Here is a 57,671-nt window from a genome sequence, read left to right on the forward strand (position 1 = left end):
CGCACCGGCAGGTTGTACGGTGGGAGACAGGAGCAGTACGACAAGGGGTTGAAAGCCAGTTCGTCCGGCATTCCGGAGGGGCGCGTATCAAAACCTGAAGGGGCACACAACATGAATCCAGCAAGCCAGCCCGGCACTGACGCCGCCCATGACGACGACGTCAAGGCGCTGCACAGCATGGGCTACGCCCAGCAACTCTCGCGACGCATGGGCGTTTTCTCCAACTTCGCGATTTCCTTCTCGATCATCTGCATCCTCTCCGGGGGCATCAACTCCCTCGCCCAGGGCACCTCCGGCGCGGGCGGCGCGTCCATCGGCATCGGCTGGCCCATCGGCTGCCTGATCTCCGGGGTGTTCGCCATGGCCATGGCGCAGATTTCCTCGGCATACCCCACCGCTGGCGGGCTGTATCACTGGGGTTCGATTCTCGGCAACCGCTTCACCGGATGGCTGACCGCGTGGTTCAACCTCTTGGGGTTGGTCACCGTGCTGGGCGCGATCAACGTCGGCACCTATTACTTCTTTTTCGGTGCCTTCGGCCCGGCGCTGGGCATGGAAGACACGACCACGGTGCGGGTGATTTTCCTCGCCGTGCTGACCGGCCTTCAGGCCTTGTGCAACCACTTGGGGATCGGCCTGACCGCCAAGCTCACCGACTTCTCCGGCTACCTGATTTTCGCCACGGCGTTGGCGCTGACCATCGTCTGCCTGATCTCCGCACCGAGTTATGAGTTCGCGCGGCTGTGGACCTTCAGCAACTACTCCGGCGATGCCGGCGGCGCGGTCTGGCCATCGGTGTCGAACGGCTGGGTGTTCATGCTCGGCCTGCTGCTGCCGATCTACACCATCACCGGTTATGACGCCTCGGCACACACCTCCGAAGAGACGCGCAACGCCGCGATTTCCGTGCCGCGCGGCATGGTCATGTCGGTGGTCTGGTCGTTGCTGTTCGGTTGGGTGATGTTGTGCTCGTTCGTGCTGATGCTGCCGAACATGGACGAAGCGGCCAAGCAAGGCTGGAACGTGTTTTTCTGGGCCATGAACACCCAGGCCAGCCCGACGCTCAAGCTCGCGTTGTACGTGGCGATTTTCGTCTCGCAGATCCTCTGCGGGTTGGCGACGGTGACCTCGGTGTCGCGGATGATCTTCGCCTTCTCCCGTGACGGCGGCCTGCCCTTTTCCAAAGCACTGGCCTCGGTCTCGCCGACCTTCCGCAGCCCGGTGGCGGCGATCTGGACCGGTGCCACCCTCGCCGTGCTGTTTGACTGGGGCTCGTCGGTAATCTCGGTCGGGGCCACGCCTGTTTATACGATCGTGGTGTCCTGCACGGTGATCTTCCTGTTCTTCTCTTTCATCATTCCCATCGTGCTGGGCCTGTTTACCTACGGGACCGCGAAGTGGCCGACCATGGGCCCGTGGAACATGGGACGCTTCTGGTACACCGTGTTCGCCCTGCTCTCGGTGCTGTCGATGGTGATCATCTTCATCATCGGCATTCAGCCACCGAACGATTGGGCGCTGTACATCACCATTGGCTTCCTGGTGCTGACAGCGATTGTCTGGTTCGGCTTTGAAGCCCGGCGCTTCCAGGGGCCGCCGGTGGGCGATGTGATTGCCCAGCGCCAGGCGCAGATTGCGGCGGCTGAAGCGGCGTTGAATAAACGCGTTTGAAGCTGCACGCACCCTGTAGCAGCTGGCGAAGCCTGCGTCCGGCTGCGCAGCAGTCGTAAAAACCTGAGTGTGCGGTTTTCCTGAAGCACCGCATCGTCTGGTTCACGACTGCTGCGCAGCCGGACGCAGGCTTCGCCAGCTGCTACAGAGATTGCGTTACCTCAAAACCGTGGCTTGATGGTTTTCCACTCCGGCTTGTAACGCTGCATCTGTTTCACATCATCGCGTTGGCGAATGCCGCATGTCAGGTATTGGTCATGCAGCTTGCCGAGTTGATCGTGATCCAGCTCCAGGCCCAACCCCGGTGCGCGGGTGATTTTCACGCAACCATCGACGATCGGCAGCTTGCCGCCCTTGATCACTTCTTCGTCCGGGTCTTGCCACGGGTAATGCGTGTCGCAGGCGTAATCGAGATTCGGCACCGACGCGGCGACGTGGGCCATGGCCATCAGGCTGATACCCAGATGCGAATTGGAATGCATGGACACGCCCAGGCCAAAGGTCTGGCACATTTTCGCCAGCGCCTGGGTGTCGCGCAGGCCGCCCCAATAGTGGTGATCGGCGAGGACGATCTGCACGCTGTTCAAGGCGACACTGCGGCGGAACTCATCGAAATCGGTCACCACCATATTCGTCGCCAGCGGCAGACCGGTGCGTTTGTGCAGTTCGGACATTCCTTCCAGGCCCGGCGTCGGGTCTTCGTAATATTGCAGGTCGTCACCCAGCAGTTGGGCCATGCGAATCGAGGTTTCCAGGGACCAGTTAGCGTTCGGATCGATCCGTAGCGGGTAACCCGGAAAAGCCTTTTTCAGCGCCTTGATGCACGCCACTTCATGCTCCGGTTCCAGCGCGCCCGCCTTGAGCTTGATGCTCTTGAAACCATAGGTCTCGATCATGCGCCGAGCCTGGGCGACGATCTGCTCTTCGTTCAGCGCTTCGCCCCAACTGTCGGGTTTGTAAGGCGAGTCGATGTGCTGGGCGTACTTGAAAAACAGGTAGGCGCTGAACGGAATCTCGTCCCGGATCGCCCCGCCCAGCAAGTCCACCAACGGCACGTTCAACGAGTGCGCCTGCAGATCCAGGAACGCCACTTCGAACGCCGAATACGCATTGCTCACCGCTTTGCTGGCGTGAGAACCGGGTGCCAGTTCCGCGCCCGCGATGCTCGCCGGTTTGTTCGCCGCCACCGTAGCCTGGACGATGGCGCGCAGTTGATTGAGGTTGAACGGGTCGAGGCCGATCATTTGGCCTTGCAACTGCTGCTGGATCGCCAGCGCCGGCGCGTCGCCGTAACTCTCCCCCAGGCCAATGTAGCCATTGTCGCTCTCGATCTCGATGATCGAGCGCAGCGCGAACGGTTCGTGGATCCCACTGGCATTGAGCAGCGGCGGATCACGGAAAGCGATGGGGGTGACGGTGACTCGTGTGATTTTCAAGAGGCTGCTCCCTTTGGATTTGGTTTCAAAGCGGTGTGACTGACAGTGGGTTGTGGCAAGGGGGTCGGGGCGGGCTTACCGGTCAGCGAGCGCAAGGCGTCACCACGAGGTGCGGTGCGTGCGAAGAAGATCACCACGGCGGCGACCAGTGAGGTAGCGGCCAGGCCGTAGAGCCCGCCCTCGATTGAGCCGGTTTTTTGTTCGAGAAAACCGAACGCCGTCGGGGCCACGAAACCGCCCAGGTTGCCGATGGAGTTGATCAGGGCGATCACCGCCGCGGCGATACGCGCATCCAGATAGCCTTGCGGAATCGGCCAGAACAACGCCGAGGCCGCCTTGAAACCAATGGCCGCAAAACAGATGGCGACGAAGGCGAAGATCGGTCCGCCGGTGGTCGACATGAACATGCCAAACGCCGCAATCACCAGCGTCAACGCGACCCAGGCTTGCTGGTGTTTCCATTTGCTGGCCATGGCGGCGAAGCCATACATCGCGACGATGGAAATCAGCCACGGAATCGAGTTGAACAGGCCGACCTGGAAGTCACCGAGGTTGCCCATTTTCTTGATCATGCTCGGCAGCCAGAACGTGGCGCCATAGATGGTCAGGGCAATGGAAAAGTAGATAAAACAGAACAGCGCGATTTGCTTGTCGGCCAGCAGTTTGAACATCGACGGCTTGATCGTCTGCGCGGCTTCGCGAGCCTGCTGCTCCAGCGCGATGGCCCCTACCAGCGCGTCCTTCTCTTCGGCGCTCAGCCATTTCGCTTCACGCGGATGGGATTGCAGCCAGAACCAGACAAAACCGCACAGGACGATGGAGGCGAAACCTTCAATCAGGAACATCCATTGCCAGCCATGCAGGCTGAAACCGCTGACGTTCAGCAGCGCACCGGACACCGGGCCGGAAATGACCGACGCAATCGCCGAACCGCTGAGAAAGATCGCCATGGCCTTGCCCCGTTCGGTCGACGGCAACCACTGGGTGAAGTAGTAAATGATGCCCGGGAAAAAACCCGCTTCGGCTGCGCCGAGAATGAAGCGCAGCACATAGAAACTGGTTTCGCCGCGCACGAAGGCCATGGCCATCGCGGCCGCGCCCCAGGTGAACATGATGCGCGTCAGCCAGGCGCGAGCACCGTAGCGTTGCAGCAACAGGTTGGAGGGCACTTCGAAGATTGCGTAACCGATGAAGAACAGCCCGGCACCCAGGCCATAGGCTGCGGCGCCGATGCCCAGGTCGGTTTCCATGTGGCTGCGCACGAAGCCGATGTTGACCCGATCGATGTAGTTGACGATGAACATCACCACAAACAGCGGCAGCACGTGGCGTTTCACCTTGGCCGCGGCGCGGGCCAGCACACTCGGATCCGGCGAATTCTGGAGGGTATTCAAGAGGCAACTCCCGATCATTGTTTTTTTAGGGACGAGCCGATCATGGACGCGGCAATTGATCCCGTCTAATCTAACTTGGCATTCGATTGATACCTGGATTAGATCAATGTTCGAACTGACTCAACTGCGCTGCTTCACCACAGTGGCCACCGAACTCAACTTTCGGCGCGCCGCCGAACGCCTGAACATGACACAACCGCCGCTCAGTCGACAGATCCAGTTGTTGGAGCACCACCTGGGTGTCGAGCTGTTCACCCGCACCACCCGCAGCGTCGCCCTCACCGCCGCCGGTCGCGCGTTTTTCATCGAAGCGCAGAACCTGCTGGAGCGCGCCCAGCAAGCCGCCGTCACTGCTCGACGGTTTGCCGAAGGCGACATCGGTTCGGTCAACATAAGCTTCGTGGGCAGCGCGGTGTACGAATTCCTGCCCAAGGTGATTGCCGAAGCGCGGCTCAAACAGCCCCACGTCAAAATCGACCTGTCGGAGATGAACACCTACCAGCAGCACGAAGCCCTACGTGCCCGGCGTATCGATCTGGGCATCGTCCGCGCGCCCTTGCTCGAACCGGGTTACGCCACCGAGTGCCTGGTGCGCGAGCCGTTCGTGCTCGCCGTCCCCAGTCGCCACCCGCTGGCCACTGCCGACACCGTCTCCGTCCAGGATCTCGACGCGCAACCGTTCCTGATGTATTCCCACGCCGCCTACCCGCCCTTCAACGAACTGCTGACCGGCATGCTGCGCTCGGCCCGCGTCGCCCCGGAATACGTGCAATGGCTCGGTTCGTCACTGACGATCCTGGCGCTGGTCAACGCCGGAATGGGCCTGGCGTTGGTCCCGCGTTGCGCCACCAGCGTGGTGTTCAAGAACGTGGTGTTCCGGGATATCGATCTGGGGGAAGGCGTACAGAGCGAGCTGCATTTGATCTGGCGCGAGAACAATGACAACCCGGCGTTTGCGATGTTGCTGGAGGGGATTCGCAAGGCTGTCAGGGAAGGATGGGGTGCGTGAATGGGTGGGTGTTCACCTGTAGTAATCCTCACCCGCGACAGCGCGTTCATCGGGAACCCAACCCTGTCATGCATCTGGTTTTGCCAGTTGGATAAACACCGACCAACTAGCGAGCACTACCCAAAACGTCGCGAAGATCCAAGGGGTTCGAACGGAAAACAGCAGAGCCTTTCGATACCCCTTGTGCGTCGACTCGCTTTCGCTGAACAGCGGCGATTCGTCATACGCAAGCCCCATCATCGGCTCACTTCGCAAGAGCTCGCTCTGCTTGTAATACCAATGGTCAATGATGTCGTACGCCGCTCGAATCCCAGGCCACGCATTCAATGAACTCAGCAGTCCCAGCGTCGCAAGAAACGGCGGCACCACCAGCGTGAACAGCTTTCCCCATTCAGGGTTGAGATTCGCCATGCACGATGCAAATGCAATGACCAAAAATGATTGTGCGGCCAGATAGGCGTCAGTCCGGTTCGCCAGAATGCTCGTCTCGTATTGAATCTCCCGGCGATAAAAGTCCAGGCGTTCCTTGGGCGAGCCGAACATCTTGGCGTTGTGTTCGCTCAGCTCGGTGTCGTCCAGATGGGAAGTCAAAATCTTCGGCACAATAAACTCACTCTCAAATCGTTTAAGACGAATTCCCGTTCAGCCCAACGCTGTATCGACAAACATCCAGGCCTGAAAGGCGTCGATACTCATTCGATGATTCACCGAATGCGGCGCCCACAGTCATCTGAAGGTGTTGCCCCTGGGAAAATTTTAAAAAGATTTGAGGGATCGCGACCGACGGTTTTTGGCCGTGCAAATTGCCTGTTTTGTCGCCGGTCGTCGGTCTCTTTTCAACGCATTAAAACTTTTCTGTCCTCGTCGCTCTCAACCGCAGTCACGACCGTTTTCAAGAATGCACTGGCGATGTGCGTTAGCGCCGCGACGTCTTTTACGGGCGAAAAAAAGCGGGAGGTCAACATTCAACCTCCCGCCATTCCTTCAACGCTTTACGTCGTTCCCAATCCTCGAGAGAGATCCGCTGGATCATCAGTCCTTGCGGGTTGATCGCGTTCCGGGTTCATCTCCACGTCCGAGTGATCCGTGGTTTTGGTCACCGTATCGCGCACCGCCTCAAACCCCTCCCGAGCCTGTTGCTTGACCTTGTCGGCCAGCCCGGCGCTGGTCTTGCCCATGTAGCGTTGCTCGGTCGCCGTTGACGGCAAAGCCGCCCCCAGCATGGCACCCAATGCGATCCCCGCAGCAGCAACCATCAGCGGTTGCTCCTTGAGCAGACGGCTGAACTGATCGCCTACCACTTGCGTACTGCGCACTAAACGGTCGCTGGCGTCGTGTACCGCATGGCTGATGTTGTCGGTGGCAGCCCCGAGGTTGTCACCCAGGTTCGCCGCTTTGTCTTTCACGCTCTGGAAACCGTCCTTGAGCGTGTCGGCCGTCTGGTGCAGATGATCACGTGCACTGTCGATGCCCTCGGCCAGTCCATCGGCCCACTCCCCTACTTTGTTGTGATCGGGGCTTGCGGGATAAACCGGACGCGGGGTCGGCGGACGGTTCTGGCTCATCATCAGCCACAGCAAGCCCACCGATGTCAGCACCGCAGGCACCGGATTATTTCGAACGCTGGTCCCCAGGTTGGTCAGGAAGGTCGTGCCGTTGTTCTGCATGAACGACAACGCCTGATCAAAGGCTTGTCCCGGCGTGAACTTGCTTTCGAGGGCATCGACAATGTTGCCGATGCTCGCCCGCTGGGCATCGATATCACGCTCGATGGCTTCGGGGCTTTTTTGCGACTCGTATTCGAATTCATTGTTCATGAGACTCTCCTGCGCAGCGCTTCCTGGTCTTTGTTCAAGGCGTCCAACGTCCGATCAGGTTTCAAATGGGACGGTTCGAACTGTTTTTTTCCGGCCTGCAACATCGCGAACCCGATGATCATCACCACCACACCGACGATCAGTGCGGCCAACCACGGCGCCATCACCAGGCTCAGGCCATAGACGGCGGACATCAACAGGATGATGAACCCCGCCATCAGCACAATCGCACCGCTCGCGACCCCGGCGATGCCGGCCTTGAGCGTGGTGAGACTGGCCTGAAGCTCGGCTTTGGCCAGCGCCAGTTCCTTGGTGAACAGCGCTGGCACTTCGCGGGCTAACTGCCGTAACAGTCCGACGACAGAGACGTCAGGGTCGGGAACGGGCGCCGGTGATGGCCCCGGGAAATTGGGATCTTCTCTGTTCATCACAGTGCTCCATTGACGTTGGTCGAACCAGGGTTCGATGGCGAAGCGAAGTCCGAAGGGTGGCCGTGATCACCGGGTGTCGTCGGCGTGAAGCCGGCGGCGTGGTCAGGGCTTTGATCGGTGCGAGAGGGAACGGAAGTTTCGTAGGGGTGTTGAGCGCCAAAACCACCCGATGGCGGCATCGAGCTGCCGGCGGCTGGATCTCTGCCAGCGGTGAATGTCGCCGCAGGTGCGGTGCCCGCCTTGAGAAACCGCGACAAGCCAAAGCCCAACGCAATGCTGCCGGCAATGAACAGGGCCGGGTTGTTACGGGCCAGGTCAGCGCCGTCATGGAGCAACTGCTCCGCGCTTTTCCCGCGCAAGTTTCCCGCCAGGCCGCTCATGGACTCCGCCATGTCCACGAGGTAATCGGACATGCCAAGGGTGTCCTTGTCTTCCAGCTCTGAAACGAAAGATTTGGTCCCTTGCGCGAGTGCTTCAATCTGGTCTGCTGCCGTATCGCGGTATTGGCCAAACTGCTCATCCGCCTGCTGCCGTGCATCGCCCAGTGCTTCTGTGACGTTTTCCTTCAAGTGCTCGAAATTTTGCTCTGTGCCTCCGGTGTCGGGTTTATCGGGCTGGTTCCCGTTTGTGCTGTCTGAAGTATTCATGTCGTCCCTCGCCTTCTGATTGAAAAAGCGTTAGCAGGGTTCGCCACGAAATACCCGCAGCCCCCCGTATTCCAGATGACGGAGTGTTGTGTGGGGAGTTCCAACGGAATGATGAGTGATCCGGCAATCTCTGCAGGGAAAAGCACGATGAATAACCTGTGGCGAGGGGGCTTGCCCCCGTTGGACTGCGCAGCAGGCCCGATTTTTGGGGCCGCTTCGCTGCCCAACGGGACGGTGCGGCGTTCCGACAAGCCCCCTCACCACAGATCAGCGGTTACACGGAGGGCTCAACTTTATCCAGCACCCGGTTCGCCGTGATCTCCGCCACCATGATGCTGTTGGAAATACCCAGCAAGGCGTAGCGCGACTCACCTTCCAGATGGTCCACCAACTGATGGATCATCACATCGACCGACGCCAGCGTTTCGACCAAAAACACGGCCAGTGTTTCGGTCGTTGCCGCGGGGTCCACGGAAAACAACGTGCTGCGCGTTCGCTGAGTGGCTTTGATGTCCGCATTCGACGGAAAGTGAAAGTTGAGCGCGCGCTCGGCAGCGGCGTGGAGTTTTTTTGAGTCGAGGGTTTCGTATGGGGATACGGGATCGGTGTCTGGCGGATCTGTATCTGGCGATTCGGTTTCCGGTGGATTGGGCGTTACTTTGAACATTGGCTCTAACCTCGTAAGAGTGAGGCTGCAACCCGCTCGCGACTAAACGATAAGGAGGCAGCTGTGCACAGGTTAGTCGACCGATGAGCCAAGAAATCGGCGCGCCGAAGCGCCCTGCGCACAACCGCCATCAAGTGCAGGCATGGGATACCTGACTGAGGGACATTGTGCGTCTTGACATCAACGGGCGACTAAACCCGATCACTGATGGGCAGTGACGGGAGTCAAGTTACCGAGGGAGGCAAAGACGCACAAGCCGGCGGATTCTGGCGTAGCCGTAGGTAACGGCGCAAGGTTTTGTAGCTTTCAGGACGTAACTTCGAGAGCTCTTAAACACACGCTTTCAAGATCTGTTGAATGGGCTGACACGCAGCTCCTACAGATGCGAAAAAGGGGCGACTTTATTTTCCTGTCGTCTGAAGCCGCTCACTTCTGCGGAACAACAAAACTCACTTCCGTGTGGGTAAGAATCTTGTGAGTCGGGTCGGCCACCTCTAGAAGCACCTTATGCGTGCCCGGCGTCAGCCCAACCACGATAATCGGATCTTCACTGGTATGCGCCCATGTCCCTTTCCAGTCGTCGACGGTCACATGCAGGTGAGCGAGACGGGGCGATACTTCAGCAGCGGTCTTGCCAAATACCGGCATGACCCTGGCGTGCTCTATTTGATACTGGATGATGACAACACCGCGGGCCAGCGGCTCGGCAAGCGGCGCAAAGGCGATGAGTGTAGGCACCGCCTCGGATTCCAGCGGTAGGATTGCCGGTGGCTGATGAGGGTCTGCAATGCCTTGACCACTCGCGGCGATATAAAAAAACAAACCCGACGCAACGACCAAGATACTTCTGAGAACGACGGGCATGATTTTTCTCCCGTGAGTTAACTCAAGGCTAGATCAAATTCCACTGCATGGAGCCGGCCGGATGGGCTGCGCCGACCATCGGCATTGGCGATGATCCGGCGCAGCTCAACGTACTCGCTCGTCACTCAATGCGGCGCGCGAGGAATCGTCTTCAACAGGTCTTCAGGACTGATGTAACCCACGACCGGCTCAGCAACACTGCCCGGCAGCGGCAGGTCAAGAATATGGCCCTTGATCTTGCCGATGACGTGCATTTCGCACGGTTTGCAGTCGAACTTCAACGTCAGCACCTCGTCACCGTGCACCAGTTGCATCGGCGCGACCTTGGTGCGCACACCGGTGACGCCTTTGGCTTGCTTGGGGCACAGATTGAAGGAGAACCGCAGGCAGTGTTTGGTGATCATCACCGGCACTTCCCCGGTTTCTTCATGGGCTTCAAACGCGGCGTCGATCAGCTTGACGCCGTGGCGGTGATAGAAGTCCCGGGCCTTCTGGTTGTATACGTTGGCCAGGAACGACAAGTGCGACTCCGGATACACCGGCGGCGGCGTGGTTTCGGCCTTGCGATGTCCTCTCGGATGGGCGAGCAGGCGGGCCGCGGTCAACGCCTCGATCACTTCGCGGCGCAAGGCTTTGAGCTGCGAGTTGGGTATGAAAAACGCGTGGGGGGCATCCAGCTGGATGGCGGTCGCGTGATAGTCCGTGGTGCCCAGTTGACCGAGCAGATCGCGCAGTTGCTCCAGGGCCTGCTCCGGCTTATTGGCCAGGCCGAACGGACCGTCCAGCGACAGGCTCGCACTGACGCCCTCCTCGCTCGTGGCGGTCAGTTGCAGGCGCTGCTCATCCAGACGTGCCACCCAACTCAAACCGATACGACGCTCGGCGGAAGTCTTCTGCAAGGCTTGCTGCCAGTTGTGGTCAAGGTTGCGGCTCAGTGGATGGTTGGGCCGCAGCTTGAACATCCCGTCGGGCATCTCGTTGGGTTCGACCCGGTAGCGATAGCGCTTCTGGCCGTCTTCGAGGAATTCACCCTTGGGCTCGGCGATGTTGGCGCGGAAACCCACCACTTCGCGCTTGATCTGCACATTGAGGCCATCGCCATTGGACAGCGGCTCAAAGGTCACCACCTGCAAATCACGCTTGCCGACCTTCTCCACCACGCCCACCGACAAACCGGTGAAGGTCGGCGAGTCAAAGGCGCCGATGTCGATCTTGCGATCAGTGACGAAGTAATCGGTGCTGCCACGGTGGAAGGTCTTGTCCGGGTCGGGCACAAAGAAGTGCGCGGTGCGGCCGCTGGAGGCCCGCGCCAGGTCCGGGCGATCTTCCAGCACGTCGTCCAGACGCTGACGGTAATAGGCCGTGATGTTTTTCACATAGCCCATGTCCTTGTAGCGCCCTTCAATCTTGAACGAGCGAACCCCGGCTTCAACCAACGCCCGGATGTTGGCGCTCTGGTTGTTGTCTTTCATCGACAGCAGGTGTTTTTCGTAGGCAACGACCCGGCCCTGATCGTCCTTGAGGGTGTAAGGCAAACGACAGGCCTGGGAGCAGTCACCCCGGTTGGCGCTGCGACCGTTCTGGGCGTGGGAAATATTGCACTGCCCGGAGAACGCCACGCACAACGCGCCGTGGATGAAGAATTCGATTGCGGCATCGGTCTCGTCGGCGATGGCGCGAATTTCTTGCAGGTTCAGCTCGCGGGCCAGCACCAGTTGGGAGAAACCCGCCTGGTCCAGAAACTTTGCCCGCGCCAGCGTGCGGATGTCGGTCTGGGTGCTGGCGTGCAGCTCGATCGGCGGGATATCCAGCTCCATCACCCCCAGATCCTGAACGATCAGCGCATCGACGCCCGCATCGTACAACTGGTGGATCAGCTTGCGCGCCGGCTCCAGCTCGTTGTCATGCAGGATCGTGTTGATCGTGGTGAACACGCGGGCGTGGTAGCGACGGGCGAACTCCACGAGTTGCGCAATATCGCTGACTTCGTTGCAGGCGTTGTGCCGGGCGCCGAAGCTCGGGCCACCGATGTACACGGCGTCGGCACCATGCAGGATAGCCTCGCGAGCGATGCTCACGTCACGGGCGGGGCTGAGCAATTCCAGGTGATGTTTGGGAAGAGACATATTTTTTATCTGGTTATCACGGTAGGAGCGCATTGTAGCCGGCAAAATCGGGTTGGGCACGTGGGGCGACGGAATGGGGGTGTTGCTCGTCGGTGGCGTTCAGCGTGTCGAGGGTTTTGGTTTTGACAGGTAACTAACGGCCAGGAGCAGACAGTGGACAAAAGCACCCTGCACATCGTAGAAAGGGCCTCGGCGCAAAACTTGTGCATCATGCAGAGGGTGCCTTGACCGTGCGCGGCTGCATGAAAATCAACCTGCAAATCGTCAGCACAAATGCAGACGTCCAAAACTTCTATGAATCTCTGGGCTATTCGGAGTCACCCCATGTCAAAGCTATATCCCAGTATCGATCCCGAGGGGCTGGTCGAGTACTCAGTGGTCTACACCGACCGCTCGCTCAACCACATGTCGCAGTCATTTCAAGGCATGATGAAGAACATTTCCACGACCCTGAAACAGGTCTACAACGCCCAAGCTGTTGCAGTGGTCCCGGGCAGCGGCACATTCGGCATGGAAGCGGTGGCGCGACAGTTCGCCACCAACCAGCAATGCCTGGTGATACGCAACGGCTGGTTCAGTTATCGCTGGAGCCAGATCCTTGAGATGGGCAACATTCCGGCGGCCACCACGGTGCTGAAAGCCCGACCGGTCGACACCGGTCGCCAGGCTGCCTACGCACCACCGCCTCTGAACGAAGTGCTGGCAGCCATCCAGGCGCAGAAGCCGCAGATTGTCTTTGCCCCCCACGTTGAAACCTCATCAGGGATTATCCTGCCCGACGAGTACCTGCGGGCTGTCGGCGACGCCGTGCATGCGGTGGGTGGCCTGTTCGTGCTGGACTGCATCGCCTCAGGCACGCTATGGGTCGATATGCACAAATGCGCAGTCGACCTGCTGATCAGCGCACCGCAGAAAGGCTGGAGCGCCTCCCCGTGCTGCGCCCTGGTGATGCTCAGTGCTTTGGCTCTGGAGCGCATCGAACAGACGCAGAGCAGCAGCTTCGCCTGCGACCTGAAAAAGTGGCTTCAGATCATGCAGGCCTACGAACAGGGCGGACATGCCTACCATGCGACCATGCCCAGCGACTCCCTCGCGCGGTTTAACGAAGTGATGAAAGAGACGCAAGCCTACGGTTTCGACAAGGTCCGCGGCGAACAACAGGCTCTGGGCGATCGGGTGCGCGCAATGTTGACCGGCAAAGGCTTCAAAAGCGTGGCCGCAGCCGGCTTTCAAGCCCCTGGCGTAGTGGTGAGCTACACCGATGACGCCGACATCAAGAGCGGCAAGAAATTTGCCAACCACGGCCTGCAGATCGCCGCCGGAGTGCCGTTGCAATGCGACGAGCCGGCCGACTTCCAGACCTTCCGCATCGGTCTGTTCGGACTCGAAAAACTGCACAATATCGAGCGCACGGTCAGCACCCTCGAGCAGGCACTGGAAGAGGTGATGGTTAACTAAGCCCTCATCGTGCCCGCAGCAGATACCGAACGTGTGAATTCAAGGAAGGTATCCTGCCCTGGGCACTGGCGGCCCTGGCGCTGATCTTCGACGGTATGACGCTGGTCGCCCGGACGTCGTTTTAGAACCACATGGGAAAGCCCGGGAAGGTGTTATCACCCCACTTGGGGTCAATTTAGAGTAGGTCCAAAGAGGAGTCCGCCATGACCGTAGTCGATCGCCTCAGGTATTTGCGCGTCGTTCTTGTTTTGGCTGGCCTCGCGTGCCTTGCTCTCTACCCACTTATGTTGTTCTGGCCGTCCGGTTGGGCCTGGCACGCCGGTCACTCGGACTACCCGATGATGATCGTTGGCATCTACGCCACACTTGGCGTGTTCTTGATCCTGGCCGCACGTGATCCATTAGCCAATCTGAGCCTGATCTGGTTCACCGTGTGGTCTAGCGCCATACACGGGGGAATCATGGCCGTCCAGGCGGCCACCCAGCCGGGGCAAATGGGGCACTTGGCAGGTGACGTGCCGGCGCTCTTCATCGTGGCGGTTGCCTTGGCCATCTTGGCGCCCCGCTCGCAATTGGCCGCTCGGCCCCGGACACACGATGGGGCTTAGGAACAAAGGGGACGGATTTATTTTTAAAGGAACAAAGGGGACGGATTTATTTTTAAAGGCGTTTTTGCGCCCAGTGTCATAAATAAATCAGTCCCCTTTTTTGCTTTTTTTGCTCGGTTAGCCAGCCGTTAATCGTGTCCGTTATGGCCGTTCTGCTGCATAGCTTTGAGAATACCGTCCAAGTTGTAAGTTTCCGGCGCCTGCATTGGCGGGAAATCCTTGTACGACATTAACTCCTTCTCCCAAAGCAATTGTCCGATTGGCAGCATGTTCCAGTTGTAGATATAGGCGTTACCCGGTGAGCCCAAGGCACCGCCATAGCCCGTGATGGACTTAGCGTCAGCGCCGACTGTTGTTTCAAAGGGGTCGCGCTTGAGGTTGAGCAGTTGGGTCCAGTGGAAAGTGGTAGCACCATACAACCCGCCCGTCGCGGTGTCCGGCACCATGGTGTAATACATCTTCCAGTTTTTGTAGCGCACAGCCGAAGGTTGCGAGCCGGTGTAATAGAAGAAGGTGTCACGCGCCGACTTGTCGGACTTGCCCATCAGGTAGTCAGTCTGATCCACACCGTCGAGCTTGGTTTTGACGATGCCGGGGTACTTGCCCGCCATGATCTGCTCATTCAGCTCGTTACCTTTCTTGCCACCCGCGATGTTGACCAAGGTCGGCACCCAGTCGAGAGAGGCGAAGATGTCGGTCAGGACCGTGCCTGGCTTGATGACCCCAGGCCAGCGCATGACCAGCGGAGCGCGCATGCCGCCCTCCCAGGTGGTCAACTTGCCGCCCTTGAACGGGGTAGTACCGCCATCCGGAAAGGTAATGGTTTCCGCGCCGTTGTCGGTAGTGAAGACGACAATGGTGTTGTCCAACTGGCCCATGTCTTCGAGTTTCTTCAAGACATAACCGATATTGTCATCCAGCTGCTTCATGCCCGCTTCATTGGTGCCCCAGTCCTTACCGCCGGCTTCACCGACCATGGCGTCATACTTGGGTGGCAGTACCGTGGTGATGTGCATGCGTGCCGGGTTGTACCAGACGAAGAACGGTTTGTTGGTCTTTTTCGGATCGTTGCGGTCGAGGAAGTCGATAACTTTGGTGGATATTTCTTCATCCACAGACTTCGAGCGTTCCAGCGTCAGCGGCCCTTCGTCCTTGCAAGTGGTGTTTTTCTGCGTACCGTCGCTGGAGACACAGGAGAGTACCGGACGTGGCGGCGTCAGGCAGGTACCGTCCCGTGGATCGATCGCGCCAGGTACGTCCGGCAGCCCATTGATAGGCGTGGCCTTGCAGGGGGGTGCGATGCCCTGCTCTTGCGGGGTTTTGTTGATGTCGACAAAGCTTACGCCCTGCATCGCATCGAGGTGGTAGAGGTAGCCCCAGAACTCCTGGAAGCCGTGGGAAGTCGGCAGTGCCTCAAAGTTATCACCCAAATGGTTTTTGCCGAATTCGCCAGTGGTATAGCCCAGATCAAGTAAAAACCTGGACAGTGCTGGCGTACCAGGACGCAGCCACGATGGGCTGCCGGGCAATTGCGGTGGAATCATGCCGGTACGCAACGGGTGCATTCCGGTAAAAAAAGCGTTGCGCCCTGCCGTACAACTCTGCTCGGCGTAGTAGGTCATGAACTTCGCACCTTCTTGGGCGATGCGATCAATATTCGGCGTTTCACCGACCGCCAGCCCCTGGTGATAGATGCTGGGCTGCATCCAACCAATGTCATCCGCCATGATGAACATGATGTTGGGTTTATTATCGGCAGCTTGAGTCACTGCCGACATGCTGGCTCCCCCCACCAGACTACCGAACGCCAACCCCGCTAGTAAAAGTTTTCGCAGTTTCATGAATTTGATCCTCTTCCAGTTGATTCACATAAGTACCCATCTCGAATACGTTGTGTTCTCATCTCTCAAGGCTCAAAAATTTCAACTGCCCCGTCCTCATACTGACGGTCATCCGTCATTGGTGTGGCATCCTTATTATCTTGAGCTTTGACCGCAATGGCGTGTGGCTCTCATGGCGCAAATACCCGGAATTCAGCCCTACCACTAACAGGATGGTGAGTATAGACGCGCATTTATAAGGTGCCGGCCGGCAGAAACTCGGGGAACGGGCTTTCAACGTTTCTGCGTCTCCTTATGGAAACCTCTATCACCCAGCCCATCCTGGAACAAATGGAACAAAGGGGACGAATTTATTTTTAAAGGCGTTTTTGCGCCCAAGTCATAAATAAATCAGTCCCCTTTTTTACCTTTTTTAGCAGCGTGTCCCGTCCTGCGGGCGACTGTGGCGGAATGCGGTTTAGCGTTTCTGCCAGAAGACATGGTCACGAAGGAGCTGGCTGACGGCAGTCTGGTGCGGGTACTGGAGGATTGGTGCCAGCCCTTTGCGGGCTACCATCTTTACTATCCGAATCGGCGTGAGCACTCGTCAGCGTTTGGCGTTGTGGTGGATGCGCTGCGCTATAAACGCTGAATTACCAGACATCATGACGTCTCTGCGATATTCGCGATGTGAAAAAGGTTGTCACTGCGGCGAGTACCAGCAAGATAGCGCTTGCGAGAAAAGTCGTGCGATAGCCGCTCCCGTCAAACAACAGCCCGCCGAGGGTAGAGCCCAGCGCAATGGATAGCTGAATGACTGCCACCATCAGGCCGCCACCGGCTTCAGCATCCGTGGGCAACGCCTTGGCCAACCACGACCACCACCCCACAGGTGCCGCCGTCGCGAACAGTCCCCACAGCCCCAGTAATACAAAAACAGCCACGACGCCACCGCCAAGGACAATCAAGGACAGAGCAATGGCGGCCATCAAGAGTGGAATGCTGACCAGTACGCGGTACATGCCGGTTTTCAGGAAACTGCCGATCAGAACGGTTCCGACAAAACCCGCCACGCCGATGACCAGCAGGATCATCGACAACAGGGAGACATCTACACCCGTAACGGTCTCCAGAAACGGGCGCAGATAGGTGAACAATACAAACTGCCCCATGAAAAAAATACCCACGCTCAACATGCCGAAACGGACCAACCGGCTCTTGAACAATCGAAAGACATTGCCAGCGCCCGCTTTACGCGGCGCCGCCGTCATGGCTGGCAGGCTGATCCACTGCCAGATCAACGCGACGATCGCTACCGGAATCAGGCAGAAAAAAGCACCCCGCCAACCGATGACACTCCCCAGATAGCTTCCCAGTGGGGCGGCCACTACGGTTGCCAAAGCATTACCGCCGTTGAAGACAGCCAGCGCCTTGGGCACGCTATGCGGCGGTACCAGGCGCATGGCCATTGCCGCCGACATCGACCAGAACCCACCGATCACCACGCCGATCAGCGCACGCCCCAACATGTACACCGTATAGTTTGGCGCCAGACCGACCACCAGCCCCGATACGCACATAATCCCGGTCAGTAGCAGCAACAGCGTCTTGCGGTCCATTGCGCCCGCAAGCCTGGAAATCGAAAGGCTTGTCAGCACCGCGAAGGCGCCGGAGATGGCGATCCCATAGCCGGCCAGTCCTTCACTGACTTGCAGGTCCGATGCAATCGGCGTGAGCAAACTGACAGGCATGAACTCTGAGGCGATCAGCGCGAACACGCACAGTGTCATCGCAAAGATGCCACTCCAGTAAGTCGGGAGCTCCCCGGTCCCCGACGTGCCGAGGGCATCACCTGTCAGGGTGTCGAATACAGGTGTCTCGCTCATCATCAGTACTCCGTTCCAGATAGGTGACAGAGCTTGACGGATTCGAGATACCTTGATTAGTAGGTGTAATCTTCATGCAGCCTTGAGAAAAACTCAGCAATGGCCAATACCAAAGTCAACGATCTCCAAGCTTTTCTGGCAGTGGCGCGCGATCAAAGCTTTACCAAAGCCGCCGCCAAACTGGGCGTTACGCCTTCTGCGCTGAGTCATACGATCCGTGCGCTTGAACAAAGACTGGGGATACGACTGCTGGCCCGCACGACACGCAATGTTTCGCCGACAGAGGCTGGCGAACGATTGATGCGCTCGATTGCCCCGCTTTTTGATCAGATCGCTGTCGAGATTGAAGCCTTGAGCGAACTACGGGACAAGCCCAGTGGCACGATTCGTATTTCCTGCACTGACGATCAGATTGAGTTGTGCATTCGGCCGATGCTTGCAGGCTTCTTGAAGAATTACCCGGATATCACCCTGGAGTTCTACGTCGACTATGGATTCACCAACGTGGTCGAAGAACGTTTCGATGCCGGCATTCGCCTGGGCGAATCGATCAGCAAGGACATGATTGCGGTTCGCATAGGACCGGACTGGCGGTTGGCGGTGGTGGGATCTCCAGCGTATTTCGAACGCAACCCGACACCCACAACCCCCTATGAGCTGACCGGGCATGACTGCGTGAATATCCGACACAGGCCATCAGGGGTGATTTACGCCTGGGAGTTTGAACGTGATGGCCAGGCGTTTACGGTCAAGGCCGATGGACAACTTGTTTTCAACAGCATCATGCATGTGCTCAATGCCGCCGTTGATGGCATTGGTCTGGCCTATGTACCGGAGGAGTTGGTCGCACCGTATCTGGCCGACGGCCGACTCCAAGAAGTCCTGGCCGACTGGTGTCCCGAGTTTCAGGGTTACCACTTGTATTACCCCAACAGACGCCAGACGTCTCCCGCTTTTTCTGCATTGGTGGAGGCGCTGAAATATAGAAACTGAGTGTTCTGTATTCGACGCGCTGCAACGTCTGTCATGGGTCTAAATCAGTCAACCGGCGTCAATTTGATACGGTTATTTATCGTGGATCTGAGTCTGTTATGTGGCTGGGTCGGTGTTCTATAAAGAGCGCGATCGGAGTGCGAGCGGACTGCACCCTGCCGCCCACTTTTCCAGACTCTTTGAAGATCGGATGGTCTCGGCAGTCCTCAGGAACCATCATGAATACCCTCTGCACGAGCTTTCACAGCGTGGGTCTCCCCGAGTCGCAGCGTGACATTCTCGGCATGATCGCGACCAATCATCCACTGGGCGACATCCTTGCCGCCATCTGTTTGATGCTCGACGCACAAGAAGCTGACACGCGTTGTTCGATACTGCTCACCGATGCTCAGGGCAAGCATCTGCTGAACGGTGCGGCGCCTGGTCTACCGCCTGAATTCAGTCAGGCGATCCATGGCATGTCCATCGGTCCACAGGAAGGGACCTGTGGCACCGCAGCATTCCGGCGCGAGTTGGTGGTCACCGTCGACATTGCCCGGGATCCGGGCTGGGAGCGTTTTCGGAGTCTGGCGCTGGGGCACAATCTGCGCTCCTGCTGGTCGTTGCCGTTATTCTCGCATCAGGGCTGCGTGGTGGGGACGTTTGCGCTGTACCAGGATCGGGTAAATGGACCGAATGAGGCGCAGATTCAACGGCTGACCTGTGCGGCGCAGCTGGCGGCCATTGCGATTCGCCATGAGCGTGACGGCCACCGTCTGGAGGAAAGCGAACAACGTTTTCGGTCATTGTTTACCTACAACCCCAATCCGGTGTTCGCCCTCGATCTGGCCGGCAATATCCAAAGTGTGAATTCAGCAGGCCTGAAGCTGAAACCGCACACCGCAACCGACTTCATCGGTCATCACTTTTCCCATCTGGTGCTCGAAGAGGACCTGGAACGGGTCAGTCGGCATTTTTCCGCTGCCCGCGCCGGAGAGCCGCAACGCTTCGAGGCACGGGTTCGCGACGAGAGCGAAAAACTGTTGACCATGGACATCTCCAACCTGCCGATCATGGTCAATGGAGAGATCGTCGGGGTATTTGGCATTGCCCGGGACATCAGCGAGCAGAAGCATTACGAGCGCCAATTGAGCTTCAATGCCAGCCATGACCGGCTAACCGGTTTGCTTAACCGTGTGTCGCTGGAAGACCGGCTTATTCTGGATTGTCACATCAGTCGTCGGCGCAAGCGTCGTCTGGCGGTGATGTGCATTGATCTGGATGGATTCAAATCCATCAACGATTCGATCGGACACTACTTCGGCGATCAGGTGCTGATTGAGGTGGCGCAGCGTATGACCCAGCAGGTTCGTCCCGGGGATACCATCGTGCGCATGGGCGGTGATGAATTTATCGTCATGCTGCCGGACCTGCTTCGTGATGAGGACGTTGTACCGGTGGCCGAGCGGTTGATGGCCAGCATTGCCAGACCCTACTGCATCCAGGGCATTGACCTGCACGTGAGTGCAAGTATCGGCATCACCCTGAGTGATGGTCACATCGAGCAGCCGATGCAGCTGATCCAGCAAGCTGACATGGCCATGTACAAAGCCAAGCAGCAAGGGCGCAACAACTTTCAGTGGTACACCAGCGATCTCAATCAGCGCGTTTGCGAACACGCGAGCCTGCGCAATGACCTGCAAAAGGCTATCGAAACTCAATCGTTCAAGCTGCATTATCAACCGCAGATAGACGCGCGCACCGGTCGGGTAGTCGGGATCGAAGCGTTGCTGCGTTGGCAGCATCCGGAAAAAGGATTTATCTCACCAGCGGTGTTTGTGCCGGTGGCAGAAGACAGTGGTCAGATCATCCCGCTGAGCCTTTGGGTACTCGATACGGCCTGCGCGCAGCTGCGCCAGCTAGGCGATCAGGGCCTGACAGGCATCTCGATGGCCGTGAATATTTCGCCGATGCATTTCCAGCGTGGCCAGTTTGTTGAGTGTATCCAGGCAGTGCTGAGCAAGCACGGACTTGGCGCCGGGCAGTTGGAACTGGAGATTACCGAGTCGCTCTTGCTGCATAACGTTGAACAGGCAATCGATACGTTGCGCCGGCTCAAGGCCCTGGGTGTACGCATTGCGCTCGATGATTTCGGCACCGGTTTTTCCAGCCTCAGCTACCTCAAGCGTTTGCCCATCGACAAGATCAAGATTGACCGCTCGTTCATCCAGGATATCGCCACCGACCATCACGATGCGGCAATCACTCAAGGCATTATTTCCATGGCCCATCACCTCCGCCTGACAGTGGTCGCTGAAGGTGTGGAAACGGCGTCTCAGGTGAATTTCCTGAAGGGCAGTCGTTGCGATATTTTCCAGGGCTATTACTTTGCCAAACCGATGCCATACGAAGCACTTGAGATTTTCCTGGGCACCGGGACGCTTGATGCTTGATGGATTCCTTTCGATTGCGGCCCTTCGTGACAGACGCAGCGTGGCGCAGTCTGTTTTTGATTCAAGGTTGCTTGCGGAAGAACAAGGTGATCTGGCCTACCTCCACCCCGAACTTGGTCATGAACGAGCGATTGATCATAGTGTTCTTGTCCATAAGGTACATCCAGTCGTCTAACTGAACCTGATACACCTTGCCATCCACCGGCAGGCTCAGCACATAGTTCCAGCGCAGTGTATTGCCTGCCACCTCACCAAGCGCCTCGCCCACCACGTCGCCAGCGGTTCCGCGCCATTGGCTGGAGCCAGCCGGGGTTAACGTCCACACGCGTTTTTGCTGGGTACCGTCGCTGTACGTAAATGATTCGTCGAGTATCAGCTTGCTACCTTCGGAGTGACCAATGATCTCCACGTGGAAGCGCTTGGTGACCTCGCCAGAACGCTTTTGAAACATACCCCAGGCTTCAACCCGACCCTCGAAGAATTCTCTCAGCTCAAGCGTGGGCGTCTCCTGGCTGTAGGTTTGCACATCCACCCGGCTGCAACTTGCAAGGCCAATACAAAGCAGCAGTATCCCTATCTTCAACATGTGCATTTCCTCAACGGTTTCAGGGTTTGGCGGCTCCCAGCAATTGGGCGCGCAGCTCCGGGTTGCGTGTTCGGGGGTCAAGCCATATAGAAAAAAAGGCTTTGGCGAACGCAACATCTCTCACCACATGCCGAAGGTTCTCACCGACGTAAAAACGTGCGCCCTCTCCAGGCATGTAAACTCCAGTGATGCGGTCACCGGCACGCACATCGACAAACGCCTGAAACATCTCCGACTCCCAGCGGGCCATCAGCTCTGAATTCAGAGTGTTGGGCGACAGGCGACGGATTTCCTTGATGCTGGCCTCAACCAGATCATCGCGACTAATAGCGCGACTGTAGGTCAGCTCCAGCGCAAAAGGCACATCCGCATCCAGCGTTTCACCGGCAATGAGGCGTGAGCTCCAGAACTGCGCGCTGTAAATGGAAAACCCGAATACGCGCATCTCCCCGTAACCCAGCCGACGAGCATTGGGAATAGCTTCGCGCCAATCAGCAAATAGTTCTGCGCTCTGGAGCATCAGAACAAAACAGATAGCGTGGTGGATTAAGCGGCTCGTCTGCCTGGTCATGCAAAGCCCTCGATATGACTCAATAGGCGCCTTTAAAAGTTATACCAAATACTTAATTTGTACAGCTAACGTTTAAAACTCGACTGTACCCACAAAAACGGAAACCACGGCCCCGGTCAAATGACTTGATTGACACGCACTTGAAGGCTATCTGCGTCGAAAAACAGGCGAGTGCGAGGCACGCATTGAAGAAAATTTTCCGCCAATGAGTGGTACCAGCGGTCAGCTTCGGCGCGCATTGATGATGCCGGCAGCGTCTTCTGGTGATCTGGAGGTCAGCAACAGGTGCTGAAGTGGACACTGTCCGTTGGCTTTTGAGGCCTGTCTGGCACAAGACATATACAAACTTATCCGGCACGTACAACAAAAAGCAGTGGCCACTCACGGTCAGGCGCCACGAGTTTGTCTCGCATCAATGTCCGCAATGGGTCGCTGTCTGCCTCTCGCGACGGGCAGTTATTGGCCAAAAGCCGTCGTTTGACAGGGAATCATAAATCCGCCCCTGTTCCCGCATCAGCGAGGCAATTGCGCTCGGATTACAGCAGGCGTGGCTCGAACATGCCGTTGGCGATCATCGACGCGGGCTCTTCATTGCCATGCGGCTGGCAGAGGAATTCGCGTATCACTTCGGCGGTCCGCCTGGCGCTGGTCACCACGAAAAAATGCCCCTCGCCCTGCAGGACGTAAAGTTCGGCACAGCGAATGGTGCGGCGCAGGATCTGCGCGTTGTACAGCCGCACCAGAGTGTCGCGTTCACCGGTGAGGATCAGCGTGCGCTGGCGTAGGCGTGACAACCGCAGCAGGCTCGTCCAGCCGACCAAGGCGGTGAGTTGGTGGTAATAGGTTCGCGGATTGACCGTAAGCATGCCGTTTACCACACCGAAGCGCAGCAGCGTCTGTAGCGAATTGCGCGAGCCTTCTTGCTTCCCCGATCTGGCGCTTTTGCTCCTGCCAAAAAAATCCAGGATATCGGCGGGCTTCATCAACATCGCCGGGCCGGCCGAGGTCGCCGCGAGGATCAAGCGGCGCACCATGCTCGGGTGACGCAGGACGAATTCTTGCGCCAATGCGCCGCCCCAACTCACGCCGAACACATCGACCTGCTCGATTCCCAATTGCTTGAGCATTTCAGCGATCAGGTCAGCATGGCGCGGCAGACGCATCGGCCAGCGGGGCATTTGCGATTTGCCGACCCCGGGCACGTCCAGCGTAATGGTCCTGTAGTCCACCAGTTCATTGCGCAGGGGATCGAAGGTACGGATCAAACCACCCAGGCCATTGAGCAAGAGCAGCGGCGAGCCTTGGCCGCGGATTGAAACGTTCAACTGCAAGTCTTTAATGGTCAATTTGTGCGTTGTCATGGCTTCCACCTTCGCCTACCCGCTATTAAGACAGCGTCTGACGTTTGCGGTGCAAAAAAGCGTGACCCAAGCAGCCGCTGGACAGACTAGTGGCTAATAGGTAGCGTCGAACGTCTTCACTGAACTGTTACCGCAGTTGGGCCTGGCTTCATCAATGTCAGGTTTAAACCGACAGTGATGTCGCCGGATAGTAGTCAGGCGCATTAGTTGGAGGAGTTGCAATGACAGCAATCGATGTGAAATCCCGATTCGAAGCAAAGCTACTTCGTCCGACAAAGCCAGGTAATGATACGTCGTGGGCGTTCGTAGTACTGCCAAGAGACGCGAGTGAACAGCTTCCGAGGCGAGGAAGGACGACAGTTGAAGGCACCATCAATGGGCACCACTTCCAGGCAACCCTTGAGCCGGATGGTCAGCTGAGCCATTGGTTGCAGGTAAGCAGAGAGTTACTCGAAGCTGCAGGCGCGGCCGTTGGGGACACCGTTACACTGGAGCTCGCCCCTGTGAAGAAGGAACCCGAGCCTGAGATCCCAGCCGATTTTCAGGAGGCACTGGCAGCCAGTCCTGAGGCTCGTAAAGTCTGGAATAATACGACGACCATCGCACGAGTAGACTGGATACACTGGATTACTTCAGCCAAGCAACTTAAGACGCGCGCAAAACGAATGGGTGATGCGTGCGATATGCTTGCATCCGGCAAGAAGCACGTTTGCTGTTTCGACCAGTCCGGCTTCTACAGTAAGGCCTTCCGTGCGCCCGAGGCAGATAGTTTTTAAAGGGGGCATTACGTGGAATACGCCGGACAATGCGTTCACATCGTTCGCTTCGTTCACCGAGGCCGGCTAAGCCGGCCTTTTGGCTTAGTTGTCATGAATGTCTGCAAAGGGTAGTGGCAATCGCCATACCCCTCCTCTCTCGCCCCCTGCTGTCCCTTCACGCTCACACCGGATCCATTGCCTCGACCACGCCCATATCCTCACCCAAAAACCCACCACTTTGATGCTGCCACAGCCGTGCATAGAGTCCGTTCTTTGCAAGCAATTCGGTGTGAGTGCCCTGCTCGATGATGCGTCCGTCATCCATGACGATGAGCCGGTCCATCGCCGCAATCGTGGACAGCCGATGAGCGATGGCGATCACGGTCTTGCCCTGCATCATTTCATCGAGGCTTTCCTGGATCGCGACTTCGACCTCCGAGTCCAGCGCGCTGGTGGCCTCATCGAGAAGCAGAATCGGGGCGTTCTTAAGCATCACACGGGCAATCGCGACGCGTTGACGCTGGCCGCCCGACAGCTTGATCCCGCGCTCACCCACGAGGGTGTCGTAGCCGGTGTGGCCTTGCCGGTCACTCAGTTGGCTGATGAACTCATGAGCCTGAGCGTTGGCCGCCGCATGGCGGATCTGCGCGTCGGTCGCATCGGGACGGCCGTAGGCGATGTTGTCGCGAATGGAACGGTGCAGCAGCGAGGTGTCCTGCGTGACCATGCCGATGGCGCTGCGCAAGCTGTCTTGCGTCACGTGTGCGATGTTTTGGCCGTCGATGCGAATCTCTCCGCTGTCGACGTCATAGAAGCGCAGCAGCAGGTTGATCAGCGTGGATTTGCCGGCACCGGAGCGGCCCACCAGACCGATTTTTTCGCCCGGGCGGATGTTCAGGCTCAGGCCATCGAGCACCTGGCGTTCGCCACCGTAGTTGAAGCTCACCTTATCGAAGGTGACCGCCCCGCCGGAGGTCGCCAGCACGCCCGCGTCCGGCGCATCCTTGACCTTGGGGCCACGGGTAAAGGTGGCCATACCGTCCTGCACGGTGCCGATGCTCTCGAACAGCGCGGTCATCTGCCACATGATCCAGTGCGACATGCCATTGATACGCAACGCCATGGCGGTGATGGCCGCCACGGCACCTGCGCCGACCTCGCCTTGGTGCCATAGCCACAACGCATAGCCACCGGCGGCCATGATCAACGCCACCACCAACGCCTGGTTGACGATCTAGAACTGGCTGACCAGGCGCATCTGGCGGAAACCGGTTTGCTTGAAATCCTCCATCGCGGCACGGGCGAAATGCGCTTCACGATTGGAGTGTGAGAACAGTTTCACCGTCGTGATGTTGGTGTAGGCGTCGGAGATACGCCCGGTCATCATCGACCGCGCATTGGCCTGTTCCTGCCCGACTTTCCCCAGGCGGGGCACGAAATACAGCATGGCCAGCCCGAACAACGCGACCCAGGCCACGAAAGGCAGCATCAGTTTCAGGGAGAAGCCGCCGGCCAGGGCGATGATCGCGATGAAATACACGCCAATCCCGGGGGCGATCTCGATCAGGGTGAACAGCACGTCGCGTACGGCCAGCGCTGTCTGCATCACCTTGGTCGTGACCCGGCCGGAAAACTCATCGGAAAAAAACGAAAGGCTTTGCCGCAGCATCAGGCGATGGAAGTCCCAGCGCAGCCGCAGTGGCAAGTTAATCGCCAATATCTGGTGCTGCACCATGGTGCGCAACGCCACGAGCCCGACACTGCCCACCATGACAATGCCCATGCCCCACAACACGCGACTTTCCTGCACCGCCGCTTCACCGCCGGCCTGCCAGGTCGAGAGCAGGTCCACGACCTGCCCGAGGAAGGAAAACAGCCAGGCTTCGTAAATCGACACCGCGGCACTGAGCAGCGCCAGCGCAAGGATGTAACCGCGGGCGCCACGCGTGCACGCCCACAGGAAGCGAGCCAGGCCGGCGGGCGGTGGTGGCACCTCGTCAGGAGGAAAAGGGTCGAGCCTTCGTTCAAACGCACGAAGCATGGTGTTCTCCAAAACGGTCAAGTTGAGGAGATTCTGCCATTGAACGGTTGCAGGAAGGCTGACAAAAATGACGTCGATCAAAAATGGAGTCGTGTCGCTCAGTACCGATAGGTTGCCTGCACTGAAATTCCATTCGCGCTGTTTTCGTAGTTGGCACTGTATTCAGGTTGAAGACCGGAGTCGTTCGACTGCTTTACCGAGACGTTCGAATCCCAGAGATAGCCATAAGCAAAGTCGATCGTCAGATCGGCATTCGGGGAGTAAGCGCCGCCCAAGGTCACGGCCTGGCGATTCCCGACCGGAACACGCACGCTGCGATCGGCATTCCTTATGGGGGACGGGTCATAGGCGTAGCCTGCGCGCAGCAGCCATTGCTGGTTCAATTGATAGGAGGCGCCCACGGCGGTGGCCCAAGTGTCACGCCAGTTCATTTCTTCGGTCACACTTCCCAGACCCGCCGCCTGGCCCAAGGGTGAAAGACCGCTGTTGACGGCCTCGACCTTCTGGATCCGGCTCCAGCGTTTCCAGGTGGTGCCCAGGTAGCCCGTCCAGCGACTATTGAAATGATGGGTGATCGACGTGTCCACGGATTCGGGCATGGTGATGTCTATCTTGTTGTCATAGTTTCCGTCCAGCGGGACAACGCTCGGCGAACCGGAAACCTCAGTGTGTCCTTTGAGCTCATAACTCACCTTGGAGTGATAGTTAATCCCCCAACGGGTCGCCTCACTCAAATCAAACAAGACGCCGACGTTGTAGCCAAGTGCGGTGTCATCGCCTTTGATGGTGACGAGCGTGTCCTGGCCGTTGTTCAGGGCGCCGGTGGCCAGGTAATTCTGAAGCTTTGCATCGAAACGGTTTAGGGTCGGCCCACCACCAATGGACACGTAATCATTGATTCGCCAGGCAATGGTGGGCTGCAGGGTGACTTCCTTGGTCGTGCTATAGGAACCATGGTAACGGCCCTGAAAACTGCTCTCGTAATCATTGATCAGACCACTCGGCGCATAGAGACCCAGGCCAATCGAAAAACGATCATCAAGTGGCGTCGACATATAAGCGAAGGGCACAACCCCCAACGGCACCGAGTCCCCCTTATTCGTACCGGGGGCACTGCTTTGCGCATGGCTGATGTCGTCGCTCACCGAGACGACTGCGGCGCCGCCGGAAACCTCACTGCGCTTCAACTTGGTCAAGCCTGCCGGGTTGCCAAAGATGGTGCTGGCATCCAGCGCGGAAGACGACCTTCCGGCATAAGCGGTTCCCGCGCTGCTTGCACTTTGTTCGTTCAAGGCAATGCCATTGGCCGCCGCACTTGTGGAAGCGCTGAGTATTGCGGCGGCACCTGCGAATTTTATCCAGGAGTTGATCGGTTTCATTTCCCACCTCGTATTGTTTTTATTGATTGGTGCGCAGGCAAAGCTTCGCCTTCCGGTGCACTTGGCAGTGCCGGTTGGCATGGATCGACGTTGTGAAAAAGGCCCCGGTTGATGAGTACCAGGGCATGTTTGCTTAACTTACGGAGGCGAAGTCACACTCATTCAAGCCACTCCACTTGAAAGCTATAGCGCCCTAGAAGCAGGGCCAGTGTTTCCTGATTGCGTCCCGCCCGGATGCAGGCGACCAGACCGCGCCGTCCATCCTGTACCACCGCTACGTCAACGTCCTGCAGACACAGACGGTCCACTTCCTGCCGGACGACTCTGGAAATCTCCCGCTGCTGCAAGGCAGGCTTGAATATCTTGCCCACGGCGGTCAGTGGCAACGCGTCGAGGATTTCAATGCGCTTGGGAACGGCTGCCCGCTCGCTGATGTTGAGATGCGCGAACGCCTCAAGCTCTTCTGCGTTGCAGGCATGCCCAAGGCGCAGTTGAACGTAGGCGACCGGTACTTCGCCCGAATAGGCATCGGGGCTGCCGATAGCAGCGGCCAAGGCGATGGCGGGATGCGCCTGCAACGCCTCCTCGATTTGCTTGGGATCGATGTTATGGCCGCCACGGATAATCAACTCCTTCTTGCGCCCGGTCAGCCAGAAGTAACCCTGCGCATCCTGGCGACCCAAGTCGCCCGTGTTCAGCCAGCGTTGACCGTCGATATCGATCCAGAGGCCCTGGTTATGACGCGCCTCCAGATAGCCTTCGAAGAGGTTCGGTCCACTGATCGTGATCAGGCCGATCTCATCCACGCTGGCATCGCGCAGGTACTCCCCGGCATCATCGAGCAAGACCGCGCGCATGTTCTGGTAAGGGATCCGTATCCCGATGGAGCCGATGCGGCGCTCGCCATGGGGCGGATTGACTGAGGAGACGCAGGCGCCCTCAGTCAGACCATAACCTTCAAGGATCTTTACCCCGGTCCGGCGCTCGAACTCGCGGAAAAGCTCAGCCGGCATCGGTGCGGCGCCACACATTGCGTAGCGAAGGCTGGACAGGTCGCGGCCCTCACATTCATTTTGCAGAAGTGCGGCATAGACCGTTGGCACGCCGGAAAAGAAGTTGATACCGAAGTGCTCGACCATCTCCCAGAATCGTGAGATCACCCCCTCGCCACGATAGCCATGAGGCGTCCCGAGGATCACATGGTCGCCTTGCGTCCAGGGCATCAGTCCCGTCACCAGTTGCCCATTGACATGGAACAGCGGCAGACCACAAAAGATCACCTGACCACTGCTGCGTGGCTGCATATGGGCAGCCATGGCCCACGCATTGAATACTTCCGAGCCATGGGTACGTGCGGCAATCTTGGGGAGCCCGGTGGTGCCGCCCGTACAGATGTAGGAGGAGCATTCATCCTGGCGGATTTGCCGACCGCTCTTCAGGTAGGTGTGCGGCTGAGTGTCCATCAGCGCACGCCAATCGTGGATCGCAATACCGCTGTGCAAGTCTCGTTCTTTCAGTGCCATGGCGTTCCGGGCCCCGCGCACTGATTCTGCGCCATAGGGTTCCATACTGACCCAGACAACCGAGTTGACCGTGGGTAACTGATCCAGCTGCGAAGCCAGTTTGGGCCACAGATCGCTGCCCGCCGTCGGCGCGAGTGTCACCACCACGGAGACCTTGGCGGCATTCAGCAAGGCCGCCATTTGCTTGGCCTCAAGCAGAGGATTGATCGCCATGACGATGCCCGCTGCCTCCCCGCCCCATAGCGTGAAGTGGGTTTCCGGCAGGTTGGGCAGGATGAAGGCAATCACCTCACCCGGTGTTATGCCCAAGTCATGGAAGGCATTCGCCGCGCGGGTAATCTCCCCAAAGAGCTGGGCGTAGTTCCACTCATGGGTTCGCTTGAAATCGGCGGCATCGGCGAAGAAGCTCAGCGCCGGTGCCTGGGGGGTGCGCTCGACCGCCAGACGCAACGCTTCATAAGTGCTGCAAGCCAGTCCATGGTCCGACAAGGGGACTCGCTCGATACTTTCAATGTCGTTCAGGGTCTGCACAACCATCAGGCTTCCCCCACGACTCGGTTGCGTTGCACACCAAGGTCAATCACACCATCGGCACTGCGAATTCGCGCCTCGACCACGTCACCCGCCTTGAGGTACTGAGTCCGTCCCTCTTGCGCCTTGAGAAAGAGCTTCCACTTGGTGGCTTCTGGCAAAAGGGCTGCAATGCGCATTTTGCCAGGCGAAGGAATCGTTAGCGCACAGCCGGCAGGCGTGCCCGTGGCGATCAAGTCTCCGACGGCGAGATCTTGCACGGCGGAGAGCTCGGTCAGGGTTTCAGCGGGGCCGTAAACCAGGTTGGCCGTGCTGTCGTTCTGTCGCACCTGTTCGTTGACGGTCAGGCGCAGCTGCAGTGCCTTGAGGTAATGCATGCTCTTGGCATCCAGCAGGCAGAGGTAAGGACCGACCGGGCCGAACGTGCGGAAGCTCTTGCCCTTGTAGAATTGCATCTGGGGAATCTGAATGTCGCGGGCCGAGTAGTCATTGACGATGACGACACCGGCGATGAACTCATGCAGATTGGCGTCAGTGACCGACACGGAACCGCTGATCGCGCGTTTCATCACCAGGCCCAGTTCGATCTCGTAGTCGAGGAAGCGCACGGTGCGCGGCTTGATCAGGTCGCTGTCAGCCGCCACCAGGCAACTCGTTGCCTTGGTGAAGATCATGTTGAATTTCTTCGCATCCGGGTCCATGCCGGACTCGATCATATGCTGCCGATAGTTGGCGCCCTGGCAAACGAACTGCTGGTTACGGGTCACCGGCGACAGCAGTTTCACTGCGCCCTCCTCCAGTTCCTCGCCTTTGAGTTGAGCGAGGTCGTCGATACTGTTCTGGCGGATGAAGTCACCGGTGGTTTCAAAAACACCGGGGATGACTGTGATACGGCCCTGGCGAAGCACGCCCCAGTGGATACCGTTCTGAAATTCAAAGCGGACTACGTGTACAGCAGACATTGAAGGTACTCCTGGAGCGGCGTTTGTCCCGCACTCGACGGCGCGAGAACTTTGGTGTTGTTCTGTGGGGGGCTGGCGGATCTAGCCAAACATCCGCATAAGCGTTATCAACTTGCGAATCGTCAGGTCCGGACTGCGTCGCAGGTTGAGGAACAGCGCACGAAGATTGCTCAAGCTCATCTTGGGCTTTGTAAAACTCTTGGGCATGCGCTGCCCCCACTGCGCCATTGCTTCGGGGCTTACCGGGTGGATACCCGTAGGCCGAGTGGCCGTGAACAGATCTCCGTCGCAGTAATGCTCGTGCTTGTCACCCCAAGGGTCTTGCCAATAATCGAAGATCTGACTGCCCAGGATGTGTCGGCCAATGCCCCATGAATGCTCCCATCCTCGCTCGCGCAGGACGCGTTGCCCCATGCCCACCGCGTCTGCATCGACGACCTCATAGGCGCTATGGCTGTAGGTCGCCATGAACCCTTGAGCGATCGCGAGCGTATGGTGCGCGGCGGGACTGTCACCGAGATCGAGGCGCATGAACGCGACGATAGGCGTGCCGTCGGGAAGCACCTGTACATCGCTGGGAATGAACCCGAAATGCTGCGTATACCAGGCGCAGGTCGCCTGGTAGTCGGCCACTTCAATCACGATGTGGCCAAGCCTGAGCACTTCTGGCGGCGCAATTGGCGGGCGCTGCGTGGCGTTGATTCGCGGTTGCTCGTGCGCCAGATTCCAAGGGAGAGGCGCTCTATGTTCAAGCGTTTCACTGGGCGCCTGGTCGCAAACGGCTTCCACAATAAAACCGGAAGGATCGGTCAGTCTGACGCAATACCCGTGGCCAGGATGTTCCGACTTCTCTACCGATGACGCCCCAGGGATTCGAGCGAGCTTTTCCAGATCATGCAGAGACTGCACGGCGAGTCCGAACCCGATAAAACGTGCATCCTCGGCACGATGCACACGGTAGCAATATGAAGTGGCGTCGGTGGCCCGCAGATAGAGTGTCTCGGCGTCCTGCCGACTGACCGTCAGGCCGAAGTCGCTCAGGAAACGCGCCGCCTCATTCATGTCCGGCCGTTGGAAGATCAGATGCGTCAGATCCTGAGCCTTCACCGTCGGCTGCGGATGCCGCGCGGGGTGTGGTGTCGTCAACCGGTGCAATTCGTTTGTGTTGTTCATTGTTGTTGTTTTCCGGGTTTTTAGGGCAAAGCTGTCCCGCCCCCCTGAAAAATCAGGGGGTTTATCCAGTCAAATCAGTGACGAGCTCAGTCGAGAGACGGCAGTACCGGCAACTCTACGGTCGCCAGTGCACGAGCCTCCCCGGGTGGCACACCCAATGCCCGCAGTACCAGCTCGGCGGTGTCAGAGCCCGATTCGCGCCACGTTCGGTGACCTTCCAGTACCAGGAAAATCGAGCCCAGGACGCTGCTCGATATCAGCGTCAGCACTGAGAGCAATTGCTCCTGCGCAAACGTGTAGCGCCCGGTGGAAAGCCCGCTCAGAAGATCGGTTGTCGCCTGGCTGCTGAACATTTCGCGCAACGAAGCATTGCTCATGGCGAATTTATGGATGAAGGCCCCCCACTGGGAGTCTTCGTGCGCTCGGCGAATGAAAAGGCGAATGCCGTTGGCAAGGCGCTGAGCGGGATCAGACAGTGCATCAAAGCTCTTGTTGACGCGCTCATGCATCTCCCTCGCGAGATGGCTGGCGACCGCCTCGAACAGGCTTTCCATGCTGTCGATGTTGCTATAAACCGTTCCGCGCGCCACGCCCGCCTCTTGTGCGAGGTCGAGGATGTTCACTTGTGAAGTGCCTCTTTCAGCGAAAAGGCGAAAGGCGGCTTGATGAATGCGGCGCTGTGTTGGATTCAGGGATTCCACGGTTCTCTCTCCAGGATTACCTCATGGAGAGATTGAACACCCGTGTTCAATTGACATCAACAGAGTTTTTCAAATTAACGACGAAACACTCAGTGATAGCTGCAATAAATTAGTGCTGAGGATGAATTGAGAGGCTTGGTAAAGCTCGATACGAATGAACACACGTGCTCATTCGTATCCAGCCTGGCAGATCGAGGGTGACACCCGATCAGGCGGGTAGCGGCTTTCCGGCGATTTTCCGGGCTTTGGCAGGCGTAACGCCCAGGGCCTGGAGAATCATTTCGGCGACCCGCACATCGTGCTCCACCACCGCACGCCCCTCGACCACTGCGCGCATGGCTCCGGTTGTGCACGACAGAACGATGTCGAGGGCAACCCCTTCGTCCTCATAAGTCAACGTGCCCGCACGCTGCCCATCACGCAGATCGCTCATTACATGAGTCGCCAATCGCGAGCGCATGGCCTGGTCGAAATGGATGATGCGCAGCAATGCATTCGCCCATTGGTGATCAGCGGCGGCCCGACACACAAACATGCGTACGCCAATCGAAAGCCGCTGTGCTCCGCATTTCACGTCCGCGTTCAAGACGGAAATCGCGTCAGAGAACTCGGCGGCCATGGCAATCCCCACCGCCTCCAATACTTCGTCGCGCGTTCGGAAATAGTTGTAGATGGTGCCATTGGATACCGCGGCTTCCGCGGCCACCTCAAGCAGTGCGATCTCCCCCACCTCCTTGCGTGCGACCAGTCGCAAGGCCGCATCTACCAGACCGCGACGGGTGCGCTCGCGCTTCTTGTGCCCTCTGGTGAGAGGTTCTGGTTCATCAGTTTCTGAAGGAGGTAGAGGGGAATGCATGATTAAGCTCGCAATCGAATCGGCTCGTTGATGGTAATGGAAGCGCTGCTCGAAGTGGCGTCATCACTCATCAGCAGGCCCCGGCAGTCTTGAAGGAGTCTGCTGGCCTCTGTGCCAGGGGCGTGGTGCATGATAATACGGTCCGGACGAACGGCAACGAGTGTGCCTTTCGCAGCCAGCGGCAGGATCTCATGGTTCATGTCCTCAATGAAGTCACAACTGCCGCCGGAGCGTTGACCGCGGGGTCTGACCTCCAAAAAGTGGCCCCCAATTTTTTCCCAGGCAACGATCTGATCAGGGGTGAGCAGCGACAACGGGTCAACACCGAATCCCACCAGGGTCAGGTTGTCTCCCAGGGCATCGTCACTCAGCTTGATCTGCTTTTGCAGGGTGCGAACCCAGGCTTGGGGAAAGAGGCTGCCACGGACCAGCTTGTCACCCCGACGATGCGCCACAAACAGGCCGTGTTTGAAGGTGTTCTTCGGCTTGATGTCCAACTGCTCGAAGTGCCTTCTGGTCGCGGGAGTCAACGCCAGCATGCGCATCAGGCCGTGGATGAAGAACGCCGCGATCTTGTTCTTGGGCATCACCAGACGGCCCATGAGTTTTGCCAGGTTGATCATCGCCTGAGCATGCGGGCGGCGCTCTACATCATAGGTCTCGAGTATCGCCGGCGCGGCGTGGCCACGAAGGACCCAAGCCAGCTTCCAGGCCAGGTTGGCACCATCACGCAGGCCCGCAACAAGACCTTGCCCGACAAAGGGCGGGGTGATGTGTGCGGCGTCGCCGACGAGAAAAGTACGCCCCTTGCTGAACCGGTTGCAGCAACGCGCGTGGAATCGATACACCGCCTTGCGTTCGATTTCCAGTTCCAACGGATTGACCCATGGCGCAATGAGTCGGGCGATGCTTTCCGGGCTTTCCAACTCCTCCCGCGATTCGCCGGGGTGCAACATGAATTCCCAGCGCTCCCTTCCACCGGGGGCCGGCATGTGCGGCGTGGGCCGTCGCGGATCACAGATAAATTCAATGTGATCAATGGCGGACTGATGCCGGTTCTTGGCATCGACAATCAACCAATCCTCTGCATAGGTTTGTCCTTCGAACTCCTGGCCGATCAGCGCCCTGACCCTGGAACTGGCGCCGTCCGCACCGATCAGGTACTGGGCGCGAACCGCATGCGATTGTCCATTTTGATCCCGCACGGTGGCGACCACGCACTCCGCCTCCTCAACCAGACTCTCCAGCTCGAAACCACCCAGGCTGGTCACTGATTTCAGCCGGGAAACCTGGCCTCGCATCGCTTGTTCGAGGTCGGGTTGATAGAACGTCACCAGCTTGGGATGGCCATCGATACAGCCCTCGGTATTGGCTCGACCGAATTGCCCGAGGACCGGAGAGTGCATCTTCACTTCAGGAATGACGATTTTCTCGAAAGCGTCTTCCGACAGTCCGGCGAGTTGCAGGATGCGCAGGGCCTCATTGTCCAGAGCGATGGCTCGCGGCATCAGTACGATTTCATGGAGTTTGTCCAGCACCAGGGTCGTCACCCCGTAGCGGCCGAGCAGCGCCGCGATTGTTGCACCGACCGGACCGTATCCGACGACCAGCACGTCGACGGCGGAGGGAGGCAATTCGGAATCTTTTTTGTTGTTGTTCATCTCGAGCCCTTGTTGTGATTGAAGTCGTGAGGCGCGCAGGTCTCATCGTCAGGCAGGGTCAAGGTATGCAAAATTGAGAGACATTTCAATATTGATGTTTTCGTCATTAAAATTTGAGATCATTGAAAAACCGTGATGTGACCGGCCGGACGCGCTGAGATACAGGCGTACACATCCGCTTCCGCCATTCATCGGTTGCAGTGACGAGGTTGTTTGGGCGCGTGGCAGAATTTCAGGTAGTGCGCCGCATCGGGGAAACGTTGAGCGACATCGAGGGTGTTGCCTCTGCGGACGCCGCTAGCAAATGCCTGGCCATGAAGTCGACAAACACCCGCCGTTTCGGCGAGCGAAAGGGGGCTGGCCGGCCAGCCCGCACGGAAGGTGCCGGTATGCTCGACACAGTGCGTAGCGAGTGTGGCGATTGCCCTGGGCATTCTCCCTTCTACGTCCGCTGCAACACCGACTCCCCCGCCTTCGCTGGCAATCGCAGGATGTCCAGCAATGCGACCGCCGCCACCACGGCGACACACAGGAAAGTCAGCTGAAAGTCGACCGTCTCTGCGGTCCCGGTATTGCCATGGATGCTCATTGAAAGGCGCAGCAGCAACGCCCCCACGGCAACCCCCATCGCCATGCTCAGCTGGAAGAACATGCTGAACAAGGTCGAGGCTTCGCTCATCTGTTCCTTGGGGACATCGGCAAAGCCCAGGGTGTTGAACGCGGTGAACTGCATGGATCGCGACAAACCACCGACAAACAGAATGCACATGACCAGCGCCCAACTCATCTGCTGGTCCAGCCAGGCACAGGCCGCTATCGCCAGTACGCCAAGGACACCGTTGATCATCAGCACCGGGCGAAAGCCCCAACGTTGCATCACCAGGGTCGTGAACGGCTTCATGGCCAGGTTTCCGGCAAAGACGGCCAGCACCAGCAGCCCTGAATCCAGCGCAGAAAGCCCAAAGGCCAGTTGAAACATCAGCGGCAGGAGAAACGGCAAGGTGCTGATGGCGATGCGAAAGATCGACCCACCATATAGACAGACGCTGAAGGTGCGGATGGCCAATACGTCCAGCGCCAGCAACGGTTGCCCATGCCGACGCATATGCCGCCAGGCGAGGACACCAAGCATCCCCCCTGCACTGCTGAGCGCCAGTGCCGACAACCCATTGGCCGGACTTTGCCCGAGCAGCTCCATGCCGAATAACAGCGCAGCACTGGCACTGCCCGCGAGCATGAAACCAATGAAATCGAAGGACCGGGCAATAACCTGCTCGTGCCTGGGAATCAGCACAAGTGCAGCGATCAAGGCCAATACACCCAACGGCAGATTGAGGTAGAAAATCCACGGCCAAGTCGCGTGGGTGACGATGAAACCGCCCAGGGGTGGGCCGAGTATCGGGGCGACCAGACCGGGCCAGGTGATAAAGGATATGGCCCGCACCAGGTCTTTCTTCTCGGTCGTGCGCAGCACCGCCAGACGTCCGACCGGCACCATCATCGCGCCGCTGATGCCTTGCAGCACCCGTGCGGCGACAAAGGCCGGCAAGCTGTCACTCAAGCCACAGAGCAACGAAGACAGACTGAACAGCACGATCGCCGAACTGAATACCAGACGCGGGCCGAAGCGATCGGCCAACCAGCCGCTGATCGGAATGAACACCGCCACCGCGAGCATGTACACGCTCATGCCGATGTTCACGTCCACCGCCGGCACGCCGAAGGTTCTGGCCATGTCTGGCAGCGCGGTGGCGATTACGGTGGCGTCGAGGTTCTCCATGAAGAACGTGACCGCGACCAAAAGGGCAATCATTGTTGAGCGACGTTGCGACATCGGTTATCCCCAGCCATGAGCCTCTTCGATAAAGTGCAGGACTGCACTGGAACGCTCGTCAATCCGTGAAATCAGCGACAGCTCACTGACCATTTCCGCTTGGTCCAGGGGCACAATGCGTATACCCGGCATGGTCAGGCGGGTCATGGTTTCAGGCACGATGCTCAGGCCGATGCCGGCGGCTACCAGCCCGGGAATGCTCATCAGCGACGGCACGTACATGATGTTCTGCGGGTGCAACTGGTTTTGCCGGCACGCCTGGAGCGTGTGGGAGGTCAGGCCGATGCCGGCGCTGTCCTGCAGGAACACGAACTTTTCATGGCGCAGCGTGGCCAGGTCTCCGCTGAAGCTGTCGACCAGTTCATGGTTGTCCGGGATCAGCAGGACGAGTCTGGACTGGCTGAAATGATGGGTGCGCAACCGGTCCGGCAGGTGATCCTTGAACACCCTGGCAAAGGCCAGGTCGAGCTTGTGGTCGAGCAACATGTCGAACTGCGCGCGAATGCCGGCGTCCACCAGCGACACCTTGACCTCGGGAAAAGTGCTGAAGTAATGCCGGAGCAATTGCGGCAAATTGGCCTCGAACAAGGCCGAGTGGTAGCCGATGTTGATCTCGCCCACCTCCCCCCGCCTGGCACGCCGGGCTGCAGCGATGGCCAGTTCGCTGGATTCGATGGACTGCCGGGCGTGGGGCAGAAACGCCTCGCCGGCAGCGGTCAACGCCACCCCGCGGTTCTCCCGGCGGAACAATACCAGCCCCAGCTCGGACTCGAGCGTGCGCATCAATTGACTCAGCGCCGGTTGCGCAATGCCCAGTTGCTCGGCCGCGCGACTAAAGTGTTGCAGGTCGGCCGCGACCACAAAGGCTTTCAGGTGACGCAGTTCCATAATCCCTACCCATAAGGCCAGCTTATCTATTTGTCTGGATTTCGATAATTATTCTGCCGAGCGTATGGGTTAACGTCTACTCACTTCGACGTTTCTGCTGGCGCCCTCGCCCGGGCTGGATCGTCGCGGTACCCCATAACCATAAAAAATGACGAGCACCTCAATGAGCACAACCAGTCACGAGACTCATGATTTGCGCATGCCTCGCAAAGCGGTGACCGCCGCGACCATCGGCACTGCCCTGGAGTGGTTTGACTTCACCCTCTATGGCGCCGTGTCGGCGACCATTCTGCCCAAGCTGTTTTTCCCGGCGATGGAACCGACTGCCGGCCTGCTCGCTTCGCTGGCGACCTTCGGCGTTGGCCTGGCCGCGCGGCCATTGGGCGCGATTACGTGTGGCTACCTCGGCGACAAACTCGGCCGCCGTAACCTGATGTTGGCCACCGTGACCATGATGGGCCTGGCGTCGGTCTTGATGGGCTTGTTGCCCACTTACGGCCAGGTGGGGATCTGGGCGCCGATCCTGCTGGTGCTGCTGCGGATCGTTCAAGGTTTCGCCCTGGGCGGTGAGTCCACCGGCGCGCAACTGATGGCGCTGGAGCACGCGTCCCCCGATCGCCGCGGACGTTATTCGGGCATGCTCGGGTTGTGCTCACCGCTGAGCCAGATAATGGCCAATGGTGTGTTGATGGGCCTGGCAGCGACACTATCAAGTGAGCAATTCGAAAGTTTCGGCTGGCGAATCCCCTTCCTCATGAGCTTCGTACTGGTGGTGGTCGCGATCTTCATCCGCCTGAAAGTCGATGAAACCCCAGCCTTCGTCGCCTTGAAAAAGACCCCGGTCAAGCAGGAAAAAAGCCCGCTCAAATCTGCCGTCGGCGGCCATTACAAGACCATCCTGCGCTTGATGCTGTTCTTCTGCTCGCCCGCTGCGCTGTTCTACCTGATCGTGATTTTTTCCCTCAGCTACCTGACCAAGCACCTGGGCTTTAGCCAGCAAACGGGCTTCATGTCGCTGATGGTAGCGAACGTCTGCGCCATTTTCGGTGCGCTGGCCGGTGGTTATCTGGCAGATCGCTGGGGCCGTAAAAAGGCGCTGGCCCTGGGTTCATGCATGACCTTGCTGATCCTGTTCGTCTACTTCCCGATCCTCAACACGCTCAACGTCCCCGCCATCATGGCAATCATGGGGCTGTTCCTGGGCTTCACCCAGTTCCAGAGCGGCATCCAGCCGGTGGCCTTCGCCGAAGCGTTCCCGACCCAGGTTCGTTACTCGGGCTCGGCACTGGCCTACACCGGCGCCAACCTGGTGATTGGCGGCCCTATGCCGATGATCGCCGTGTGGATGATGAGCCAGTCGAACAACTCGCCGTGGCCTCTGGTGACGCTGTGCGCGGTGATCAACCTGATCTCGCTGGCAATGATCGTCATCGGCCCGGAAACCCGCGGCATCGACCTTAACGCCGTCGCCAAAGACGACGCCGTCGACACTCGCGCTTCAGCCATTCTTTCCAAATAACGCAGCAGGACGACCATGAACCGCACCGTCTTCATCCTCAACGGCCCTAATTTGAACCTGCTGGGTCGTCGCGAGCCGCACATTTACGGCCACACCACGCTCGATCAGATTCGCCAGACCAGTGAAAGGCTGGCCGAGGAACTTGACCTGGTCTGCGACTTTCGCCAGACCAACCACGAAGGCGTGATGGTCGACTGGATTCAGGAGGCGTTTGAACAAGGCGCGGCACTGATCATCAACCCGGCCGGTTTTTCGTTTCACTCGATTCCGGTCCTCGATGCCCTGAAGTTGCTCGACACACCGCTGATCGAACTGCATCTGTCGAACATCCATGCCCGCGATGAACTGCACCGCCACTCGATCATGTCCGGCGTGGTCAATGCGGTGATCTGCGGCATGGGCGCGGACGGTTATCCGCTGGCCATCAGGGCCATTGACGACCTGCTGCGTCGTCGGGTTGCCAACCACTAATACACCTCTTCTCCAGACGCTTGCACGGCGGTCCCTTGGCAAATTATTGCCAGGGTCGCCTGCACCTGAAATTCAGTCGCCGGCAGCAAAAACGTGCCGAAAAAAATAATAATTCATCGCGAGACTACCCCCATGCGCCACACTTGTTTTCGCCGTAACGTGCCCGCCCACTACTCATTGATCGGTCTGACCCTGGCACTCAGTGCCGGCTCGGCCACGGTCGTTCAGGCCGATGAAAACAGCGGTTTTATCGAGGGCGCTACGGCCACCCTCAATCTGCGCAACGCCTACATCAATCGCAACTTCGTCAATCCCGTCTACCCAAATGCTGCCGCACCTCAAAACAAAGCTGAGGAATGGACGCAAAACTTTATCCTCGATGCCCGCTCCGGCTACACCCAAGGGCCGATAGGTTTCGGCGTGGATGTACTGGGCCTTTATTCGCAAAAACTCGACGGCGGTAAAGGCACTGCCGGCACGCAACTGTTGCCCGTCCATGGTGATGGAGAGCCTGCCGACAATTTTGGACGCCTGGGGGTTGCCGCCAAGGCCAAGGTTTCAAAAACCGTCGTCAAAGTCGGCGAATGGGTAAGTACCCTGCCGATCCTGCGTTCGGATGACGGCCGCTCGTTGCCGCAGACCTTTCGTGGTGCTCAGGTCACCTCCCAGGAGGTCGGCGGCTTGACGGTGTATGGCGGCCAGTTCCAGCAGAACAGTCCGCGAAATGACGCCAGCATGGAAGACATGTCCATGAACGGGAAACCTGCGTTCACCTCCGACCGATTCAACTTCGGTGGCGGTGAATACACCTTCAACGAAAAGCGCACCACGGTTGGGCTGTGGTACGACGAACTTAAAGACATCTATCAGCAGCAATACTTCAGCCTCAACCACACGCAACCCGTGGGTGACTGGACATTGGGCGCCAACATGGGCTTTTTCTCGGGCAGGGAAAACGGCGCCAGCCTGGCCGGCGACCTGGACAACAAGACCGCCTTCGGCCTGTTCTCCGCCAAACTGGGGGGCAACACGTTCTACGTGGGCCTGCAAAAGCTCACCGGCGATAACGCCTGGATGCGGGTCAACGGCGCCAGCGGCGGCACATTGGCGAACGACAGCTACAACTCCAGCTACGACAATGCGCAGGAAAAGTCCTGGCAGGTTCGCCATGACTTTAACTTCGTCGCACTGGGCGTCCCGGGCCTGACCATGATGAACCGCTACATCAGTGGCGATAATGTGCACACCGGTGCAATAACCGATGGCAAGGAATGGGGTCGCGAGTCGGAACTGGCCTATGTGGTTCAGTCTGGCGCCCTGAAAAACCTCAGCGTCAAATGGAGAAATTCCAGCATCCGGAAGAACTTCAGCACCAACGAATTCGACGAAAACCGGCTCTTCATCAGCTACCCGATTTCGTTGTTGTAAGGCGATCAAGATGACCACGCGGCTCTATCCAATTGGATAGGGCCGCGTGGTCTAGTGTGTTTTCACCAAGCCTGGGTCGAGAGCAGCCCTCGAACGCCCCTGCACTGTTCAGCAATCCGCCGATTAGCCGATAATCGAAATACCCCTTCGCTATCGGCGCGCTCAAATGGATCAGGTTCTTTCTCTTCTCTCCGAAACCCTTCCAAAAGCCAAAACCCTGGAACAGCTGACGCGGCCCTTGCTGTCCCTGCTCAGCCGGATAACCGGTATGGAGTCGACCTACCTGACGACCATCGATACCGACGCGGGTGTCCAGCGTGTCGAGTTCGCACGTAATGTCGGTGACATGGTGATTCCTGAAGGGCTGGTCGTGCCTTGGACAGATACGCTGTGCAAGCGGGCGCTGGACGAGAATCGCATGTACTCGGATAACGTTGCCGACGTTTGGGGGGACTCGGAGGCCGCCGCAGCCTTGGGCATCATGACCTACGTCAGCGCGCCCATCAGGTCCCAGGATGGGCAACTGCTGGGGACGGTCTGTGCCGCCAGCTCGGATCAGGTGGCCCGCTCTCCTGAAGTGGAACCCTTGCTGATGCTGCTGTCAGGGTTGCTGGGCTATTCCCTTGAACGTGGGCTGCTGGTTGAGCAACTCCAGACGGCCAACGCCGAGTTGACCAAGCTGGCCCTGACAGACCCACTCACCGGCCTGTCCAACCGGCGTGCCATTCTTAACGATGCCGCACGCCTGTTCGCCCTGGCCCAGCGGGAGAGCAAGTACATCCTCATGGGTGTCATCGATCTGGATGGGTTCAAGCTCATCAACGATACCCACGGTCATCTGGCAGGCGACCAACTGCTGCGCGGTGTGGCCGCGCATCTGCAGCATGGCCTCAGAACCAGCGACATCATCGGGCGCACGGGAGGTGATGAGTTCATCGTGATCGCCCTGGGCACACCCTCCGAACACTTGGAGCTGGCGGAAGACATGCGACATGCCGCCGAACTGCTCCAGGATCGCCTGTCCAAAGCGACGATTGGGCGATATGAACTGGGCCACGGTCTTGGTGATATTCAATACACCGGCGCGAGTGTTGGAGTAGTGGCCGTGATGCCGGGCAGTATGACGGTGGACGAGGCCATAAAGCTGGCAGACCGAGAGATGTATAAGGTGAAACAGCAACGAAATCGTCAGCGGTTTTAGGAAAGTAGACGCTCAGCCAGGGGTCGACTGATGCCCCTCGCGATAGGTAGCAATCGTCTGTGGATTCAACTGGGGCGTCGCATTACTGACTGTTATTGGACTTGAGACAAAATCAATGAAGTTGCCGTTGCCTCTGAAGTTCCCTCTTCAACCAGGTGCTTGCCGGTTCTACGCCTTTTGAACATCGCACCTCATAGGCACGGCCACTCATACTGCTTTTAGTGGCAGCAAGATCGATGAAGTCTTCTGCGCTGTTCACCATGTTCTTGCCTTCCAGATACCTCAGCTTCTGCTCCAGATGCGCCCGAGCGCTAGGGCCTGAATATTCGCTCCCGTTGCGCACAAAGTGACACTCACTGTGTTCGACATAGTCCAGCAAGCCGTTTATCTCTTGAGTGGCTTGAGGTGTGGCTGGAACCTGCCCACTAGTGACAGTTGCGATAAGGCTGATACCCGCCGCCATTATCAAATGGCTGATAAGCCGCGCTGTGCCCCTCATCCACATCCGCATGATTCATCCTGGTCCTGAAAGTGCAATGAATGGAGTGACCGCCAACAGCTATAACATCCTCTCCAGCCCGATCGTGCTGCCAAGCCACGAATTGAAGCGTCGCCACAAACTCCCAGGTTCTTGGGTCAACGTATGCTGTTTGCCGTCATCCTCGGTGACCCAGACCAGCTGATTCTTTTCCAGCAGAACATGATAACTGAGAGTGGGTGACATACCCTCCAGTGCCAGTTCGCGCACCCGTCCGGCGAGTTCCGGGTTATCCACCAACACCCCGACTTCGGTGTTCCACAGTAATGAGCGAGAGTCGAAATTGAACGAGCCGATAAAAGCTTTCTGTTGGTCGAAAATCATCGCCTTGCTATGCAGGCTGGAGTCGGAACTATTGGAGGATCCGCGGTGAAACAGGCGCGGCTCGCTGTCACTGTCGCCATTATTGCCGGACTGGCGGCGTAATTCGAACAGCTGCACACCATGCTCCAGCAAGGTTTTGCGGTAAGGATAGCAAGCGAAAGCCCGATTGGCCTTGATGGGGGGCTGCCTGGGCCTGGATGGAACGACCGAACGCCGAACCGCTCGCCGGCAAGGCCTGACTGGGCTCGTGAGGGACATTGAGTGTCGTACAACCACCAAACAGTTGGGGGGGGGAGGGTTTGGAACGTAGTTCATCGGGTGGCAATTGCGGTGTTTGCCCAAGCCGGAAAAGAAGTTGCCAACAGCAATCGGTAAGAAAAAAAACCAACTGCCAAAGCCTTTGAAAATGACACCGCGACTCATTTCATACAGAAGGATCGTTTCGCCGTGAAGGAGAGCAGCTACTCCCAGGGGCGCAACGGGTAGCAATCGGCCAATAGCTGACCTTGCAGATCGGCTGCCAGAGGGCCACTTTTCCACTGCTATGCTAACAACATCTGTTTCTACACTAGAGACGACGTCGTCAGAGGAACGCCACGCGATGCGAAACTCACTTAAGCATTCGAGACTTCGTTTGGGCTTTTTGCTGACTGTTATCTCAATGGGGCTGACCGCTTGTAGCAGTAACGAAAGTATTAATGCACCTGACAAAGCCATTGCTCGACCACCTGTCGATGACAGCGAGACTTCTTCGGTGCGGGTCACGACTAGCTGGATACAACACTCATTTAGCCAGTCTGAATGCCTGAAGCACGCCCAGGCGGCGCTGACAAAAGCGAGATATTTTGTTGATGCAGGAGACAGATCCGTTTTTGGGTTTAGGCAAGGTATGACTTTTTCGATTCGCTGCGACTACGAAGGCGTTGCATTTTTAGCAGTGGCTTATCGTCAAAGACCCAGTACTGAAACCCAGGATCGGATCTTGAATGAAATAACCAGATTATTTTAATACTCGGTTGTGGCGCACCCGGCCCTTTGCGACCGACGCCGACACCCTGGTTTTCGTAGCCCTCAGGACATGGAAGAGGATGGTTTTTTGTAACGCAACGCCTCCACCAACAACGCAAACGCAGGCGACGCCTGACGACGACTCGGGTAGTAGAGATGAAAGCCGGCAAACCAGGGCGACCAGTCTTCCAACACTTGAATCAGGCGTCCGGCATTGAGGTGAGGCACGACAAGGTCATGGGGAACATAGCTCAATCCGAAACCATCGAGTGCCGCGTCTAACAGCTGATACACACCGTTGTAGGTCACTTGGCCTGACACACGAACCTTGAGACGTTCGCCCTCTTTGGCGAACTCCCAGGCATACAGACCGCCGTTGGTGGGCAACCTCAGGTTGTTGCACAGGTGATCCGTGAGCGCCCGAGGCGTCGTGGGTAATTCACGATTGGCAAAGTAGCCAGGAGACCCCACCACCGCCATGCGCATGTCCGGCCCGATACGCGTAGCAATCATGCCTTCGGCCACGTCCTCGCCCAGCCTGACCCCGGCATCAAAACCCTGTGCGGCGATGTCGACGAAGCTGTAGTCGCAACAGACCTCCACCGAGATGTCCGGGTACTTGGGAAGGAAGTCTTTCAGCACGGGGCGAATGATCTGATCCAGCACATGGTCCATCGCGTTGATACGGATATTGCCGGCGGGGGTATCGCGCAGATCACTCAGGCCCGCCAGCTCTATTTCGATTTCCTCGAAATGGGGCCCCACCCTTCTCATCAAACGTTCGCCTGCCTCGGTGGGCGAAACGCTACGCGTGGTCCGCATCAACAAACGCAGCCCAAGCCGCGCTTCCAGGCCACGAATCGTGTGGCTCAGCGCTGATTGGGACACCCCGAGTCTGGCAGCAGCTTTGGTGAAACTGCGCTCCCTGGCGACGGCGAGGAAGGCAAGCAGATCACTGGCGTTTTCCCTGAGCATTGATGAGAGCTCCACATAAGTATTTTTGGATTCTAGCGACTAATCCTATTAATGAGGAGCTGATAGATTTCGACCTCGCTCCAATCATGAAAAATCTCGAGCCACGGCGTTATCGCTGTCATTGCTCGCTTTCGATGCACCCGCAGAGGAGGGAAAATCCATGCTCGTCATTAACCCGAACGGCTCGCAGCCATCTGCCAAGGGACCCGCCGATTACTTTACGGGCACTGTCCGTGTCGACGCGCCGTTCAAGGGCACAGAAGAGGCTCGGGTCAGCGGCGCCACCGTGACCTTCGAGCCGGGCGCTCGCACGGCCTGGCACACTCACCCGCTAGGTCAGACGTTGATCGTCACTGCCGGGGCCGGTCTGGTGCAGGAACTCGGGCAACCGGTTCGTTCAATCAAACCGGGTGACACCGTGTGGATTCCACCGAATGTCCAACACTGGCATGGCGCGACAGTCACCACGGCAATGACTCACATCGCCATTGCCGAAGTACTGGACGGCAAAGTGGTCGACTGGATGGAACAGGTCAGCGACGAACACTACGCCCAAGAGTTTTGATTGCGCACCTGGTGTCATCAGGTGCGCAAGGCAGCTTCAGCCCGAAACAAATAAAGCGCAGCCCTGTTGGTTTACTCCTGGGTACCGGGCAGCAGTTCAAAGGTGGGGGTAAACGGGGTAATGGCGGCCATCAACTGTTCGAAGGGTTTGTGATTGCCTGTGAAGGTGGCTTTGCCGGCCGCAACGAGTTGAGCGAAGCTGGTTTTCCTTGCCATTACGCCTTCAAGATCAGAACGATCAAGGGTGATCGTAAGGTCGGCATTTTTCGCTTGCTGCCCCTTGATATTGGTCAGGGTTGAATTGCTTAACTCAACCACAAACTGCTCACCGTTGTCGGGCGTCTTGAGATTCAAGACGAAGTGTTGATCCGCCACTTTGCTGCCATCCAGGGCGATGCCGAGGTACTCCAGCCACAACTCGGTACTCATGGCGCGAATCATGTCAGGCCCGGTGGTTTTGGGCGGTAAACCCTTTGGCATGCCGTGGCGTAATTCATACGCCGCCGCAAGGAAGCTGTTACGCACCCCGGCACTTTCCTTTTGGTAGCCGACCTGCTCATAGACGTCCGCGAGCAAGTCCTTGGCCTCGGTGTTTTTGGGTTCGGCATACACCAGCTTATTCAGGATTTCATAGGCTTCGCGGTATTTGCCCTGATCGAACAAGGACTTGCCCTTGGTCATGATCTTCTCTGAGCCCCCCATCATTTCCACGTACAGCGGTGCCGAATCCTTCGGTGACAACGGCATCAGCGTCGCCGGGTTGGCATCCCAGTAACCGAGGTAGCGGTTGATCACGGCGCGGCTGTTGTGCTCTTCGGAGCCGTGATAGCTGTGGGTCGCCCAGTTGTTTTTCAGGCTGTCCGGCAATTTGTAGACGTTGTGAATCTCGTTGATGGTGACGCCCTGGTTGGCCGCGTGCAGCACGGCGTTATTCAGGTTGGCGTAGGCGTCGCGTTGCGCGCGCATGACGTCCTGAATCCGCTCATTGCCCCAACGTGGCCAACTGTGCGCGGCGAACATGACGTCCGCCTGTTGTCCGTAGCGATACAACGCGTTGTTGATGTTCTTCGACCAGACCAGTGGATCACGGACCAGCGCACCACGCAGGGTGTAAATGTTATGGATGGTGCCGACGATGTTTTCCGCGGCCCAGAATGCCTTGAACTGCGGGAACCAGGTATTCATCTCCGCGGGCGCTTCGGTGCCCGGCGTACTTTGAAATTCCATGTCCACGCCGTCGATCGTCAGGGTCTCGAAATCTTTCGAGATATAGCGATTGGGTTCGATCAGGCCCATGTTGCCAATGGACGCATTTTTACCGATGGCCATGTCGACGTGGCCATAAGGACTGTGCGGTAACAACACGCCATATTGGAAGAATGCGCGCCGGGTCATTGCGTTACCGGCGTAGACGTTTTCAGCCACGGCATGTTCCATGAAGCCGGTGGGTGCTATCAGCGGGATTTTGCCGCTGCGCACATCGGCCTCATCGACCAACCCGCGCACGCCACCAAAATGGTCGGCATGGGAGTGAGAGATCACCACCGCCACGATCGGGCGCTTGCCGAGTTTTTCATTGATAAAATCCAGCGCAGCCTTGGCGGTTTCCTTCGACATCAGCGTGTCGAACACAATCCAGCCCGTATCGCCCTTGATGAACGTGATGTTCGCCAGGTCAAACCCGCGCACTTGGTAAATCTTGTCCGGAACCACCTCGTACAGACCGAAGGCCATATTGAGGATCGCCTGACGCTGCAAGGACGGATTGATGCTGTCGTAGTCCTTGCCGTCGAGCAGGAAGTCATAGCTCCCCATGTTCCAAGCAACATTTCCGGCTTCAGCCATGATCTTGTTGTAGGTCGGTGCCGCAATAAAGCCTCTTTTGGCCTCTTCAAAATCTCGTTTATCACCGAACGGAAGTGCCTTGCGTACACCGTTTTGCAGTTCGATCGTGTAGGCCGAAGGCGGTTTGCCTTTGCTATCGAAGTGCGCACTTTTTGTTGAGGAAGGATCAGAACTTGCGCCGTTTGCATCGGCAGCAAAAATCGCAGGGCTAACGCCACAGCCCAGCGTAATTGCCAGTGCCAGATGAAGGGTCTTGTTGTGCATGAGGGGGTTCCTGTACCAAGGGCTGCCAAGAGCGTCAATGCGGAAAATTGCGCCCGATTTTATTGTTTGGGTACGCGTCAACTTGACCCGTCGGGCCATGAATAGCATATTCATTTCATTACGAAAAATTCCGTTTCAGTGGCTTTCGATAACATAAAGGTTATGAGATGACGCCCCGTCGCTTACGTCAGTTCCTGGCATTGATTGAACATGCGCACTTTGGTCGAGCGGCCAAAGCGTTAGGGGTTTCCCAGCCGGCGCTGAGCAAAAGCATCCAGTTGCTGGAGAGTGAACTCGGCGTCACGCTGTTCGACCGACGCCCTGAAGGCGTTGCGCTGACGGCGTTTGGTCATTTGCTTCGCGAAAAAAGTCGGCGCTTGTTAGTGGCCGAGGAAGATTTGCGGCGTGACATTGCCTTGCTGGCGGAAGGTGATATCGGCGCACTGAAAGTGGCCTTGGGTCCCTATCCAAGTATCACCAGCGGATACACCAGCATCGCGCGGCTGCATGCCCGGCATCCGCACATCAAAATCACGGCCCATGTTGCCGGATGGCGTGACGTGGCTCATCAGGTCGCGACCGGCGTGGTGGATTTGGGGATCGCCGAAATCAGTACCCTGGAAGGTCGGGAAGCATTCACCTGTGAGCTGTTGGGTGAGCACCAGGGACGTTTGTTTTGTCGGCCCGGCCATCCTCTGCTTTCGCAAAAGCGTTCTTTGACGTTGGCGCAAACACTCGATTATCCCTGGGTGGCTTCGCGTATTCCGCTGCGACTGGCCACCCATCTGCTCCCGGCAACGTTGGGCTGTGCCGGTGCATACGATGCGCTGAACGGTGATTTTGTACCGGCCATTGAAATAGACGTGCCCATGCAAATCGTAAAATTCGTCGAGAACAGCAACGCTCTGGCGGTAGGGAATTTATCGAGTTTTGAGCGAGAGTTCCTCGCCGGCGAGATCGTACCATTACCCCTCCATGACCTCGCCCTGCGCACCCGCTACGGTTTTATCTACCTGAAAGAGCGCTCACTGCCGCCCGCCGTAGAGGTTTACATGAACGAAGTGAGGGGTGTGGAAGAGGAAATTCGCCAGCGTGAAAGTCTTCTGGCCCAAATGACCAGCGCAGCGAAAAAAGATCACGGTTAGTGGTTCGCCTGCCGAAATCTCATGCACTTTGGCGACTGCGCGGGATATTCAAGAACGCAACGCCGCGTGAATGAGCTATACCCAAGAGTCCCCCCACCGCACTTCTTCCACTTTTGGAGGTTGGCAATGAAACTCTATCCCCTGTCAGTACTATTGATTACCGCAAGTCTCTTCGGCTGCACCCACTCATCAAACCAGTCAATGAATCTTCCATTGGCGGCGACCCAGAGAAACCCCGGTCATTCCGCCACGACCACATTGACGGGCGAAGGCAATCAAACCAACTTTGACTTCTACATCACCGGCGTTCCAAACGGAACCATCTTGCCGCCGCGTATCTACACGTTCATCAACAAAGGCAGTTGCCAGCAACCCGGGCCTGCCGCGTTCGCCATGAACGATAAGGTCAACACTGAACCCAATGCGGGTACCGGCGGATGGACCTTCTACAGAAGCGCGCCGATAAAAATGCAAGACCTGTTGTCCGGCAAGTACTCCATTGTCGTGCGTACTTCGCCAGAAGATGGCAACGCCGATATATTCTGCGGCGATGTGGCCCACGTGACTCGATGAAACCCAGTAAACGTCCATCGGCACCTGACTTGCTCATGCCGATTGTCTGCGCCAAGTGCCAGGGGATGTGCCGAACTGGCGCTTGAATGCGCGACTGAACGCGGCTTCGGATTCGTAGCCGACGGCAAAGCCGATCTGCGCCACATTACCGCGACCTTCGCGCAGCTGTTGAGCCGCCACATGCATACGCCAGAGGGTCAGGTATTGCATCGGTGGCTGTCCGACCAAAGCCGTGAATCGCTCGGCGAATACCGAGCGCGACATGCCCACCTCCTGAGCCAGTGCTTCCGCCGTCCAGCTTTCGGTTGGCCGGGCATGGAGCAGCGCCAGTGCACGCCCGATGTGCGGATCGCGCAACCCTGCAAGCCAGCCGCGACGCTCCGCCGGAAGGCTGGCGACATACTGGCTGACGGCCTCGACAAACAGCAATTCCGAGAGCTTGGCGATGACCGTTGTCGAGCCGACACGCCCCGCTGCGATTTCACTGACAGCGAAACGGAATGAGCTTTCGATCCAGGCGCCCGAAGCCGTCGCGCGCAGGTCCAGTTTCAACAAGGACGGCAGCGACGACAGCAACGGATTGAAGGGCGTTTCGGAGCCGAGGAATCCGCACAATAACTGGGTGACCTCGCCGCCTCCGCCGCAGTTGATCCGTGAAATCGTGCCGACTTCCGGCGGCTGGATAACGTCCTTCACCGGCATGGGCTCAACGCTCAGGTCGCTGCCAAAGGAATGAGCGTCATTGTGAGGAAGCAGCACGAGTTCGCCTGCCTCCACGTCGATGGCGGCAGCACCGTCGATGCATATTTGCATGTGCCCCGCAGCGACAAAATGCGACGACATGACGTGTCGGGGCGCCGCCAGAAACGGCCTGCAGTCATCCACCGAGAGCCTGCCGTTAATGCACCACGGCGCGGTGAGTTCCGCCTCGAGGAACACCCCTCCAGACAGCCGAATCACTCGCAAGACATCAGAAAGCGCATCCAGCAATTGCCAACCCTCCTTTCCGGAGCCCGGAGCAGGTAATCAGGCGTACTGGTCATTCACGGCCCTAACGGCGACAACTAGATTAGCACCAACGCGGACCCGGCGACCGAGACGAGCCCCAGAGGCTTCACCCATGGCGAATGGTTCCGACGTCAACCTAACGGCCCCACAGCAGGAGATCGATATGAACACCCTCGCGACCATACCCGGCCCGGATTCAGGCAACGCCACCCGTTATGCGCAACTTGTCAGATCATCGAAAAAATCGGAATGGCAGATCGATCGCGATTTGCTCCAGGACCGTAGCTTCGACTTCTCGCGCAAATTCCTGCCCGACGGGCTGTCGCAGATCGACCGCCTGAGCTTTCTCGCCGCGGACGAAGCGCGCCTGCTCAGTCAGATTCAGGGCCGGACCTATGCGTACCTCTTTGGCCTGGTCGAGCGCTTTATCAGCGCCAAGATGCTCGATCAGGGCCGCGCCCATGTCTTTGACGATCAACTTGCCCTCGAAGCGCTGGTGCGCTTTTCCAACGACGAGATCAAGCACCAGGAGCTGTTCCGGCGCATGGAAACGCTAGTGGGTTCGCACCTGCCCGCAGGTTATCGTCAAGTGGCCGATGCCAACGATGTGGCGCGCGCGGTACTGGCGGCCAGCACTTGGTCGGTGCTGGCGCTGACCTGCCATATCGAGCTGTTTGTGCAAACGCACTATACGAAAAGCATCGCCCCGCGCGAGGAGCTGTGCCCGCTGTTCAAGGATGTCTTCAAATTTCACTGGAAGGATGAAAGCCGGCACGTCGTACTCGATGAACTGGAATGGAAGGCAGAGCACGCGAAACTCACGCCGGCCGAATGCGACCAGGCAGTGAATGACCTGATTGCGCTGGTGGGGGCCGTCGATGCCATCCTGCAGGCACAATCGGCAGCCGATGCCGAGTACTTCATTGGCAATGTTTCCAGATCGCTCAGTGCCGACGAGACTGCGCAAATCAAGGCCGGCGTGCTGGGCGCCTACCGCTGGCAATACATCATCTCGGGCGTGCAGCATCCACACTTTGGCCGGCTGCTGACGAGCATGACAACGCCCGCACAGATGGCCAGGATTCAAGCCGCACTGGCGCCGATCATGAGCCATTGAGCGATAGCGCGCGACCGACGGCCCGTCGGCCGCGCGCTACGGAATGACGTGCTGACAGCGATCTGTGGAGGATGGCGGCCATGACGATACCGATGTGGATGCTGCTTGGGTTCGCGACCTGGACATTGCTGCTGTTGATGGCCACCGTCGGCGTGTATCGCTGGGTCGGTATCCTGTTCTCGAATGTGCCGATCGCCTCTTTCCGCAGCGATCAACTCGAAGGCGAGGACTGGTATCGACGCGGGACAAGGGCACACGCCAACTGCGTGGAAAACCTGCCGGTCTTTGCCGTCATCGTCTGGGTGATATCAGCCCTCGACATCAACGGGCCTGCCGTGAACTACTTGAGCCTGTGCGTGCTGATCGCTCGCGTGTGCCAGTCGCTGGTTCACGTATGCCATGCGCAAACCGATGCTTTCGTGGCCGTTCGGTTTTTCTTCTTTAGCGTTCAGTTGCTGTGCTTTCTCGCGCTCATTGTCATCGCTGCGGGTCATGGCTGAGAAAGTGCGCTCCATTTGACCGCCCACTTGCATTCGAATTGACCAATCATTTGGATTGGTTCTGACCACCGATTGCATCGGATCTGACCCGCAAGCTTTGTAACCATGATTGGCAGAGAACGACCAGAAGCAGACGTTCAAGCCAGGGCAGCCAGCGTCAACGTCTTTCCAATCAGACCGGTTTGCCGAGCGCGGCATCGATCATGTGACGCACGCCTCGCAGCACCTCGGCCGAGACCTCTGGCCTGGCCTTCGCCGTGGCGCGCGCAACCGAGAGGGCGCCGATCATGGCCGCAACGATGCCCATGGCTGTGGCCAGCGCGTCGACGTCGGGATTGTTGGCGGCAACTCTGCGCTCAAACGCCCGCACCAGCACCATGTAGCCCTCGGTGTACTTGGCGCTGATCGCCACATCCTGGCGGCCAATTTCGCTGGCAGACGCGGCCATTGCACAGTGGTCGGCGTAGTTGTCGCGGTTATCGACTGCCAAATACTCGGACAGGAAGCGATCCAGGTCCGGCTCGCCATCGATCGTGCCTGTATAGAGCTTTGCATTGCCCTGCTCCAGGCTCCACTCCAGCGCCTCGGCGGCCAACGCTTCCTTGGATGGGAAGTGCGCGTATAGCGCTCCGTGGGTCAAGCCGGCTGATTTGCTGATTTCGGCAACGCCTACCCCGTCGATCCCTTTCTCACGAAACAGGCGACTGGCGGTCTCCACCAGCGCGGCGCGGTTGGCTTCTGATTTTTCTTTCGAGATTTTCATAATGAGGCTCCTCTTCTGCGCTCATTCTTGCACGCGATAATTGTGCCCGCAATGAATGAATATGCAGCCAGGCACAGAGTTTATTACGAAAGTAATATTTATGTTGACTTTAATAAATGCGACCACCATTATTAATTCAATGATTGCGAGCGCAATCTTATAGGGCAAAAGCCTCAACCAACCCAGAGCACATCCTCATGAAAATAAAAAACTCCGTTGCCTTCGTTACCGGCGCCAACCGTGGTCTCGGCCTTGCCTTCGCCAAAGAGCTCGTGGCCCGTGGCGCGAGCAAGGTCTACGCCGGCGTACGCAACCCCGAAGGCGTCAATATTCCGGGGGTGATCGCCATCCGTCTTGACGTCAGCGACCCGGCATCAGTGGCTGCGGCAGTGGCTCAAGCGGGCGATGTGACATTGCTGGTCAACAATGCAGGCATTGCCCGCCTGCTGCCATCGATGCTGGATCCTGGCCTGGTGGACGCCGCCCGCGAAATCTTTGAAACCAATTACTACGGCGTCATGCACGTCAGCCTGGCCTTCGCCCCTGTGCTTAAAGCCAACGGCGGTGGCGCGATTGTCAACGTACTGTCGGATGCGACTTGGGTTGCCGCCCCTTTCCTGTCCGCGTACGCGGCATCGAAAGCGGCAGCCTGGAGCTTTACCAACTCGCTGAGGATCGAACTCCACGGCCAGGGCACCAGCGTGCAAGGACTGCACGTGGGCTTCATCGATACCGACCTGACCCATGGTTTTGACGTGCCAAAAGTCCAGCCATCCGACGTCGTGATCCAGTCGCTGGACGGTGTGGAAGCAGACCTGAAAGAAGTGCTCGCAGACACAGGTACACGCGCCATCAAGGCCAGCCTGTCGACTGAGCAAGCGGCTTACCTGAATCCCGAAACCATCGCATAAGGAGCTCACCATGTACCTCTTCCAGCGATTGGCCCTCGGGACTACCTTCTTTGTCATCGCCGCCAGCGGCGCCATTGCGGCACCCGCTGCCACACACAACAGCGCCCCCAATCAATTCGTCGAAGCTGACGGCGTGCGTTATGCCTATCGCCAGTTCGGCGCGCAGACTGGCGTTCCAGTCATCTTGCTCCAGCACTTTCGTGGAAACATGGATTATTGGGACCCGGCACTGACCGATGGCCTGGCACAGCAGCGACCGGTCTACCTGTTCGACAATGCCGGCGTGGGCCTCAGCAGCGGCGAAACACCCGATTCATTCGAAGCCATGGCCGACCACGTCGCCGCCTTTGCCCGCGCCCGCGGGCTGACGAAGGTCGATGTGCTGGGCTTCTCAATCGGCGGCATGGTGGCCCAGGAAGTTGCGTTGCGCCATCCGCAACTGGTGCGTCGGCTGATCCTGGCAGGAACATCACCGCGTGGCGGGGTCTCGGGACATGATCCACGGGTTCCGGGTATCGCCCTGCGCGAGTCGATCGCCACGCAGGAAGAGACCGCTTACCTGTTCTTCGATCCGGCGCCGGCAAGCCAGCAGGCCGCCCGGGAGTTCTGGGAACGGCGCCACCAGCGCACGGAAGGCCTCGACAAGCTCAGTTCGATGAAGGTCATCGCAGCCCAAGGCGCGGCGCTGGGCAAATGGAGCGCTCCCGGTGACGGCACTTTTTCGCAATTGAGCCAGATTACCCAGCCGACCTTGGTCGTCAACGGCAGCAAGGATGTGATGGTGCCCACCGAGAACTCCTACACGCTGCAACAGCATATTCCGAACGCCAAGTTGCTGATCTATCCCGGCTCGGGACACGGTTCGCTGTTCCAGTACGCCAACGATTTCGTGCAGCAAGCCAACACCTTCCTGAACTAGGTCGGGCCTCATCGCGTTCGAAAACACTTTGAGCGACACACCGTCGCGGTATGGAAATCAAATGTAGTCCGTCGTCGAATTTTATCGCCCCCAATTCCCTGGAGTACGACCATGTCAGCACTATCGTTTGCAGCGTTCCGACACTGCCTGTTAGCTGTTTCAGCAACTGCTGGTGCGATTGCACTGGTCGCCCTCGTCTCGCCCACTTACGCCCGGGCCGGTACGACGCCGGCAGCCACCACCAGCGCCGAGCAGGACAGCTCGATTCGTCCGTTCAAGGTCAACATTCCTGAAGACGCGGTGGCCGATCTGCGCAGACGGGTACTGGCGACCCGTTGGCCGGACCGCGAAACGGTCAACGATCAATCCCAGGGCGTGCAACTGGCCAAACTCCAGGCACTCGTCGGTTATTGGGGGACGCAATACGACTGGCGCAAGGTTGAAAAACAACTCAATGCGCTGCCGATGTTCGTAACTAAAATCGACGGCCTCGACATCCAGTTCATCCACGTCAAATCGAAACACCCGAACGCCCTGCCGCTGCTGCTGACCCACGGCTGGCCGGGTTCGATTCTGGAACTGACCAAGGCCATCGGCCCGCTGACCGACCCGACGGCCTACGGTGGTCGCGCCGAAGATGCCTTTGACGTGATCATCCCCTCGATGCCCGGCTACGGTTTCTCCCAGAGACCTACCGACGGCGGCTGGGGTCCCGACCGAATCGGCGTGGCGTGGGATGTGTTGGTGAAACGTCTGGGCTATAAGCGCTATGTGTCACAAGGTGGCGACTGGGGATCAGTGATCGCCGACGCCATGGGACGTCAGGCGCCACCCGGCTTGCTGGGGATCCACGTGAACATGCCGGCCACCGTGCCTGCCGATGTCGCCAAGGCGATCAACGACGGCACCCCGCCTCCCGCCGGTCTGTCGGCCAAGGAGACAGCGGCTTATGAGTCGCTGAAAACCTTCTTCAGCAAAAATGCCGCTTATGGCGCCATGATGAGCACCCGGCCACAAACCGTTGGCTACGGCTTGTCGGATTCACCCGCAGGCCTGGCCGCGTGGATGTTCGACAAATTCAACCAGTGGACCTACAGCGGCGGTGATGCGGAAAAATCCCTGACCAAGGACGAAATACTCGACGGCATCTCCTTGTATTGGCTGACCAACAGCGCAATCTCGTCCGCTCGCCTGTATTGGGAAAACAACACCAACAACTTCAATGCCGTGGAACAGAAGACTCGGGATATCAAGATCCCTGTCGCGGTGACCGTTTTCCCTGGCGAAATTTACCAGGCACCGAAAACCTGGACCGAGCGCGCCTATCCCAACCTGATCTATTTCAACGAAGTGGATAAGGGCGGGCATTTCGCTGCCTGGGAACAGCCTGAATTGTTCGCCAAGGAACTGCGCGCAGCCTTCCGCACCTTGCGCTAAGTAAAGCGTTGCATTGGCTTGCCCATTGTCTTGATGGGCAAGCTGCACCACCGATGTCCGTTCAGAAGGACATCATGAATTCAACGTGCGCGGATCAAGCCTTCGAAATATTCGAGTGTTGTTATGTGGTCCTTTAGAACTTTTCCCTATTTACCGGTCTATCTGGACAGGCACATTCGCTCGGTAAGCACTGCCCCCGCAGGCTTGCCTCAGCCAATTGGCCACACGCCCAATTTTCGATCAGAGGTTGTCTTCGCTCATGAAATTCCATGTCCCACGGATGGTGCTTTTCGGCCTGTTCGCGTTTGCGGCAGTGAGCTCGGCATCAGCCACACAGATGAAAACCTCAACCCCTCCTTTCGCCACTGAAGTCACAGCCGTTCAAGTGCCTGCCCACACCGCCGAGAACCCTTGGCCAAACTTGGCCAGCATGACCGGCCAGCAGACAGGGCCGTTGCTTGCCCATGACGACCGCTACTGGCATGACGGCCGCTGGCACGATCGCAGAGACGATTGGCGCCGAGACGAATGGCGCAGGGAAAACTGGCGTCGGGAGCAAGCCCGTCGAGAAGCCGAACGTCGTGATTGGGAGCGCCATCAGGATCGGGCCATGCGGCACCGTTACGAGGACGAGCACCGTTACTATCGTCGCTAAGTTGGATTGCATCGACCGGTTGAACTCACAGTCGATTGCTGCCCGTCGTCGCAGGCAGCAATCGGCTAGAAGCGGTTCTCCAGACACCACATACCTGTCCGAGCCTTACAAAGCGCGCCAGGATTTAACTATTGCGAAGGTTTGACACTTGGCTGCCTTGTGGAGATGAGCCGTACAGAGCGGTTAGTCCGAGGATCAACACAACACAACAGTCCACTTGAGCTTCTCATTCATGTGCTGGAGGCTTCCATCGAATTGGTATCGCTTCCCGAGAATGATTTCTGCTGGTCTCTTTGGTCGGATAGAGATGAAGCGAAAGCAGAATTGGAGGGGCTGATCAACTCGCTTAGAGCTGGGGTACTGCCCGAAAGAATGCGCTTTGCTGTACTTTTTGCCCCAACAGGCCCACTGCAAGAAGTCAG

At 58.1% G+C, this 57,671-nt stretch carries 50 protein-coding genes and 4 pseudogenes (1 of these 54 only partly in view); 24 read left to right on the forward strand and 30 right to left on the reverse strand.

Translation table 11 applies throughout. The features are described from left to right. Positions 1-111 precede the first annotated feature (111 nt). Complete coding sequence (locus tag BK660_RS03815) at positions 112-1,671, forward strand: amino acid permease (protein WP_123432151.1); 1,560 nt, start codon at positions 112-114, stop codon at positions 1,669-1,671. Positions 1,672-1,832: 161 nt separating this feature from the next. Here the strand turns inward: BK660_RS03815 and BK660_RS03820 are convergent, their stop codons facing one another. Then, positions 1,833-3,107, reverse strand: a complete 1,275-nt coding sequence (locus tag BK660_RS03820; RefSeq protein WP_123432152.1) for a glucarate dehydratase family protein — start codon at positions 3,105-3,107, stop codon at positions 1,833-1,835. Then, a complete protein-coding gene (locus BK660_RS03825; RefSeq protein WP_123432153.1) occupies positions 3,104-4,501 on the reverse strand; it encodes an MFS transporter in 1,398 nt (465 codons plus the stop codon). Before BK660_RS03825 ends, BK660_RS03820 begins: the two co-directional genes overlap by 4 nt. A gap of 106 nt (positions 4,502-4,607) precedes the next feature. Here BK660_RS03825 and BK660_RS03830 point away from each other — a divergent pair, with 106 nt between their 5' ends. Beyond that, positions 4,608-5,510 (forward strand): LysR family transcriptional regulator, encoded by a 903-nt coding sequence (locus BK660_RS03830; RefSeq protein ID WP_123432154.1) that lies wholly within the window; start codon positions 4,608-4,610, stop codon positions 5,508-5,510. Between the two features lie 66 nt (positions 5,511-5,576). On the opposite strand, the gene BK660_RS03835 is transcribed toward BK660_RS03830, so the two are convergent. From BK660_RS03835 to BK660_RS03865, 7 genes are all read right to left on the reverse strand, one after another. Beyond that, on the reverse strand, positions 5,577-6,113 hold the full coding sequence (locus BK660_RS03835) for a hypothetical protein (protein WP_259698475.1): 537 nt from the start codon (positions 6,111-6,113) through the stop codon (positions 5,577-5,579). A gap of 389 nt (positions 6,114-6,502) precedes the next feature. Beyond that, the gene (locus BK660_RS03840) at positions 6,503-7,327 is read right to left on the reverse strand and encodes a DUF3618 domain-containing protein (protein WP_123432155.1); all 825 of its coding nucleotides are present in this window, start codon (positions 7,325-7,327) and stop codon (positions 6,503-6,505) included. Further along, positions 7,324-7,755 (reverse strand): phage holin family protein, encoded by a 432-nt coding sequence (locus BK660_RS03845; RefSeq protein ID WP_123432156.1) that lies wholly within the window; start codon positions 7,753-7,755, stop codon positions 7,324-7,326. The genes BK660_RS03840 and BK660_RS03845 overlap by 4 nt, the downstream gene beginning before the upstream one ends. Continuing rightward, positions 7,755-8,405, reverse strand: a complete 651-nt coding sequence (locus BK660_RS03850; RefSeq protein ID WP_123432157.1) for a hypothetical protein — start codon at positions 8,403-8,405, stop codon at positions 7,755-7,757. Before BK660_RS03850 ends, BK660_RS03845 begins: the two co-directional genes overlap by 1 nt. A 274-nt stretch (positions 8,406-8,679) precedes the next feature. Next, positions 8,680-9,072, reverse strand: a complete 393-nt coding sequence (locus tag BK660_RS03855; RefSeq protein ID WP_123432158.1) for a DUF6124 family protein — start codon at positions 9,070-9,072, stop codon at positions 8,680-8,682. 426 nt (positions 9,073-9,498) lie between these two features. Continuing rightward, positions 9,499-9,936, reverse strand: coding sequence for a DUF6130 family protein (locus BK660_RS03860; protein ID WP_123432159.1), 438 nt, complete (start codon positions 9,934-9,936; stop codon positions 9,499-9,501). Between the two features lie 125 nt (positions 9,937-10,061). Beyond that, positions 10,062-12,062 (reverse strand): peptidase U32 family protein, encoded by a 2,001-nt coding sequence (locus tag BK660_RS03865; RefSeq protein WP_123432160.1) that lies wholly within the window; start codon positions 12,060-12,062, stop codon positions 10,062-10,064. A gap of 176 nt (positions 12,063-12,238) precedes the next feature. On the opposite strand from BK660_RS03865, the pseudogene BK660_RS03870 reads away from it, so the two are divergent. The 3 genes and pseudogenes from BK660_RS03870 to BK660_RS03880 all read left to right on the forward strand — a co-directional run. Then, positions 12,239-12,370, forward strand: a pseudogene (locus tag BK660_RS03870) (GNAT family N-acetyltransferase); the annotation flags it as partial. A 16-nt stretch (positions 12,371-12,386) separates the two neighbouring features. Beyond that, the gene (locus BK660_RS03875; RefSeq protein WP_123432161.1) at positions 12,387-13,520 is read left to right on the forward strand and encodes a pyridoxal-phosphate-dependent aminotransferase family protein; all 1,134 of its coding nucleotides are present in this window, start codon (positions 12,387-12,389) and stop codon (positions 13,518-13,520) included. Between the two features lie 203 nt (positions 13,521-13,723). Beyond that, positions 13,724-14,128, forward strand: a complete 405-nt coding sequence (locus tag BK660_RS03880) for a DUF6632 domain-containing protein (RefSeq protein ID WP_123432162.1) — start codon at positions 13,724-13,726, stop codon at positions 14,126-14,128. 128 nt (positions 14,129-14,256) lie between these two features. Here BK660_RS03880 and BK660_RS03885 read toward each other — a convergent pair whose 3' ends face one another. Next, entirely contained in the window at positions 14,257-15,906 is a 1,650-nt protein-coding gene (locus BK660_RS03885; RefSeq protein WP_123432163.1) for an arylsulfatase, read from the reverse strand. Positions 15,907-16,393: 487 nt separating this feature from the next. Between BK660_RS03885 and BK660_RS03890 the strand changes: the two are divergent. Next, positions 16,394-16,600: pseudogene (locus tag BK660_RS03890) on the forward strand (LysR substrate-binding domain-containing protein); the annotation flags it as partial. A 1-nt stretch (position 16,601) separates the two neighbouring features. Here the strand turns inward: BK660_RS03890 and BK660_RS03895 are convergent. Continuing rightward, positions 16,602-17,834 (reverse strand): MFS transporter, encoded by a 1,233-nt coding sequence (locus tag BK660_RS03895; protein ID WP_123432164.1) that lies wholly within the window; start codon positions 17,832-17,834, stop codon positions 16,602-16,604. 99 nt (positions 17,835-17,933) lie between these two features. Between BK660_RS03895 and BK660_RS03900 the strand changes: the two genes are divergently transcribed. Further along, entirely contained in the window at positions 17,934-18,827 is an 894-nt protein-coding gene (locus BK660_RS03900; protein WP_123432165.1) for a LysR family transcriptional regulator, read from the forward strand. Between the two features lie 218 nt (positions 18,828-19,045). Continuing rightward, positions 19,046-21,259, forward strand: a complete 2,214-nt coding sequence (locus tag BK660_RS03905) for a putative bifunctional diguanylate cyclase/phosphodiesterase (RefSeq protein WP_123432166.1) — start codon at positions 19,046-19,048, stop codon at positions 21,257-21,259. Between the two features lie 61 nt (positions 21,260-21,320). Here the strand turns inward: BK660_RS03905 and BK660_RS03910 are convergent, their stop codons facing one another. The 3 genes from BK660_RS03910 to BK660_RS03920 all read right to left on the reverse strand — a co-directional run bounded on the left by BK660_RS03910 (position 21,321) and on the right by BK660_RS03920 (position 23,777). Then, positions 21,321-21,845 (reverse strand): DUF3833 domain-containing protein, encoded by a 525-nt coding sequence (locus tag BK660_RS03910; RefSeq protein WP_123432167.1) that lies wholly within the window; start codon positions 21,843-21,845, stop codon positions 21,321-21,323. Positions 21,846-21,864: 19 nt separating this feature from the next. Next, positions 21,865-22,416: a chalcone isomerase family protein gene (locus tag BK660_RS03915; protein WP_123432168.1), complete on the reverse strand. Its 552-nt coding sequence runs from the start codon at positions 22,414-22,416 to the stop codon at positions 21,865-21,867. A gap of 536 nt (positions 22,417-22,952) precedes the next feature. Then, positions 22,953-23,777, reverse strand: a complete 825-nt coding sequence (locus BK660_RS03920; protein WP_123432169.1) for an alpha/beta fold hydrolase — start codon at positions 23,775-23,777, stop codon at positions 22,953-22,955. Positions 23,778-23,998: 221 nt separating this feature from the next. Here BK660_RS03920 and BK660_RS03925 point away from each other — a divergent pair, with 221 nt between their 5' ends. Beyond that, complete coding sequence (locus BK660_RS03925; protein ID WP_123432170.1) at positions 23,999-24,553, forward strand: YdeI/OmpD-associated family protein; 555 nt, start codon at positions 23,999-24,001, stop codon at positions 24,551-24,553. Between the two features lie 163 nt (positions 24,554-24,716). On the opposite strand, the pseudogene BK660_RS03930 reads toward BK660_RS03925, so the two are convergent. The 10 genes and pseudogenes from BK660_RS03930 to BK660_RS03975 all read right to left on the reverse strand — a co-directional run bounded on the left by BK660_RS03930 (position 24,717) and on the right by BK660_RS03975 (position 38,084). Continuing rightward, a pseudogene (locus tag BK660_RS03930) lies at positions 24,717-26,576 on the reverse strand (ABC transporter ATP-binding protein). Between the two features lie 98 nt (positions 26,577-26,674). Then, positions 26,675-27,955, reverse strand: coding sequence for an outer membrane protein transport protein (locus BK660_RS03935; protein WP_123432171.1), 1,281 nt, complete (start codon positions 27,953-27,955; stop codon positions 26,675-26,677). A 158-nt stretch (positions 27,956-28,113) separates the two neighbouring features. Then, entirely contained in the window at positions 28,114-30,015 is a 1,902-nt protein-coding gene (locus BK660_RS03940; RefSeq protein ID WP_123432172.1) for an acyl-CoA synthetase, read from the reverse strand. Further along, positions 30,015-30,971 (reverse strand): fumarylacetoacetate hydrolase family protein, encoded by a 957-nt coding sequence (locus BK660_RS03945; RefSeq protein ID WP_123432173.1) that lies wholly within the window; start codon positions 30,969-30,971, stop codon positions 30,015-30,017. The genes BK660_RS03940 and BK660_RS03945 overlap by 1 nt, the downstream gene beginning before the upstream one ends. A gap of 81 nt (positions 30,972-31,052) precedes the next feature. Continuing rightward, a complete protein-coding gene (locus BK660_RS03950) occupies positions 31,053-32,144 on the reverse strand; it encodes a VOC family protein (protein ID WP_123432174.1) in 1,092 nt (363 codons plus the stop codon). A gap of 86 nt (positions 32,145-32,230) precedes the next feature. Beyond that, positions 32,231-32,845 carry a TetR/AcrR family transcriptional regulator gene (locus tag BK660_RS03955; RefSeq protein WP_123432175.1) on the reverse strand — a complete coding sequence of 205 codons (615 nt, stop codon included), beginning with the start codon at positions 32,843-32,845 and terminating at the stop codon, positions 32,231-32,233. 208 nt (positions 32,846-33,053) lie between these two features. After that, positions 33,054-33,701: a TetR/AcrR family transcriptional regulator gene (locus BK660_RS03960; RefSeq protein ID WP_123432176.1), complete on the reverse strand. Its 648-nt coding sequence runs from the start codon at positions 33,699-33,701 to the stop codon at positions 33,054-33,056. 2 nt (positions 33,702-33,703) lie between these two features. Continuing rightward, on the reverse strand, positions 33,704-35,362 hold the full coding sequence (mhpA, locus tag BK660_RS03965; RefSeq protein WP_123432177.1) for a bifunctional 3-(3-hydroxy-phenyl)propionate/3-hydroxycinnamic acid hydroxylase MhpA: 1,659 nt from the start codon (positions 35,360-35,362) through the stop codon (positions 33,704-33,706). Positions 35,363-35,804: 442 nt separating this feature from the next. Further along, positions 35,805-37,196, reverse strand: a complete 1,392-nt coding sequence (locus BK660_RS03970) for an MFS transporter (protein ID WP_123432178.1) — start codon at positions 37,194-37,196, stop codon at positions 35,805-35,807. A gap of 3 nt (positions 37,197-37,199) precedes the next feature. Beyond that, positions 37,200-38,084, reverse strand: a complete 885-nt coding sequence (locus BK660_RS03975; RefSeq protein WP_123432179.1) for a LysR family transcriptional regulator — start codon at positions 38,082-38,084, stop codon at positions 37,200-37,202. Between the two features lie 163 nt (positions 38,085-38,247). On the opposite strand from BK660_RS03975, the gene BK660_RS03980 reads away from it, so the two are divergent. From BK660_RS03980 to BK660_RS03995, 4 genes are all read left to right on the forward strand, one after another. Next, positions 38,248-39,603 carry an MFS transporter gene (locus tag BK660_RS03980; protein ID WP_123432180.1) on the forward strand — a complete coding sequence of 452 codons (1,356 nt, stop codon included), beginning with the start codon at positions 38,248-38,250 and terminating at the stop codon, positions 39,601-39,603. Positions 39,604-39,618: 15 nt separating this feature from the next. Continuing rightward, on the forward strand, positions 39,619-40,074 hold the full coding sequence (locus tag BK660_RS03985) for a type II 3-dehydroquinate dehydratase (RefSeq protein ID WP_123432181.1): 456 nt from the start codon (positions 39,619-39,621) through the stop codon (positions 40,072-40,074). Positions 40,075-40,206: 132 nt separating this feature from the next. Beyond that, positions 40,207-41,502 (forward strand): OprD family porin, encoded by a 1,296-nt coding sequence (locus BK660_RS03990; RefSeq protein ID WP_123432182.1) that lies wholly within the window; start codon positions 40,207-40,209, stop codon positions 41,500-41,502. A gap of 166 nt (positions 41,503-41,668) precedes the next feature. Next, the gene (locus BK660_RS03995) at positions 41,669-42,703 is read left to right on the forward strand and encodes a sensor domain-containing diguanylate cyclase (protein WP_123432183.1); all 1,035 of its coding nucleotides are present in this window, start codon (positions 41,669-41,671) and stop codon (positions 42,701-42,703) included. Between the two features lie 112 nt (positions 42,704-42,815). Here BK660_RS03995 and BK660_RS04000 read toward each other — a convergent pair whose 3' ends face one another. Together BK660_RS04000 and BK660_RS04005 are read right to left on the reverse strand one after the other, a co-directional pair. Further along, positions 42,816-43,214 (reverse strand): YfeK family protein, encoded by a 399-nt coding sequence (locus tag BK660_RS04000; protein ID WP_123432184.1) that lies wholly within the window; start codon positions 43,212-43,214, stop codon positions 42,816-42,818. A gap of 48 nt (positions 43,215-43,262) precedes the next feature. Then, positions 43,263-43,712, reverse strand: a pseudogene (locus tag BK660_RS04005) (phospholipase D-like domain-containing protein); the annotation flags it as partial. Positions 43,713-44,166: 454 nt separating this feature from the next. On the opposite strand from BK660_RS04005, the gene BK660_RS32550 reads away from it, so the two are divergent. Further along, positions 44,167-44,574: a hypothetical protein gene (locus tag BK660_RS32550; RefSeq protein WP_185045002.1), complete on the forward strand. Its 408-nt coding sequence runs from the start codon at positions 44,167-44,169 to the stop codon at positions 44,572-44,574. Positions 44,575-44,636: 62 nt separating this feature from the next. On the opposite strand, the gene BK660_RS04010 is transcribed toward BK660_RS32550, so the two are convergent. Further along, positions 44,637-45,548 (reverse strand): LysR family transcriptional regulator, encoded by a 912-nt coding sequence (locus BK660_RS04010; RefSeq protein WP_123432185.1) that lies wholly within the window; start codon positions 45,546-45,548, stop codon positions 44,637-44,639. 160 nt (positions 45,549-45,708) lie between these two features. On the opposite strand from BK660_RS04010, the gene BK660_RS04015 reads away from it, so the two are divergent. Continuing rightward, positions 45,709-46,113, forward strand: coding sequence for a (R)-mandelonitrile lyase (locus BK660_RS04015; protein ID WP_123432186.1), 405 nt, complete (start codon positions 45,709-45,711; stop codon positions 46,111-46,113). Positions 46,114-46,184: 71 nt separating this feature from the next. Here BK660_RS04015 and BK660_RS04020 read toward each other — a convergent pair whose 3' ends face one another. Beyond that, positions 46,185-48,221, reverse strand: a complete 2,037-nt coding sequence (locus BK660_RS04020) for an alkyl/aryl-sulfatase (protein ID WP_123432187.1) — start codon at positions 48,219-48,221, stop codon at positions 46,185-46,187. Positions 48,222-48,388: 167 nt separating this feature from the next. Between BK660_RS04020 and BK660_RS04025 the strand changes: the two genes are divergently transcribed. Continuing rightward, positions 48,389-49,366 (forward strand): LysR family transcriptional regulator, encoded by a 978-nt coding sequence (locus BK660_RS04025; protein ID WP_123432188.1) that lies wholly within the window; start codon positions 48,389-48,391, stop codon positions 49,364-49,366. Positions 49,367-49,492: 126 nt separating this feature from the next. Continuing rightward, positions 49,493-49,939, forward strand: a complete 447-nt coding sequence (locus BK660_RS04030) for a hypothetical protein (RefSeq protein WP_123432189.1) — start codon at positions 49,493-49,495, stop codon at positions 49,937-49,939. 33 nt (positions 49,940-49,972) lie between these two features. Here BK660_RS04030 and BK660_RS04035 read toward each other — a convergent pair whose 3' ends face one another. Further along, positions 49,973-50,929 carry an AraC family transcriptional regulator gene (locus BK660_RS04035; RefSeq protein WP_123432190.1) on the reverse strand — a complete coding sequence of 319 codons (957 nt, stop codon included), beginning with the start codon at positions 50,927-50,929 and terminating at the stop codon, positions 49,973-49,975. A 181-nt stretch (positions 50,930-51,110) separates the two neighbouring features. On the opposite strand from BK660_RS04035, the gene BK660_RS04040 reads away from it, so the two are divergent. Then, complete coding sequence (locus tag BK660_RS04040) at positions 51,111-52,064, forward strand: diiron oxygenase (protein WP_123432191.1); 954 nt, start codon at positions 51,111-51,113, stop codon at positions 52,062-52,064. Between the two features lie 80 nt (positions 52,065-52,144). After that, complete coding sequence (locus tag BK660_RS04045; RefSeq protein WP_123432192.1) at positions 52,145-52,564, forward strand: MAPEG family protein; 420 nt, start codon at positions 52,145-52,147, stop codon at positions 52,562-52,564. A gap of 172 nt (positions 52,565-52,736) precedes the next feature. Here the strand turns inward: BK660_RS04045 and BK660_RS04050 are convergent, their stop codons facing one another. Beyond that, positions 52,737-53,327: a TetR/AcrR family transcriptional regulator gene (locus BK660_RS04050; protein WP_123432193.1), complete on the reverse strand. Its 591-nt coding sequence runs from the start codon at positions 53,325-53,327 to the stop codon at positions 52,737-52,739. Between the two features lie 197 nt (positions 53,328-53,524). On the opposite strand from BK660_RS04050, the gene BK660_RS04055 reads away from it, so the two are divergent. From BK660_RS04055 to BK660_RS04075, 5 genes are all read left to right on the forward strand, one after another. After that, positions 53,525-54,238 (forward strand): SDR family oxidoreductase, encoded by a 714-nt coding sequence (locus BK660_RS04055; RefSeq protein ID WP_123432194.1) that lies wholly within the window; start codon positions 53,525-53,527, stop codon positions 54,236-54,238. A gap of 10 nt (positions 54,239-54,248) precedes the next feature. Continuing rightward, the gene (locus BK660_RS04060; RefSeq protein ID WP_123432195.1) at positions 54,249-55,157 is read left to right on the forward strand and encodes an alpha/beta fold hydrolase; all 909 of its coding nucleotides are present in this window, start codon (positions 54,249-54,251) and stop codon (positions 55,155-55,157) included. Positions 55,158-55,268: 111 nt separating this feature from the next. Continuing rightward, the gene (locus BK660_RS04065) at positions 55,269-56,594 is read left to right on the forward strand and encodes an epoxide hydrolase family protein (RefSeq protein WP_123432196.1); all 1,326 of its coding nucleotides are present in this window, start codon (positions 55,269-55,271) and stop codon (positions 56,592-56,594) included. A 259-nt stretch (positions 56,595-56,853) separates the two neighbouring features. Continuing rightward, positions 56,854-57,249, forward strand: coding sequence for a hypothetical protein (locus tag BK660_RS04070; protein WP_123432197.1), 396 nt, complete (start codon positions 56,854-56,856; stop codon positions 57,247-57,249). A 165-nt stretch (positions 57,250-57,414) separates the two neighbouring features. Further along, positions 57,415-57,671: the 5' portion of a hypothetical protein gene (locus BK660_RS04075; protein ID WP_123432198.1), read on the forward strand. Its footprint extends 76 nt past the window's final position; only the first 257 of its 333 coding nucleotides appear in the window; its start codon is at positions 57,415-57,417; the stop codon falls past the right edge of the window.

Origin of the sequence: Pseudomonas brassicacearum, assembly GCF_003732265.1 — a bacterium.
Classification (GTDB): Bacteria; Pseudomonadota; Gammaproteobacteria; order Pseudomonadales; family Pseudomonadaceae; genus Aquipseudomonas; species Aquipseudomonas brassicacearum_D.

Bases quoted from the DNA above. Each gene is read 5' to 3' on its own strand.
- BK660_RS03850 (WP_123432157.1), bottom strand. From the start codon at position 8,405: ATGAATACTTCAGACAGCACAAACGGGAACCAGCCCGATAAACCCGAC.
- BK660_RS03875 (WP_123432161.1), top strand. From the start codon at position 12,387: ATGTCAAAGCTATATCCCAGTATCGATCCCGAGGGGCTGGTCGAGTAC.
- BK660_RS03985 (WP_123432181.1), top strand. From the start codon at position 39,619: ATGAACCGCACCGTCTTCATCCTCAACGGCCCTAATTTGAACCTGCTG.
- BK660_RS03900 (WP_123432165.1), top strand. From the start codon at position 17,934: ATGGCCAATACCAAAGTCAACGATCTCCAAGCTTTTCTGGCAGTGGCG.
- BK660_RS04040 (WP_123432191.1), top strand. From the start codon at position 51,111: ATGAACACCCTCGCGACCATACCCGGCCCGGATTCAGGCAACGCCACC.
- BK660_RS03950 (WP_123432174.1), bottom strand. From the start codon at position 32,144: ATGAACAACACAAACGAATTGCACCGGTTGACGACACCACACCCCGCG.
- BK660_RS04060 (WP_123432195.1), top strand. From the start codon at position 54,249: ATGTACCTCTTCCAGCGATTGGCCCTCGGGACTACCTTCTTTGTCATC.
- BK660_RS04000 (WP_123432184.1), bottom strand. From the start codon at position 43,214: ATGCGGATGTGGATGAGGGGCACAGCGCGGCTTATCAGCCATTTGATA.
- BK660_RS32550 (WP_185045002.1), top strand. From the start codon at position 44,167: ATGCGAAACTCACTTAAGCATTCGAGACTTCGTTTGGGCTTTTTGCTG.
- BK660_RS04065 (WP_123432196.1), top strand. From the start codon at position 55,269: ATGTCAGCACTATCGTTTGCAGCGTTCCGACACTGCCTGTTAGCTGTT.
- BK660_RS03865 (WP_123432160.1), bottom strand. From the start codon at position 12,062: ATGTCTCTTCCCAAACATCACCTGGAATTGCTCAGCCCCGCCCGTGAC.
- BK660_RS03895 (WP_123432164.1), bottom strand. From the start codon at position 17,834: ATGAGCGAGACACCTGTATTCGACACCCTGACAGGTGATGCCCTCGGC.
- BK660_RS04010 (WP_123432185.1), bottom strand. From the start codon at position 45,548: ATGCTCAGGGAAAACGCCAGTGATCTGCTTGCCTTCCTCGCCGTCGCC.
- mhpA (WP_123432177.1), bottom strand. From the start codon at position 35,362: ATGAACAACAACAAAAAAGATTCCGAATTGCCTCCCTCCGCCGTCGAC.
- BK660_RS04045 (WP_123432192.1), top strand. From the start codon at position 52,145: ATGACGATACCGATGTGGATGCTGCTTGGGTTCGCGACCTGGACATTG.
- BK660_RS04050 (WP_123432193.1), bottom strand. From the start codon at position 53,327: ATGAAAATCTCGAAAGAAAAATCAGAAGCCAACCGCGCCGCGCTGGTG.
- BK660_RS04055 (WP_123432194.1), top strand. From the start codon at position 53,525: ATGAAAATAAAAAACTCCGTTGCCTTCGTTACCGGCGCCAACCGTGGT.
- BK660_RS04070 (WP_123432197.1), top strand. From the start codon at position 56,854: ATGAAATTCCATGTCCCACGGATGGTGCTTTTCGGCCTGTTCGCGTTT.
- BK660_RS03995 (WP_123432183.1), top strand. From the start codon at position 41,669: ATGGATCAGGTTCTTTCTCTTCTCTCCGAAACCCTTCCAAAAGCCAAA.
- BK660_RS03990 (WP_123432182.1), top strand. From the start codon at position 40,207: ATGCGCCACACTTGTTTTCGCCGTAACGTGCCCGCCCACTACTCATTG.
- BK660_RS04015 (WP_123432186.1), top strand. From the start codon at position 45,709: ATGCTCGTCATTAACCCGAACGGCTCGCAGCCATCTGCCAAGGGACCC.
- BK660_RS03960 (WP_123432176.1), bottom strand. From the start codon at position 33,701: ATGCATTCCCCTCTACCTCCTTCAGAAACTGATGAACCAGAACCTCTC.
- BK660_RS03935 (WP_123432171.1), bottom strand. From the start codon at position 27,955: ATGAAACCGATCAACTCCTGGATAAAATTCGCAGGTGCCGCCGCAATA.
- BK660_RS03980 (WP_123432180.1), top strand. From the start codon at position 38,248: ATGAGCACAACCAGTCACGAGACTCATGATTTGCGCATGCCTCGCAAA.
- BK660_RS03940 (WP_123432172.1), bottom strand. From the start codon at position 30,015: ATGGTTGTGCAGACCCTGAACGACATTGAAAGTATCGAGCGAGTCCCC.
- BK660_RS03845 (WP_123432156.1), bottom strand. From the start codon at position 7,755: ATGAACAGAGAAGATCCCAATTTCCCGGGGCCATCACCGGCGCCCGTT.
- BK660_RS03830 (WP_123432154.1), top strand. From the start codon at position 4,608: ATGTTCGAACTGACTCAACTGCGCTGCTTCACCACAGTGGCCACCGAA.
- BK660_RS03945 (WP_123432173.1), bottom strand. From the start codon at position 30,971: ATGTCTGCTGTACACGTAGTCCGCTTTGAATTTCAGAACGGTATCCAC.
- BK660_RS03885 (WP_123432163.1), bottom strand. From the start codon at position 15,906: ATGTCGGCAGTGACTCAAGCTGCCGATAATAAACCCAACATCATGTTC.
- BK660_RS04020 (WP_123432187.1), bottom strand. From the start codon at position 48,221: ATGCACAACAAGACCCTTCATCTGGCACTGGCAATTACGCTGGGCTGT.
- BK660_RS03840 (WP_123432155.1), bottom strand. From the start codon at position 7,327: ATGAACAATGAATTCGAATACGAGTCGCAAAAAAGCCCCGAAGCCATC.
- BK660_RS03920 (WP_123432169.1), bottom strand. From the start codon at position 23,777: ATGACAACGCACAAATTGACCATTAAAGACTTGCAGTTGAACGTTTCA.
- BK660_RS04025 (WP_123432188.1), top strand. From the start codon at position 48,389: ATGACGCCCCGTCGCTTACGTCAGTTCCTGGCATTGATTGAACATGCG.
- BK660_RS03860 (WP_123432159.1), bottom strand. From the start codon at position 9,936: ATGCCCGTCGTTCTCAGAAGTATCTTGGTCGTTGCGTCGGGTTTGTTT.
- BK660_RS03905 (WP_123432166.1), top strand. From the start codon at position 19,046: ATGAATACCCTCTGCACGAGCTTTCACAGCGTGGGTCTCCCCGAGTCG.
- BK660_RS03880 (WP_123432162.1), top strand. From the start codon at position 13,724: ATGACCGTAGTCGATCGCCTCAGGTATTTGCGCGTCGTTCTTGTTTTG.
- BK660_RS03975 (WP_123432179.1), bottom strand. From the start codon at position 38,084: ATGGAACTGCGTCACCTGAAAGCCTTTGTGGTCGCGGCCGACCTGCAA.
- BK660_RS03910 (WP_123432167.1), bottom strand. From the start codon at position 21,845: ATGTTGAAGATAGGGATACTGCTGCTTTGTATTGGCCTTGCAAGTTGC.
- BK660_RS04030 (WP_123432189.1), top strand. From the start codon at position 49,493: ATGAAACTCTATCCCCTGTCAGTACTATTGATTACCGCAAGTCTCTTC.
- BK660_RS03815 (WP_123432151.1), top strand. From the start codon at position 112: ATGAATCCAGCAAGCCAGCCCGGCACTGACGCCGCCCATGACGACGAC.
- BK660_RS03915 (WP_123432168.1), bottom strand. From the start codon at position 22,416: ATGACCAGGCAGACGAGCCGCTTAATCCACCACGCTATCTGTTTTGTT.
- BK660_RS03970 (WP_123432178.1), bottom strand. From the start codon at position 37,196: ATGTCGCAACGTCGCTCAACAATGATTGCCCTTTTGGTCGCGGTCACG.
- BK660_RS03925 (WP_123432170.1), top strand. From the start codon at position 23,999: ATGACAGCAATCGATGTGAAATCCCGATTCGAAGCAAAGCTACTTCGT.
- BK660_RS03855 (WP_123432158.1), bottom strand. From the start codon at position 9,072: ATGTTCAAAGTAACGCCCAATCCACCGGAAACCGAATCGCCAGATACA.